Genomic DNA, 46,208 nt, shown 5'->3' with positions numbered 1-46,208 from the left:
GTTTTTGGCTAATCCATCTTAACAGGAAGACCGTGACTCGTCTTCTATTTACTCGTCACCTGTCAACACTTTTAGTGACTAGGGCAGGTTATTAATATCTTAAACAAAGACGAGATGGAATTCACACCGTTTTGATCGGCTTCTTGAAAAGGCCGAAACACGTCAAGGATATTTGCCAATCGCATGTGAACTGTTTCAAACTACAAATATGATAAACAACCTTTTCCGTCTACAGAGAGAAGAAAGAGCGGGGAAATCCCTCGTACGATACAGTGAGTTTTCTTTCCTGTTGAAGCATAAGAATCAAGCGCCTTGTGAACAGTCTGTCATTTCAATGCCGTCGGGGTCAACAAAGTCGCCGCTTTAGCCGTCGTTTTTTCCATCGACATGTGTATTGATACAACGTCAAATCCGAAGAAGCGACCGGGAGGTCGTAACTGTTTCAGTTCAATGACACACGTCTTCCTGAATCTTCAAAACTCTCTTTGAAACATGTTGACTTACAGAATTCATTCATATATTTTAAATAGTCAATTATGGAATTCTCATAATTTCATAAATATTCTGGAATAAAAATGTATCAGGACGATACCGAGAAATATTTTTAAAAAGATAGTAATAAAATATGAATCGCAGGATTTATTTAATGTTTTCGCTTTCCGGCATGAGAAACACCCGGGGGGAATCGGTACCGAGACATACCTTTTTCCCGGTGTCGTGTGCGGAACATGTTGCATGTGTTCGGATCGTGCAACAGATGGCGGCGAGGAGACCTTTGGTCGGTGTGGGAGAGATCGGGTGCTGCCGGGTATTTTTTTATTTTACCTCGACCTGTGGTGATATAAACCGAGGTGTGTCGTTTTCGTCCGGATCGGTGTGCATGGTATCTCCTATTCCTGCGGGCAGGGCGGACCGTGATCAAGAGGGCAAGGGTATCTGTCGGTCTTTGGCTTATCTTGAGAAAGCCTTTCGATACCATCCTGATGTCTATTATAAATTGCATGCAATTGAAGGAGTGTGAAGTTGAAAAAGCCGATCCATGTCAAGCTCATAATCGACGGCAAGTGGACATCCTCCACGTCTGGGGAGGAATTCTCCATTATAAATCCCGCGACGGAAGAGGTGGTCGCGACGGCCTGCCGGGCCAACGCAGAGGATACACAGTCGGCGATCGATGCCGCCCAGAGGGGCTTCCATTCCTGGCGGGAGATCGTGCCGTGGGAGCGTTCGAAGGTATTGCGAAAAGCGGCCGCGTTGATGACGGAGCGGAGGGACGGGATCGCCGAGTGGATGACCATCGAATGCGGCAAGCCGATCGGCCAGGCCGTGGCGGAGGTGAACGCGTCGATCGACTACGTGGAGTGGTATTCGGACGAGGCGCGGAGGATCTACAGTAAAATGCTCCAAGGCCGCGATACACAGACCGTTTTTCAAGCGATCTATGAGCCCATCGGCGTCACCGCCTGCTTCACGGCATGGAATTTTCCCGCGGTGCTGCCGATCCGGAAGATCGCGCCCGCCCTCGCGGCGGGGTGCTCGGTGGTGTGCCGGCCGTCCGAGGCGGGATCCATCTGTGCCGCGGAGCTGATCAAGTGCTTTGTCGATGCCGGCCTCCCGCCGGGAACGATAAATCTCCTTACGGGGCCTTCGGGGGTCATCTCGGACCACATACTGCAAAGCCCCGTGGTGAGAAAGGCGAGTTTTACCGGCTCCGTCCCGGTCGGCAAGAGTCTCATCGCCAAATCGGCGGATACCGTGAAGAAAATGACGATGGAGCTGGGCGGCCATGCCCCCGTCATCATTTTCGATGATATCGACCCCGAAAAGCTCGCACAGAGCGCCGTCGCTGCCAAGTTCAGAAACAACGGGCAGGTATGTGCATCGCCCACCCGTTTTTTCGTTCATCGGTCGATTGTGGAAAAATTCACCGAGGCGTTTGTGAAGACCGCCGCCGGATTGAAGCTCGGAAACGGCCTGGAGCCGGACACGGATGTCGGCCCCCTGATAAACGAAAGAAGGCGGAGCGCCGTAGAAACATTGGTCGAGACGACCATGAGCGAGGGGGGGAAGATCCTTCTCGGCGGGAAGCGGCCGGAGAATTTCAAGAAGGGATTCTTCTACGAGCCGACGGTCTTCGTGGACGTCACCGACGACATGACCATCATGAAAGAAGAGCCGTTCGGCCCCCTTGCATTGATCACGAGCTTCGACGGCTTCGATGAGGTAATCGAGAGGGCGAATTCGACGGAATACGGCCTGGCGAGCTATGTGTTTACCCATTCTCTTGAGCTCGTTCACCGCACCGTGGCCGCACTCGATGCCGGTATCGTGTCGGTGAACAACTGGGTGGTGAGCACGGCCGAAATGCCCTATGGCGGCGTCAAGTATTCCGGCTTCGGACGTGAGGGCGGCTCCGACGGCATAAAAGAATATCTCACCGCCAAGTTCGTCAATTGCAAGATGCGTGCGTATTGATTGACGTGCGTTCAATCGACGCCGGCGCTGGGTGATGATGAACCGAAAAGAAAGCCCGGAATTACTTTTTTCGATGTCAACGTAAAGATCACACATCCTTCATACCGTTTGTCCGCTCGAAGCCGCCGGAGAAAGCGGCTTCCTTCTTTTTGGGGACAGGCTTCGGGAGCTCCTCCCGCTTCATCTTGCCCGGTGCAACGGTTCCCCTCGGCCACCTACCCGTGTTTCGAGACCCGCGACGGGGACGGGATTGAGGTATATACGCCGTTTACTCATATACTGTGGTTCCGTCTGTATACTGCGGCCCAGGTCATACACATGGCCTTGCTTTATTCATACCCGTATCCACGAGGGGGCGGCCGCAGGCTGTCTCCCCGTTTGTGCCCGGGGGCGGCTTTGTTGTACGAAATTTTCGCATACTCCCATCGACCCCGTCCGGGGGACCGGTTCCTTCAAAAGCATTGACACCTCATTACGCCTTCTGTAGTATCGTGGAAGCATTGGTTGAAAACGGCTTCTCATGCAGGAGCGATACATGAAACGGATTGTTGTTTTGACGGCGTTGGTTGTTCTGTTTTTCGGCATGATATCGTGCAGCTACACCCCGTCGATCGTCGATGCGGATGGTGAGGCGGTGTACGGGAGCATCGCGGAGATGGCGCCGGTGACCCTGGGCGGCTTCGAGCAGTGGCTGGTGATCAGGGGCGTCGACCGGAGAAATCCCATCCTGCTCTTCATCCACGGGGGACCAGGGGTCCCGGAGACACCACTGTTTATGTCGGTGTGCAAAGATCTTCAGGATGATTTTGTGGTAGTGACCTGGGATCAGCGGGGCACGGGCCTCTCGTTTTCCAAAGACGTGCCGACGGAAACGATGAACGTGGAACAGTTCATTACGGACGCCCACGAGCTGGTCGGATATCTCAAGGATCGTTTCGGGGCCGAGAAGATCTACATCGTGGGGCACTCCTGGGGGAGCGTCCTCGGCATGTACCTGATCGATCGATACCCGGAGGATTTTTACGCCTACGTGGGCATCGGGCAGGTGGTGAATACCTATGAGAACGAGCGCCTCTCGTTCGAGTATGCGTACACCAGGGCGGTGGAAGAGGGCAACAGGAAGGCGATCGGGGAGCTGGAGGAGATCGGACCGCCGGTGAACGGGGTCTATGGAGACGATCCCTCCGACCTGGACGGATTGATGACCCAGCGTAAGTGGCTGTTGAAATACAACGGCGTCATGCACGAGGAATCGAGCCATCTAAAATACTATTTTGCGTATGTTCTTTCGCCGGAATACAGCATCTTCGACGCCGTCAATGTGCTCAGGGGGGTGAACTACTCGCTCGATTTAATGTGGAACCAGGTTCTCCAGGTTGATTTCTTCACGGAAATCACGCAGGTCCAGGTGCCGGTCTACTTTTTTGTCGGGAGGTACGACTACAACACGCCGTTCGAACTGGTGGAAAAGTATTTCGACGTTCTTGACGCCCAGAAAAAAGAACTGGTCTGGTTCGAGGAGTCGGCCCACATGATAAGCAGCGAGGAGCCGGAGCGCTTCACCCGCCTGATGGTGGATAAGGTTTTGAGGGAAACATATCCGAAATTCCCGTAATTGTGAGAAATCGGTTCATATACATATTCAGTGTTTGCGTTTCTACTGTAATATTATTTGAGCTGCTGTTAGTGTATATATATTTCTCACGCTCAGGAGTGATAGATGAAACGGATAGTTATGTTATCAGTGATGTTCGTTCTTTTTATCGGCATGGTCTCGTGCAGCTACACCCCGGCGATCGTCGATGCGGATGGTGAGGCGGTGTACGGAAGCGTCGCGGAGATGTTCCCGGTGACCCTGGGAGGATTCGATCAGTGGCTGGTGATCAGGGGGGTCGACCGGACGAATCCTGTGCTGCTCTTCATCCACGGGGGACCGGGGACTGCGGAGACGCCGCTGGTTCACTCGGTAATGAAAGACCTGCAGGAAGATTTCGTGGTGGTGACCTGGGATCAGCGGGGGGCCGGCCTGTCCTTCTCGAAGGACGTGCCCCCGGAGACGATGACCATTGAGCAGTTCATTTCTGACGGTCACGAGCTGGTCCAATACCTGAAGGAGCGATTCGGGGCGGAAAAGATATACGTGGTGGGGCACTCCTGGGGGACGGTCATCGGCATGCGGTTGATCGATCGATACCCGGAGGATTTTTACGCCTATGTGGGCATCGGGCAGGTGGTGAACAAGACCGAGAACGAGCTCATCTCGTACGAATATGCCTATAACAAAGCGGTGGAAACCGGCAACGAAAAGGCGATCAGGGAGCTGGAGGATATCGGTCCGCCCGTTGATGGAATGTACGGGGACGATCCGTTTAGCACTGACGCATTTAGAACGCAGCGCATGTGGCTGGGGAAGTTGGGCGGCGTTTCGTACGGCAAAACCAGCGATTTGCAGTATTACTCCGTTTATATCCTTTCGCCCGAATACACAATATTCGACTCTCTGAATGTGCTCAAGGGATCGAAGTTCTCAATCCCGTTGATGCAGCATCAGCTGTTTGGACTCGACTTCTTTACCGAGATACCGGAAGTGCAGGTCCCTGTTTACTTTTTTACCGGAAGGCACGACTACAACTCGTCGTTCGAACTGGTGGAAGAATACTACGAAGTTCTTAAGGCTCCGAAAAAAGAACTTGTCTGGTTCGAAGAGTCGGCCCATAGTCCGAATCTTGAGGAACCCGATCGATTCGTACGCCTGATGGTGGAAAAGGTCCTGCGGGAGACCTATCCGAGGTTTCCGTAGGCAACGGTGTCACCGAGGGGAATGATGCATCCGCACTGCGGGGTGGTGGAAGGGGGATGATGTGGGGCGCTGGATGCTGGAAGTCGTCTGAGGTGAGGCGGAAAGATCAATGTACCCTGGCCGGGGGGCGAAAGAGAGGGGCGATGGGAGGTGCGGTGTGTTAAAAATTCCATCGGGATATCCCGATGGAATCAGTAGTACTCCCGCCGCGCCCCCATCACAAAGAAGTCCGCGATGAATCCGGCCAAAATCAAGGTGTAGCTCTTGACCTCCTCCATGCTCCTGCCGGGGTACTGGGCGTAGCTGGTCATGATGCCGTTGAGGGCCGAGAAAAGCGCCCGGGACATCATCTCCGTATCTCCCTTATACCCGGACTTCACGATGACTTGAGCGAATACCTCAATAACCTCCCCGAGCATTGGATTGATGCGGTTTATATTCTCCTCGCTCAGCATGTCCCGGGGCATGAAATGACTCATCATCTGGAAAAAGGAGATGTTGTCGTTGAGAAAGCGAACATACACCTCGCTGAGCTTTCTGATGGTGCATGTTTCATCACCGAGGCACTCTTCGTGGAGCAGTTCCTTTACCTCCTTTATTCCCAGGTAGAAGATCTCCAAAAACAGGTCATCCAGATTTTCGTAGTAGCGGTAGATGGTCGCAGGACTCACCCCCGCCTCGGCGGCGATGTCCCGAACGGTGATGGCCTTGAAGCTCTGACGGGAAAACAGGCGCTGGGCGGCCCGAACGATCAATTCCCTTCGGGCCTCGTGCTCTCGGTCCTTGAGGTCTTTGAATGTCAGCTCCTGCATATAATGCGATATCCCCTCTGCTGTGGTGAAGCTGTAACAAGTTGGAAGGATCTGCGCCGGTAGACGGGCGTTCACGTATCAGTGCCGCCGAAGCACATCGGCATGCACGATATCGCTTTCGTCTATAGTAATCGACACAGGCCGATTAGTCAAATGAATAAAACACGGTATTTCGTAAGTGCCTGAAATTACATGTAAATGTCCGATATGATTGAAAAAATGCCTGATTTTTGGGTGTCTGTATCGAGTACAATTGAGTACGATAATGTAGGTTCATTTTGGAAGAATTTTGGAAACATTTTACAGCAGAAATATAATCGCTATTCGTGACTTCGAGTGGAAAATACCAGGCGGCCGAGGATTTCGATGTCTGATTCGGGGGACGTGATGATGGGGAAGTTGGCGATATCGGCGGGTGCGAAGATAAGAAGATCATCTGATCGGTTCGTAAATGAACGGATGAGGAATGTGTCATCGTGGTGTATGAGATAGACAGAGTTGGCTTCCAGGGTGCCGTCGAACGGTGTAATGAACACGGTATCGTTGCGTTTCACGATCGGCGCCATGGAGTCGTCATCCATGGTGGCGGCTATTACTTCCTGGTGATCAGTTTGAAACGGGTATTGTGTGGTGCGGGCATCCGTATTGTGGTCAAAGACACCGTTTTCCAGGGTGAGCCCATTGAGATTTCCGGAAATACGGCCCAGGTGATCGATCCATTTTACACCCCGGATCTTCTGGATCATTTTACCGACATCCCTTTTCACTGTCTTGGGGAGCTCTTCGTCTTTTGCTATCTCCTTAAAGGTTTCAATGAGAAGCGAAGATTTATACATCGCGCCGTATATTTCCTTCGGATCAAGATCCAGTTTTTTAATGATTCTCTGGATGGTTGTCAGTTGAGGGATGTTATTGTTTTCGATGATATCATAGATTGTCTGTGGCGATGTTTGTGCTTTTTTCCCGAGCTGTTCATATGTCATTTGAGTTTTTTGCTTATAGTCCAGCAGAATGTCCGAAAGGGTTTTGATGTTCATGTTTACCTCCTCAATCAAGTATTACAAAAATGATACATCAATAAATATGGATATGTCAAGCATAATTGTCAAAATGGATAAAAAATTTTCTAAAAACCATTTTTTCCTTGACATGATATTTGATATGGCATATGAAGAAAATACATCCACATAAATGGAGTATTTTTGATGATTAAAAATGCTTACAAAAAAGATGCCTTGAAACAGCTTTATAAGAGATCAGGGAAAAGTATGGAGCAAATAGCGAAGGAGCTGACGGAATCAGGTTTCAAGGTCTCGACACAAGCGTTTTGCAATCATGTAAACAATAGCTCAAGCCCTCAAGTAAAATACCTTCTTGCATACAGTAACTACTTCGGAGTAAAACCCAGTTATTTTTTCACAAAAATATCTGATTAGGCGGATAACATCATGTCATCCATCATAACAGATACCGATTTCATGAATACATTGATTCGTGAAATCAGGCGTCCCAGGTTGACGGAAAGAATTGACGTAACCGTCGAAGAGCTCTCACAACTCACCTCATTTTCAGTCAAACGACTGAAAGACTACATCTACCGAAAAGACAGACACCAGCTTGAGCTGGGGATACCTGCGTTGCCGGCGAAGAAACCCTCCGGGACAAACGGGACGATACGGGTGCGGCTGGAGGATTACCATGTGTGGTTTGAGCAGCTTCCGGACGCAATGATGGAATGAAAGGAAAATATGAGGGGTAGGTGAAGATTTACAGGGACCACCGTGGCCATGGTTGTTTAACACCTCCTTTCTTCCATGGCCGCCCCTCTCCACCTTACCAGGTGAAGGACATGTCAATAAAACCACTCGGGAAAAGGAATTACGGATCGATTCCCCACATGAGCGGATCGAGACTGGGCCCGAGCGACCAAAAAGCAGAACCGGGGCAGGAGGAAATCGCCACACAAAAGTTGAGACGGGGAGATCACCTGATCGTAACCGAGAAGATGGACGGCAGCAACGTAGGCGTGGCGATGATAGACGATGTTTTATTTCCTCTCACACGGGCGGGATACCTGGCCCGAACTTCTCCCTATGAAATGCACTACGTGTTTTCCGAGTGGGTATATGAGAACAGCGAAAGATTTAAGTCATTATTGAAAAACGGGGAGCGGGTCGTCGGTGAATGGTGTGTTCAGGCTCACGGGACATTATATCGTCTCGACGTTGAGCCTTTTTTCATTTTTGACCTTTTCGGTCCTAATGGAAATCGCGTGACGTTTGACGAAATGGCTGAGCGCGACATTGATTCCGGTGCCTGTTTTCCATGGCCGCGCGTTGTGTATCGCGGATCGAACGCATGTTCGGTTGAACAATTCAAAACACTGATACCTCCCCCGGGATTTCATATGGCTCTTGATGGGTATGAGGGCGGCGTATGGCGGGTTGAGACACATGATCGATTCAATTTTATCATGAAATATGTGAGACAGGACAAGGAGGATGGGAAGTACCTTGAAGCGGATCCACCTATCATAAATTCGTGGGTGTCAAATTCCGAGGCGCTAAAAACATACAGAAAATATTATTTATCAATAGCAAAAGAGAACTGCATAGCATAGATAAAGGTCGTGCCGGACCTTTCATAAAAGCGGCGAAGAGAAAATCACCTGATCAGGGTAGTGAGTCATGACCACGAAAGGGCTACGTGCAAAAAGCACGGTCGGAGTCAGCGGGTGAGGTGCGTCCAGCGCCGGAAGGCGCGAATTTTGGGGGAGGGGGGGCTCGGACTGGAACTCGAAGTCGGGGGCATCGATGAGACCGAAAACCACAAAGACAAAACAACCCGCTTCGAAGAAGCGGATACTTGAGGAGTTGAAAACTACATATAAGTCTTACTACTACATATTCATTATGGGAAAGAGTATAGCTTCCCCCCTCATAGAAAGATCATAAAAAGAGTGAAGTACTCAAGAAGCGGCCCCTACGGGGCCGGATAGAAAGAAAAAAATGAGTAAACACAAACTACCCGAGCGCATATCCACACCGCAGGAATGTCCCAGATGCGGCCAGACCTTAGCAGATACATACAAAGACGGGGCCGATGTGAATATGATCGACGACAACAAAACTTATTCGTGGTTTTGCCGCAAATGTAAAGATGAGTGGTGGTACGAACATCGTTATACCGATCGCGGTTTATATCAAAAGGGAGAATCAACGCAACAGCAACGAGTAATATGGAGGAAATGCGAGCGATGCGGAAGGGAATGGGGTGATTATCCGAATTGGCCTGACGGCTTTTATCCAAATTGTTGGTGTGTTATTTGCCGGCGTGTTATTTGTAGTGAGTGCGATGCGAGATATGAATGGGAAGGCGCAGGGGAGAGTCTAAAGATAGTGAATAAGTTCGAACTGGGTGAATTTGAAAAATATGATAAACCGGGTTGGAGTTGGTTGATTTGCGAGCAATGCAAACCGTTCGTGGAAAAGTTTAACAAGCGCATCGTTGAGATAGAGGCGGAATATGAAGCCGCCAGGAAACGGCTGATTGAAGAGATAGAGGTTAAGGCAAAGGCATAAATAGGAAAAAGACATGAAGAAGTATTTTCAGTATTTCGTCTATGTAATAAAGCACAAATACTACGTTGCCCGGGAGTGTTTCAAAAGGGGGTGGTATTGGAGGGGAATCGTTCATGACATGAGCAAGTTTCTGCCGAGTGAGTTTTTTCCATATGCAAGATATTTCTTCGGTGGAAAACAGAACCAGGATGAATTTGAGAAAGCAGTCCTCAAGCACTATCATCGGAACCCGCACCACTGGCAGCACTGGGTATTGTTGGGTTCCAGTAAAGCACCCAAACCCTTAAAAATTGATGACCCACATTTGGTCGAAATGGTTTGTGACTTGCTCGGCATGGATATGGGGGACGCCGAAAAGACGAGAGCTTATTTTTTGTCTTGTGTGGGTAAATGGATTATCCATCCAGTATCAAAACACTTGATCAGTAAGATGCTCTGCTATGAAGATGGAACAAAATAAATTAACTGGCAAAGAACTTCATGAAATGAAATGGGGGGAGTATGTGGATCTCCTGGTTCCGTTGATCAAGGCGGTTCTTGGGGCTCAATATCCCAAAAACCCCTATCCCTTCATCGGGAAGTTGGTGGGCGAGCACGGCCGGAAGCGGGTATATGAGTTTTTCGACAGGTATGCGTTGCCGCAGAACAGGCACATATTGAGACGATATAAGAAAAGAAGGGGTTTTGTGATCGCAATGTTGAGAGACGGTTTTGTCGAGACGCCGGAGTATAAGGAGATCGACTGCACGGAAGCGGGGCTGTATGGCGAATGAGAGATTACGAGTTCCGCCGCAGAGCATCGAATCGGAGATGGCCGTCCTGGGCGGGATATTGATCGACAATGATCAATTTCCGAAAGTGCTGGATATGATCGGATCGGGTGATTTCTACCGCGTCGCACACGGGAAAATTTTTTCTTCCATGGTGAACCTGTATAACCAGACCGAGCCGGTAGACCTGGTAACGGTGACCGATGAATTGAGGAAAAACAACAACCTGGACGCCGCCGGTGGCGCCGCGTATATATCCAGCCTTGTTGACAATACACCGACAGCGGCGAACATTGAATACTACGCGCGCATAGTCCGGGAAAAAAGCATACTGCGAAGGATCATACTTGTATGCAATGAGACGATAGCAGACGCCTTTACTGACAGTCGAGATCCGGAGGAGATCATCAACAGTCTGGCATCACAGATTATCGGGCTCGGGATATACAAGGACCGGACCGAACATATCAGAAATCCACTGAAACGGGAATATGCGCGGATCGGTGCACAATATGAAAGGCTCAGGAGCGGAGAAGATAAACAGGTGCCCGGGTATCTGACAGGTTTTGAAAACATAGACTCCGTGTATGGCGGGATTCAGAAAAAGACCATGCACGTGGTGGCCGGGCGGCCCGGGTCCGGAAAGACTGCGTTTCTGGCAAACGTGATCGGATGTTTTGCACAACAGGCGCCGGTTCTGTTTTTCAGCCTGGATCAACAGGCGGAAGAGTTCGCCCGGCGGTTGATTGTATTCGGGTCAAAAGTAGACAACTATCGCGTGCGTGACGGGTATGTGAGAAACGAAGAATGGTCAAAAATTATTTCCGCTATCGACGAGTATTACGAATATCCAATTTACATCAATGACGACACAAATCTCAATATTCAGGATGTCGTAAATATCACCCAGAAGCACAAGCATGAACATGGGGTCGGGATTTTAATCGTCGATTACCTCCAGATGATCAGGAGGCCCGGACGCGATACAGAAAACAATGAGCTGGGGGAGATTTCAAGCAGGTTAAAGGCATTGGGAAAAGAACTGGACATGGGTGTGATGGTGCTTTCCCAGCTCAATCGCAATCCGGCGGCGAGAAAAGATGAAATGCCGAACCTAACTGATCTTCGCGGTTCAGGTGTGATCGAACAGGACGCCCACACGGTGGCGCTGCTTCACTGGGATCCAAAAAGTAAAACCCCGGGGGTTCTTGGTGAAGGAATGCTGAAATATATCATCGCAAAGAATAAAGACGGGAAAAAGGGAACGCTTTCCATAGATTTCAAGAAACCGATTTATCAGATGATTGAAAGAGACTGGGAGGATTAATAACAGGAAAAATGGAAACTCTCGTTTTGACCATAGACGAAATCCGGGACTGGCTGAATTGCCGCAGGTTGTATTACTATCGTCATTTTTGCCGCCTGACGAACGGGAATCCGAAATATTCCAGATTGTTGGAAGAGGCCGTGAAGAAGTCTCTGTATCGATGGCACATGGGACAGGGGTTGTCCTTCATTTTCGAGGATATCATTCATTATTTTGACAAGCAATATTTCGACAATCAAAAACTTTCAAAGCAGACCCCCCTGGGCAGAGACGATCGGTACATAAAATGGGCGGTTGAAAATGAGCCGATTGCTCGACAGATAATAAAGGCATATGCAGATCACTATCTGCCCGATCGAGACAGATTACTACAATCGGAGCCGCCGGATTACGAGCGAACAAGGGTACTTTTGGAAACACCGACAAGGGACTGGATGACACCCCTGGAATCGAGCGGTGAGGTGCTTGTTCCGATCAGAAACATCGAATCCGGGAGGAAATCCCGGGGGTGGTGGTTGAAGGTGAAACCGGACATGCTTTTCGAGGCAGACGGCGAGCGCGGCCTGATGATCTGGGATATCAGGTCCCGGTTTGGTGATCATTACGAGAAGTGGTTAAAACTGAATCTGGCGATTCCATATCTGATGTATGCCTTACAGGAACACAACGGGCTGGGATTGTATCAGTGTGGATCCAAACATACAAATTCAATTCGTCGGGTGCACGTGCGGATGATCAGGAAGCAGAAGCCGAAAAAGGGCGAGCAGTTTACGGAACGGGTGTTTTTCAACAAGCGGGATGGGGCGTTCGAGGAGGCGATCAAGGAGCTCTATGCCATCGCCCTGGATGTCTGGACGTGCTCAAAAGAGGGTGATGTTGAGCTTTTCTATCGCAACCCGGAGAATTGCAGATATTACCGGTGTGAATATCAAGAATTATGCTTTTCCGGTGGGGACATCGGCGAGATGAAAAAATATAAGGTTATTGGTGATGATGATGGGAGAGCTATTTAGCCCGGCAAAGAACGAACAGAAATACGCGAAAGTGGGAATACTGGGATTTCAGGGTTCCGGTAAAACATACACAGCTACATTATTTGCGATTGGACTGTTGGACATTCATTTCAAGTTGACCGGGGAAAAGGCTAAAGCAGCCTTTTTCGACACAGAAAACGGTTCGGATTTTGTAGCGCCGATGTTTGAACACGCAGGTTATGAATTGATCGTAGCTCGATCAAGAGCGTTTGTGGATTTGAAAAGGGCGTTTGATATGGCAAAAAAATCCGGCGCCGAGGTAATGATCATTGATTCACTAACACATGTGTGGCGTGACCTGGTGGAAAGTTACAAGAAGGGTAAAGGCCGGAAAAAATTACAATTTCAAGACTGGGGAGAGATAAAACCGGTCTGGTGGGAATATGCGGACATTTTTACAGCGTTTCCCATGCACGTGATCGTGTGCGGTCGTGCAGGGTATGAGTATGAGTATGAGGAGGATGAGGACGGGAAAAAGGAGCTAATCAAGACCGGCACAAAGATGAAGGCAGAAACAGAGTTTGGTTTTGAACCGTCATTAGTGCTGGAAATGAGATCAATACGCAGAGAGAAAAATGGGAAACCGGGAACTGGGGTAATTGAAAACGTCTGTACTGTGCTCAAGGACAGAGCGCATAAGATCAACGGTTTTGAATTTATCTTTCCGACATTTAAGGATTTTGGACCACATTGGGATCATTTGAAAATGGCCGGAAAGTATAGATCGGTTGATATCACCCGAGACTCACAGGTGCTTTTCAGGACTGATGGCGAGGGAAACTGGAGGAAACGCCAAATAGAGCGTGAAGCATTGTTAGAAGATATCAAGGGGGAATTTATCCGGAGGGGTATCGGTAAAGGGAAAGAAGAAATGGCATTTAAACATCAGGTATCCCATGAATGTTTCGGAACCGATAACTGGGTAAGAATCAAGGAGGAGGTAAACAGCCAGGACCTCAAAAAAGGTGTGGAATTGATGAAGGACGCTATGGATGATCTGATGAATGCTTTTATCCGGAATCCGGATGGTGTGGATGTCAAGGGCATCGTGCAGAGGCACCGGGAGCAACTGGCGCAACAGAGGAAGGACGATGATCTTCCTTTTGACGATATAAAGGAAAACCAGGGGGAGCAGCAGGGAGAAGCCCAACCTGCACAAGAACAAATACAACAGCAGGATGAGCAGCAGGGCGTGGATGACGAGGGGCAGAAAAACATGTGGGAGGATTAACAACCGAAACGGGAGTGGAGGTGTGTTATGTACGGGGCGACGGCGATTGATATCAATGAAATCGGTTCGGATGGGAATCCGGAGCGGGAGATGCTGGTTCGTGAACAGGCGGCCATATACCGGGAGGGCATGGCGCTGTTGAACGATCGGAACAGGCGCATACACATGCTGTTTCTGTATGGATACAGCATGAACTACATCGCACGGGTGTTTGGTCTCACCCCGAATGCGGTGCAGAAGCGTCATAACCGCTCATGGGCCGTCATTGCAGAGCATGTGAGATGTCGGTTTGAAGAACATCAGACAGGGAAAAATCCTGGCGATTGATCCATCTTCAAAAAAGACCGGATGGGCGCTGTGGAAATCAGGAAAGTATATAAAGAGTGGGGTTCTGGCGTTCGATAGTTTTGGCGGGGCGGTTCGACAATGTTTGGAGGTGCTTGATTCGGTTTCACCTATCGACGCACTGGTGATTGAGGATCAGTACTATCACATGAACGCCAAAACCCTCAAGGTGTTGGCCGAGTTTGCGGCGATATTCAAGGTATTGGTCAATGCGAGAAGTGATAAAGTGGCAATATTTGTCATACCACCGGCGACCTGGCAGGCGAAGATGTTGGGCGGCGGGAACACCAAGAGGGATGAGAGAAAAAAGCGTTCCACTTTACTGGCACGCATGAGGACGGGGAAAGACAGAATAGGTGAAGATGAAAGCGATGCAGTGAATTTGGGGGAGCATTTTACAATTTATGGGCCGTATACACGCACATCAAAAAAGGGAACTGGCAAAAAGTCTGCTGGGCGCGCATGATCGTGAGGTGATCTGTCACGGGCCGTATGTATCCGCATGGAAGAACGGCGAGCGGGAGAGCATCAACTGGACGAAACTGCCGCTGCCGCAGTATGTGGTGAACAGGGTGATGCGGCATTACCGTCGGTTCGAGCGGCACGTGGCCATGTTGCTGGGGGGCACGGAGATCCAAAGCTATGAGTGGGAGATCGAGAAGGAGGCGAAGCTTCGGTACATCGGCCTGGTACTGAAAGAGGTGGACGGTCTTTCCCTTCCCGGCAGTCGGATCGTTCTGTTGATGCACCCGCCCGATAATCAGGACATCGGCATCGGTGACATCATGGACGAGACGGGGCTTTCACAGGCACGGATACACCGGATATATGATCGGTGCGTGAAGATTCTTGCGGTGCGGTTTTTGGCCGAAGGGTTGTTTTTTGAGAATGTGGGAGAAGCGATGTGACAAAGAAGGCGGTCATCGTGCTGGGAATGCACCGGTCCGGGACGTCGGCGATTACCGCCGGTCTGGAGGCTATGGGGATATCCCTGGGAAATTATGAACTGGAAGCGAACCCGGAAAATCCGAAGGGGTATTTCGAAAACGGCGCGGTGCGGGGCCTCAACGACAACCTCTTGAAGTTTCTGCACAGCCGATGGGACAACCCGTTTTTCGACGGCCGGCGGGCGATCGATGAGGCGGGCGACGGTCTTTCCGATTTTTACCGGCGCGCCGATGAGATTTTCAAAAAGAATTTCGAAGGGAAGCCGATCTGGGCAGTGAAGGATCCCCGGATGTGCCTGACGCTGCCCTTCTGGGTGAAGGTGTTTGAGCGGCATGGATTCGACGGGACGAACACGTATTATCTGCACATGGTCCGCCATCCGGTGGAGGTGGCCGAGTCCCAGCGTGAGCGACACAAGAAGGTGCCGGCGTTTCACTTCATCGGTTCGGATCCGCGGCAGACCATGGCGCTGTGGCTGTCTCACCACTACCAGGCGCTCCGGGAGGTCAACTCGAACAAGAATATCGTGGTGCTGTTTCACAAATTGATTGAGAATCCGACGCAACAGATGTTCCAGGTCGAACGGTTTTTGGGGATAGAGCATGGTCGGGAAGCGGTGGATGAATACTGTCGTGGGTTTCTTGAAAGGGGCCTCAAGCATCACAATGAAAAAGACGACGCCCCCATGATATGGAGCAGATGCGTCCGGGTTTTGTATAGGTGGTTCTGCGAGATGGAGGAAGAGTATCCTTTCGGCAAGGGTCATATTGACGATATTCTGAATTGCCTGAGTGACTATGAGGACGCACTGGAGCTTTTTCACCCTTCGGCGGCGTTGCTTTCGGATGCGTGGTATCGGTGGCAGGGCCGAGGCTGGTGAGGTGGCTGATGAAGTGCAGAAAAAGGCACTTGCTTGAGACGTGGGAACTTGGGATTGAAGGCTAAGAGTCATGCGGGGTATATGTTTGCAGAATTGGTGGGAGCTTTTCTGTTGTCGCCTCCACCCCCGAGGGTGCATGTGTCAAGGCGTTAATTAAGGTATTGGAGGGGAGAGATGAGTGACAGAGATATCAAGGTTGATGTGGATAACACCGCAGCAAATAAGGTGCTGGAAGAAAAGACAAATGAACTGAAAGCAATACTTGAAAAACACGTACAGGAGAAAGAAAAAGAGCAAGTCGCATTTATGAGCGATGAATTGATAAAACGCATGCAATTAAATGAGAAAAAAGCACACCCGTATTGTCCTTTATGCGGATGGCATAATACAAGAGTGGTCGAACGGAGGATTCATTGCGATGATTGCGATCATGAGTTCATTTTGAAAGAGGAGGCCCCCGATGAGAGAACAATGGAAAAAGGTGTGTAATTTTGTCGGCTGGCCCTATGAGGAAAAGGGTGGTTGTGTAGTCAGGCGGTTTGCCCCAGCCCTATCCTGGGCAATCATCGACAAGCTGACGGATGAGACAAATAATGTAAAATTCATTCCTGATGTGTCAGGAAGATCGCCGAAAGGTTTTGTTTCTATTGATATCCACAATGAATATGGGAAACACATTAAAACTGTTATCGGCATCGGCCCCACCAACGCCGAGGCTTTGATTGATGCGTTGTTGAAGTATTTGGAGGGAAGAGCTTGACACCCCCCGAGAACATGACCATTTTTTTGTGTAAAAAAACTCCATAAAAACGCGGAATGAGTACAAAAAAATCAAAAAAACTCTTGACTTTCAAAAACGAAACACTTTATAATAGGTGGTAACTGGATTAGTGTGTCCAGGAGAATAACCATATCCCCAAATATACAACGGGGAGGTCGAAACCGGCCTCCCCGTTTTTTTTATGCCCGTGAAATTCCCAAAGCCTGAGCGATACGTCAACAAGAAGAACATCAAGATGCTCCACGATGTGCCGTGCCTGGTTAATAACAGGGCGTGTACCACGGGGACATACGCACATCACGTAAAGACCAGGGGGGCCGGGGGCGGAGACGAGCCGGAAAATCTGATGCCGCTGTGTTTTGTGCACCACAATGAGATTCACCTGACCGGGACCGCCCCGTTCGTGAAGCGGTATAACCTGTATTTTGACGAAACAGAGAGACGATGGAAACGACGGTAGCAAACAGGGCGATCGAGGCCCACGAGATATTTCAGAAACTCATCGGTGTGATCACGGACCGGAATCGGAACGTGTTCATGATCGGGGCGTATCTGAAAGAGATCCGGGACGGTGAGCTTTTTCGCGCCCTGGGGTATGATTCCTTCGCCGAGTTCTGCGCGTCTCCTGAGATATCGTTTCAGAAGTCGACGGCATACAATTTCATCGGCCTTCACGAGAAGTTCATCCTGGAGCTGGGGTTGAGTTTTCAGGAGATTGGAAACATCCCGTACTCGAAGCTGGTGATCATCATGGGGCTGGCGACGGCGGAGAACGTGCACGATCTGTTGACACTGGCCCGGGAGCTGGCCATGGGGGACCTAAATGAAGAGCTGGAGTTCAAGGGATACCGGACCGATGCGGACGGGACCCCGGTGGAGTATCGCTCCAGGGGGATGAAGCTCTTTGAGAAATACACGAAGCTTCCCCTGGCGGACCGCGCCGAGTTCGACCGGGAGTGGAGACGGTTCAATATGGTAGAGGGCGCCGGTGGGTGAGAGCCAGTATATCACGTTCCCGGAGTTTGAAGAGACGCTGGAAGAATATTTCAGAGGGGATCGCACCCAGATACAGCAGGTCGTGAAACTGGGGGCGGATGTTTCTGGGCATCGGGAAAGTATTTATTTTCCAAAGAAATGGAACCTCAAGACCAAGGCGGACACCCCGTATAAAAAATTTCGCGCCGGCCTCGTGAATCTGGGACAGGAAGCTCTGGTGATATTCCTCTGTGAGAGGCATCCCTGTAAGAGGGTACGGATCCCGAAATCCGCTGTGAGCATCAAGGACCGGATAACGCTCACTCCGGCCGACGATGTTCGGCTGACCAACCAGCTTGAGAGGGAGCTGCTTGCCGCGGTCGGCAAGGATGATTTTGACATCGCCCGTGAGGAGCTGATAAGGCTGTATACCAATCTTCCCGAGGACGGATCCGGACAGATGCAGCGCCAGGCGATGGACCTGGTGATAAATTCAACACAGATACAGCAGGTCAATCGCCTGATCCAGTCGTATTTGACCGATTCGTCGGGACGGCCGATCAAAAACTCGGACGGGACGCAGAGAACGCCGCCGGACAAACTGTGGGGGCGTCTCAAGGAGCTGCGGGGGACCCTGGAAAAGCGGATGAAAACCCTGGGATTGACCGCGGAGGACATAGACAAACGGCGGAAGGACGGAACGCAGGGACTACACCGGGCGGCGGAGGCCCTGGCCGAGAGGCTGGACGAGGCGCTGCCGACGGCGAACCTGGAAGCCGACGCGAAGGAGTTTCTTGAAATCGCCCAGGAGAGTTACACGCCGCCGGAGGACTCGGAAGAGATGCCGGACGGAGACGTGATAGATGAGATAGACCTAACCCTGATACATGAACCGGCACCCGACGCTACCGAGCGTTAAAAAACATAAACCGCGGCATGTGCGGCGCATGGAGCAGATCGAATCCGATCTGCTTATTTCGTTGTACCAGAATCCGGTGGCGGGGGTTCGGGAGTTCTTTGATGTGGAGCTCCAGGGGGATATCAGGAAGGACGACGACGGCATCATCCTGTGGGATGACTACCAGGTGGGGTCCTTCCTGGACTGGAGAACCCGACGACAGCTTGAATGGTGCGGTCGGGGTGTGGGGAAGAGCATGTACCTGGGGGCCCTCAAATGGGCCTACTGGGGCGTGGTGCTTCCCTACGTGTTCATGGCGATCTACCGGACGAAGCGCCCCATGGGGATCCGCTTTGTGGTGACCGGCAACAACATGGACACCGCGAAGCAGCTCCTCCAGTACATCAGGAATTTTATCGCCGTGTCGCCTCTGTTCGCCGCGGAGATCGATCAGCACAACGACAGCCGGATGCTGCTCCGGTTGAAGAACGGGACGGAATATCACGTTCGGGCGGGGAGCGACGCCGCCCGGGGGCTGAATCCGTACAGTTTCCAGTCGGGCAGACTGGGAAAAACCATACTCGGGATGACGGTGGTGCTGGCCGACGAGTATGCGTACTTCGTAGATCAGGATTTCTATACGGAAGTGGTGGAGCCGTATCTTTCGCTGGGGATGAGTGTGTTCCATGCCTTTTCGACACCGAACGGCAAGGAGAACATGGCCTATCAGAACAGCGTCGACAGGGATTTCACCGTCCGGGCGTTTCACTCGGCCCAGAACGCATATCGAGACATGCGGGAGCTGGTGAAAATCTATCGACGTCTCGTTGACATGGGATTTCCGGAAGTATGGAACGAGGAATATATGGGGATCCCCCAGGACGCGAAAAACCGGACATTTCCGGAACGTCTTGTGCTTCGGGCCATCGAGGGGTTCCCGGGCGGCGTGCTGGACAAGGATGAGCTGCTGTGGACAGACGAATACATCCGGGAGCATGCCGAAGAGCTGGTTGCAAAAACCGGGCCCCTTTTTCTGGGGGGCGATCCGAACAAGGGAAAGATGGAGCGGGGACAGCAATCCGACGCCTGCGCCCTGGCGATCGTGGAACTGCAACAGAACCCCTTTCGGCTGGTGCTGCGGTACGCCGCGGAGTGGGGAAACCCGGAGAGCGTCAAGGATGAATATCGGGAGCAGATAGATCTTGATGAATACACCGAAAAAATCATCTGGTTGTATAAGACGCTCAAGATCAGACAGGGCGGGGTGGACATCAACCCGGGACGGGGGATTGTCCTGGCGCTGTCAAACATGACGCCGCCGATTTTGAACCTTGACTGGATCGACACCGACAGCTCGAAGCGGGGACGGGAGATCGACGATATTGCCCTGAGTCTGATGGAGAAGGGGCAGCTTGTGATTCCGCCGGAAATGATTCTGCGAATGTGCTTCAAGCGGTACGGAACGACCAACGACAAGGGGACAGGGAAAAAGAAAAATGATCTCATGAAGGCGATCCTTTACGCCGTCTATATGGCGGTGCAGGAGGGCGTGGCGCGGCACGCGCCCCCGGAGGTGGTGACCATTGACCGGAAGGGAGGGATCGCCATGCCGAGGACCGGGAGGGCTGAATCGATTTTGCGGGAGCGAAACCTGACGTCGGTGGGATTATCCACGCTGACATCTGTGGGGAAACATGGGACGAACCTCCGCTAAGACCGAAAAAGCGCGGGAGGTGGTGATCTACGACCAGTTCGGCCGCCCGAACAACCCGGTTCCGGAGGGGAAGCGGCCGTTTTCGGTTCCGGTATTCAAGGAGGGGTGGCAGAGTCGGCTTTTTTACCGGACATCCCTGGAGGCGATGAGGCTCCAGGTCCTCAACGACATGTCCGCCATGCTGAACACCTTCATGTTCGGGCCGGCGGACTACCTGAGCGCCTGGGCCACAGCGGAGATGCCGAACCTGACGTTTGCCGGCAACGGGGACAAAAAAGCGGAGACGATCGTCCGGGAAATGCTGAGCCGGGTGAAATACGAGAAGCTGCGGGCTGATTTTATCTACAACGGGGTATTCCGGGAGGAGTTCATCTATGTGGATATCGACTATGAGCCCTGGTTTCTCGGATATCTGGGGATGGGGCTTATAGAGCGGATTATTGAGGGGATAAAGGAGGGCGCGAAAATCGGGAGCATACGGGGGTTGAAGCATCTGCCGCCAGAGTGGACCTACAAATGGTTCAATGCCGCGGACGAGCCGATCAACAACACCCGGGCGTATTTCCAGAGCAAGGACCGGTTTTTCGGGCAGGTAGACGAGAACCCGCCGGTGAACAGCGTGTTTATCCCGAATATAAACATGATTCATCCACGGTGGAACCATCTGCGGCACGCCAACGTATGGTATTCGCGGCCGGCGGGTGTCAGCAACCGGGAGCAGTTCAACCGGGTACAGTTGATGCTTGAGGACTCGGTGCTGGACAGTCATTTCAGCCTGAACTCGTTTCTGACGTTTTTCATCAACACGGCGGGAAAAGAGAGCGGTGCGGATGAGGAGCAGATCAAGAAGTTTAAAAAAGGGATTCTGGGAGAGAACAATGAAAACGAGGAAAGCGTGTTGGCGGCCGGATCCATGTTTTTTCTTTCCGGCACCGACGACGTGAGGACGATCAGCGATGATCGGCTGTACTCGATACGGGCCCAGGACAGTCAGATACAGATCGATCTTCTGTTTCTGAACACATTGTTCCCTGCGGCCTTGGCGGGATACAGCGGCGGGCAGAAACACACCGGCGAGAGCTTGGATGTGATCAAGAAACACGGCGAGCTCATCATGGGTCGGGTGAACAAGTTTGAGTGGTGGGAGATGCTGAGGCCGCTCATCGAGCTGGAGCTGTTTCTGAACGGGATCGTGGGGATGGACATACAGGCGAAATTTCCCCAGACGTCGTTCGACTCCCGGAGCGTGGAGGAAAAGATTCGGGCGAGCCGGGTGGATCAATTCACCATGAGCCGCCAGAGCGCGTTTGAGGGGGCCGCCGCCGACACCTGGGAGGCGGAACAGAAACGGATTATCGAAGAGCACAATGCGTTCAGGGATGCGGGCATTGATGTGATTTCATACAGAGAAGACACGACAGCTCAGGACATGGACAAGGGCACCAAGGGAAGTCCCGGGGACGGGAAGGTTACACCGGTTTCAAAGCAGGAGGGATTCAGCGATGACCGGAAGGAACGGAAGAACCAGAAACAGGAGTAACGCATGTTTGACGGACTTTCCGATAAGGAAAAGGAGGTCTGGGGTAGCGTTGTGAACCGTGTGAAGGCCGAAGAGGGCGACGAGCACGCCGCGGTTCTTCGTGCGAACGACGCAGTGCGTGAGATGAGGGCCGAGCATTTTGTTTCGTATCCGAATCATTCGGGGGATGTAACCATCACCCGGTTTGGCGTGGAGGATGCGGACAAGGGGATCATGATGGCCATGAACGGCAATACCGTGGTGGAGTACTACTTCGACAGGCGGGCGCCGCATCACTGGAACGAGCAGAACGCCCAGGAGTGGTACGGCAAGCGATACGGCGGGTTTGCGTGCATGGCAGACCTGGCCGTCCGCATTGATGATGCCGACCTTCCCGAGAAGGTGAGAAAGGCAAAAGAGAACCTGGCCGCCAGCGGGAAAGTTGATCCGTTTATACGACGGCTGGCCCTGACGACCGGGAACTTCACGGTGGGAAATGGGCTGAAACTGAAGCTGACACAGGATTTTTACGACAGGTTCGGTCCCGAGTACGAGGGAAAGCCGGTCTACAAGGGACATCACGGCTTCGGCGACACCGACCATCGCCCCATGATCGGGAGGATCCTGGCGTATCAGAAGGTCGGCAACAGCCCCCATCTCTGGATTTACCTGTATGACACGGAAACCATTACCGCCATTCGGGAGAATGAGGCGCTGGGAATAGAGGATGATGATGACGTACCCTTCGGGCAGTTTTCCATTGAGGCGTATTTGATGGAAGGTGTCGACCATAAGGACGGCTACAAAGAGCCGGTGAAGCTCTATCGCAAGGGGAAGGGTATCGCGCTGGTGAACGTGGCGGGAGCGACGGGGACCAGGGTGGAGAGAATCGCAGCGAAACAGGAGGATAATTCGATGAGTACCGATACAGATAAAAAAATCAGCGAAGCCACTGTGGATGAGCTGATGGCGCACGAGAAGTTCGGCGAGGCGTTTGCCGCCCATGCCGAGAAGATGGCGGGGGAGGAGTTCAACGCGGAAAACCCGGTGGTGAACATCCTGACCAACCTGGCGAAGAATCATATGGACAGGACGAACGCACTGATCACACAGGTCAACGAGGGCATGGTGAACTATCTGAACCAGGAGGCGCTTCGAAGCAAGGTGCTGGAGTCGGCCACCGCGGAGGAGATCAGCGCAATGGCCGCCTTCGGCGAGGCGGTGAGGGCGCTCCCGGTCGATCAGATCAAGGAGCTTCCCGGCTTCGGTGACGCCGTGAGGGCCATGGGAGAGAGCGACTGGGAGAATATCCCGGCGTTTAAGGAAGCCCTTGCGGCGAAGGGGGGAGGCGATGCGGCTGGTATGCAGGCCGCTGCGATTGTCGGGGATGTAATAAAAAACATCTTCGAAGGCAAGGGGCTGGTGCTGGGAGCGGAAAGCAATTCTCCGGGGGGAGGTCAGAAGATCCAGGAAATCGCCGCCATCATGGCGAAGGCGAAGGAGGGGGCCGGTCTGGTGGACCTGCCGTCCGATGAGTTTGAAAAAGCCATATCTGCGGGGGCAGTGAACATAACGGCGAAAAAAGCGGAATAGAGAACAGATCTTTTGCCCCGGGAGGGGCTGACGCGGAAAGAGAGGGCAAAAGATGGCGACAGAAGATTTAATTAACGGCACCACGCCGACGCAGATAGATGCCACCATCCCCGAGATATGGGGATTGCGTGTCTATCATGAATTTCAGAGGCACATGCGGTGTGCCCTGCTGATGGGATCCGAAGGCTCCGACATGGCGATCATCGTCAAGCGGGAGCTGGAGAGGGGACCGGGGGACATCATCCACGTGGAGAAGCGTCTGCGGCTGGAAAGCGCCGGCGTGTCCGGCGACACCACCGTCCTCAAGGGAAACGAGGAAACGCTCCAGTTCTCCCAGGTGGATTTAACGCCTGTACTGTACCGTCACGGTGTGGGCTGGTACAAGCGGGCAAAAAAGAAATCCATCTCCGAGCTGAGGACCGAAGCGAAGATGGCCCTTGCAGAATGGGCGGCGGAGCTGGTGGACGACAGCTTTTTCGACGCCGCCATGGCGGGAAGCAATGTGCTCTTTGCGGGCAGTGCGGCGGGGTCCGGTGATCTGACCGGCGAAAGCCTGATGACCGCGGATGATATCGACCGGGCGGGAACGTATCTCAGGGACAACAAGGTTCCCCAGGTGGCGATGACCGACCGTTACGTGGCGCTCATCAGCCCGCGACAGGGGTATCATCTCGGCAAGGACGACGCCTGGATCAAGGGGAAGCGGGAAGCGGACCTTCGCGGGAAGCTGAACCCGGTATTCGCCCACTTCATCGAGCCGGATTACCTGGGTGATTACCAGGGTGTATCCGTGTTTGAGACGCACAGCGTACCGCTTGTGGATGGGGCTGTGAGCGGGCACATCCAGGGAGCACTGGTGATGGGCGCGGAGGCGTTCGCGTTCGCCGTGGGAGACGCCACCGGCGGCGGCAAGATTCCCATCAACTGGGAGGAGGAATCTTCGGATTACAACAACATCAAGGGAATCGCCGTGGAGCTGGTTTTCGAGTCCAAGCTCTTCAGGGATGAATCTCTGGTGCGGGTGTATACCGCCGGGGATCTTCCTTCGCTGGGAGGATAAACAGACCATGAAAGAGGGGGGGCGTAACGCCCCTCTTCTTCATTGAGAGGAGTTTCTGGAATTGGGAGATTTCACGGTTTTTTACTGGATCGCCGATCATGACGGGTGCGCCGCCGCCCGGTGTCTGATGCCGTCGAAATACGCGGAGACCATGGGGCAGTTCAAAAGCAGCGGCCACCAGATGCCGATTTCGAGCATGTTTGAATCCGACATCGTGACAGTTCAGCGGCGCCACTCAGACAAAGACATGAACATACTTCTGAAACTTCGGGAGAAGGGCAAGAAGATCGTGGTGGACATGGACGACGATCTGTTTCACCTGCCGCCGTCGAACCCGGCCAGCAGGATCTATACAAAGGAAAACCTGGACAGGGTGACCCGCCTGCTTCGATTCGCCGATCTGGTGACGGTATCCACGGACACCCTTGCGGGTGAAGTCCGAAAGTACAACGATAGGGTGGAGGTAGTGCCGAACGCGGTTCCCGTGGAGCCTTTGAGCTGGTGCCGATGCCGCACTCAGGCGAGCGGCAATATCCGGATAGGGTGGATGGGGAGCATTACCCACGATGAGGATCTGCGCGCCGTCTGCCAGGCAATGATGGCGGTCGCCCGGGAGAGGGAGGACGTGGAGATTGCCTTCATGGGGGGATTTCCGGGCGCGGTGATAGCCGACCTGATGGCCGATGGCCTGGTGACGAGGAACGAGGAGACCGGGAAGCTGGACGTACCGGCGGAGACGATCGCCCGGGAGCGACGCATTTTCCTGATCCGCGGCGTGCCGGTATACCAGTTTTACGACAACCTGGTATCCGCCGGGTTTCACATCGGCCTGGCGCCCCTGGCGGACAACGCCTTCAATCGGTCGAAATCGAATATCAAGTACCTGGAATATACGGCGATCGCCGGGGTACCCACCATCGCGTCGGACGTGCTGCCCTACGGGAGCACCATCGAGGACGGGGTGGACGGCGTGCTTGTGAGAAAGATGCGGGTGGCCGATTGGAAGCGGGCGATCCTGCGCCTGGTTGACGATGAAAAGCTTCGCATCTCGCTGTGGCAGAACGCCTACCGGAAGGTGGCGACGGAATATAACATTTCCCTGACTGTCCGGCGATGGAAGGAGGTTTATGCAGAGCTCCTTGAAGGTTGACATCCTGATTCCCGTGCATAACGCCCTGGGGCATTTTTGGCAGATGATGACGTCGCTGAATCGCCATACCGAACGGAAGCGGTATCGGCTGATCATCGTGGAGGATGCGTGCAACCTGGAGACGAAACGGTTTATCGCCGGGATCAGGCCGGACGTGATGATCGCGCACCCGAAGCAGCAGTGGTACACGAGGGCGGTGAACAGCGGACTGGATAGAACGGAGCATGACATCATTGCGGTGCTGAACACCGATATCGAGCTGTGCGAGGGGTGGCTGGACGGTCTGCTGCGGTATTTCGACGACAAACTGGTGATGTTGGCCGGCAGCGATCATCAGCCGAATCGGGTCGATCCGACGTATCCGAGACCGCCGGACTACCTGACCGGGCACTGCTGGCTGGTCAGACGACGATTTTTGGAAGAGCACGGAACGCTGGACGAAAACCACGCCCATATCGACAGCGATCGACACTTCAGCTATCGGGTGTGCGAGCGGGGGTTTGTGGTCGCCCGGGACCATGCACTCCCCATCATTCACGGAAAGGGGCCGAGCTGGGGGAGGAATCTCCGGGCGCTGCCGAGAAACGACAGCCTTCCGAAGCCGAACAACCGAAAACTGAAACCTGTCGGGAGATAGACAATGACGAAAAGAAAATCCAATGGGAAGAGGATTTTATTTGCAGGGGTGAACCTACTGGGCGACGGCCTCTGTACGACCCAGGTTGTGAGGCATGTCCGGGTAAATCATCCGGACTGGCAGATCACCTACGTGGCCCAGAACGAGCCGATCAGCCAGTTTTTGGATGGAAATCCGCACATCGACCGGGTGATCTACGAAAGCGACCGGGACAAGATCAGGAGCATGCGGGGATGGGGCAACTTCACCCGGAAGCACCTGTTTAACGTGAACCATGCGTTCCGCGTGGGGACGTCGCGGGGGCTTCACATGACCCAGGCATACGGTGAGGTATACGGCGTTGATATCTCGTCGCGTCGGCCGGTGCTCCTGGTGACCGACGAGGAGCGGGAGAAGGCCCGGGAATATCTGCCGGACGGGCCGTATGTCTGCATTTCGTCTCACTCCTGGTCGTCGAGCGTTGACATCCCCGAGGATCGGGCGGGAAACAAGCTGTGGGGCGTCTCGAAGTGGCGGCGGCTGTTTCCGATGATACGGGAGACGGGATATGCCGTGGTGAGTCTCGGATCCAACGCTGATCCGAAGTACGACATGCCCGGGATAATCGAGCTGCACGGCCTTCCCATCAAACAGGTGGCGGCCATCCTGGAGGCGGCGGACGGATTTGTGACCATCGACAACGGATTGGCGCACCTGGGAGCGGCGGTGAACGCGAAAATGGTGGAGATTTATCCGGAATGTCTGCCGGAAGAGTGGGTGAAACCGCACACTGATTACGTTCGGATAGTGCGGGGATACCCCCCGGCGATATCGCCCCTGTCCGTTATGGGGGCGCTGGAGGAGTTAATCAGTGAAGTTCAGCGATGTAATAGCGGAGGTCAGGCGGCGCATTGACGACGAGCCAGACAGCACGCCGAATGATTTCCGCCTCAACTACACGGACGACCAGATCAAGAGCCTCATCAAGAACGCCATACCGGAGCTCACGGTTTTCAGGGAGCAGTGGGGGCGAACGATCCGAGAGGACCAGTTCATGCCCTGGCGTCCGCCTGATTCCGACGACCTGGGAATCAACCCTCTGCTGTACCAGGATTACGACAATGTGACGATCGACGATATTCTTTCCCTGGACGACCCGGCGGCATCCGGATACATCGTGACGTCCCCGGAGTACACGGCGATTTCGGCGGCGGAGGCGGCGGATCTCCGGGATCACGACTTCAACTACCGGCGCAACATCTATTACAGGACAAAGAACGCCGGGTATATTTCTCTGTCCGATTACACCGGGGCGGTGCATGGGGAGACCGACGGCGGGTTTTACGCCCGGCGGATCGTGAGTGGGATCGTGTCCGTGAAGGTTGACCTGACGCTGGAGGACGTGACGGCGGGGCAATCGGTGGCGGTGGACATCTCCCTGGACGGCGGAAGCACCTGGGTTTCCAAGGATCTGGACGTGGCGGAAGGGACGGAGATCGACGTGCTGGACTATCCTTCCAGCTCTCTGACGGTGAAACTGACCCTGGGAAGCTCCACCGGGACGTCGCCCGTGGTCCACGACATGAGCGTGGTGATCTGGCAGGCCGACGACCTGGAGAAAAACATCATTCACGTGGTGAAGCTGGCCCACGCCCTCCACCTGCAACGGATGTGGGACCGGGCGAGCGGCAAGGGGAACACGGACCTGGCCGACCGCCTCTATTACCGGTTTGAGCAGATCAAACGGGAGGTGGCGGGCGTGTTTGAGGACGGCGCCCGGCGGCCTGAGACGGTGGGGCCCCAGGTGCACCGGGGGCGGCAGAACAAATACAACAGAAGCTATTTCGGGAGATAGGCGTGAATCCGGACAATATCGCCAATTCCATCAAAGCGTTCCTGGAGGGGCGGGAGTATCTTTCCGACTACACGGTATACCGGGGAGTGCCGGAAGATGAGGCGCTTTCCGTGACCCGCTGCCTGTGGGTGGAGGATGTGCGGGTGAACGCCGACGGGGTGAAAACCCACGTGTTCGGCAACCCAACGGAATCCTTTGACGTGGTGGTGACGGGCGTCATCGAACAGAGCGATTATCAGGTGTGGGATTACGCTCCCCGGGGCGCATTGGCCGACAATCTGCTCCGGGATATGGGCCCCGGAATAAAACTGCCGTATATCAGCGGGGACGTGACGACCGGGAGGGAGATGGACGTCACCGCCATGATTGTGACCTTTCCCAGACGGGAGGAAGTCCGAATAGAGATGACCATCGAGTAGGCCCGGTCGGGAGAGGGGGCACGAGAGATGCAAAGGAGATAATACATGGGTTCGCTACTTTCAAAACAGGAATTTGAGGGCTTCACCGCCGAACGGGTGGTGGTGGTAGCCGCGTCATATACCGGGTCCGAAAATCTTTCCACCGATTTCACCAACGCAAAGGCGGAGCTGGACAAGCTCTTCAACGATCGCTGGTTCGACCTGGCGTGTGACACGGCGGATCAGCTTGCCTACACCATCCAGGACGAGGGGGGCGCAGAGGATTTCATTACCACCTATGGCGCCATCGACGACCGCATTGTGCCGTTCGTAACGCGGCAGAAAAACGGCGTCGGCGAGTTTGTGAAGGTGCCCGAAAGCGAGTACACCGTGAACCGGACTGCGGGGACAATCACCTTTTCCGCCGAGCAGGGGGCGACGGACGTGATCAGGGCGACGGTCTGCGGAAATATCAAAACCGCCAACAACTTTGACGGGGGCGGCTCCATCAACATCACCCAGAACAAGAGCTTTATCCTGGGCACGGAAACCGAGGCGTACAAGTGGACCCGGGACGAGGGGGCCGACCCGAACTTTTCGTTCGATGTGATCGTGGACGTATCCGCCAAGCACAACCTGTTCCCCGGAGAGCAGGCGCTCAAGATGATCTACGGCGACGACTGGACCGAAGCGGCGGCGGCAGCTTCCGGGAACGTGTTTTCCGATCGCATGACCTGGAACCAGCTCATCAAGAACGCCGACCCGTTCTTCTGCTGTTGGGTAATGGTGAGAACGGACACCAGCACGGGAGAAGTGGCCGCCATCGGCGAATTTTACCACGGGTGCGAGATGGACGAGCTGCCGGCGACCAAGGGCATCGGGGACCGGGACGCCCCGGCCACCGTGACGTTCAAGGGGCTGGCGAAGGGCGTCTATCACTTCGGGGGCGTGCATTCGTAACGGCTGTGTGTGAAACCGGGGGCGGTGGTGAAAACCCGCCCCTGTTTTTTTGAAAGGAGAGATATATGGGAAAAACCGGCGATCAGATTAACAGGGTTGCCACTCAGAGGGAGGGGCTGACCCTGACGATAGGTGACAAGACCTTTGATTTGTATTACGACTTCGAGATGCCGGAAACGGTGATCGAAGAGGCGCACAAATACGCCGAAAAGATGACCGAAGAGACAGAGAAAAACGCGACCGACCCCACGGACGGGGATGAAAAGGACCGTCTCTACACCAATCATCTGTACCGGTATCTGGCGGCGGTCGGGTTCCGGGACAAGGACGGGAACCGCGTGTGGGAACGCCCGGAGGACATCAACATGGGGCTCAGGTTCAGCAAGATCAGCACGTTCATCTTGCGGAAGGTGTTGGGGTTGAGCTTTACCGCGGCGGAAGCAAAAAAATAGCCGCCCTCCCCATATTGAAAATCGCCTACAACATGGCGGGTGAGCTGGGGGGGGCGCTTGAAATCATCAGGTGTTTTCACGGTCTCTGGTACGGGCGTGACTGCACGCCGGTATTGACCGCCCGGTGGGCCCTGGTACTCGGGTATTACCGGAAAATGCAGAAAAAGCCGGAAATCTCTGAAAAGGGGTTCTGCGTGGATCATGCCATGATTCGGGAGGACGGAAAGATTATGTACGAGGAAGTTTCCGATGTGTTCGGCGATCCGGATATCCCAAAAATCATAGCACGACTATTCGGGTATGAATGATGTTTACGATAGAGGTGGGGGGAGCCGAACATCTGGATCGGATCGCCGCGAAGATCGAGGCGCTTCCGCACATGACCTATCAGAAGGTGTGTGAGCGTTCCGACGAGATATTCGGGGACATAAGGGAAAAGATGCCGGTATTGACCGGGAACCTCCAGAAATCGGTGACCATCGAGAAAAACCCGGTGACCAGGACCGTAACCATTCGACTTCCCCGGGTCGGCGTGTATAACAATCATCGGGATTACCGCACGACGAAATATTTTACGCGCTGGGGAAACACGCACCGGAGCGTGAGAGAACATAACCCGCCGGAAAAATCCCGGACGAAGAAGATGGGTCTTGCCGTGAAGGCGAATCCAAACGCCGTGAGTGAGGCGAACAAGGACGTATTTCGCAACGCCCTGCGGGATCAGGGGTTTCGCAACATCAAGAGGACCAAAAACGGCTACCGCGCCACGCCGCCGGACAGCTGGCCGTTTTTGAGAGGCGCGGGACGATTGAGATGAGTCAGGACACCGCCAACATACGATTTCAGGTAAGCGGCCAGGCCCAGCTTGCCCAGATATCGAAGGAGCTCAGGCGCCAGACCATACTCCTCAAGCAGATCCGCGCCCAGGGCCGGACGATGATGCAGCCGATGGCCAAGGAGATGAAAACGGCCCGGACGGCATCCCAGCAGCTCAACACCTCCCTTGTCGCCACACAGAAAGGCGTTCGCTCCGTCGGCGTTGCCAGCCGAACCGCATCCACCGCCACCAAAAATATCATCACGCAGGAAACCCTCACCACCATGGGGCGGTTTTCCTCTGAGGTCCGGGGCGGCATTGACAGCCTGAACGTCGCCCGATCTCAGGCATACATGGCCTCCCGGGATTTTGCCCTTCTTTCCCGCACCATTGCTGAACAACCGATTCGCTCCCTCAAGCTATTCGCCAACACCACCGCCCTTGCGAGGATGGGCATAACCCGGACGGCACTGGCCACCGCCGCCCTTCGGGAGGCGTTGAGTTTTGTGGCAGCGTCCCGGTTCGGCGTGATCGCCGCCGGATTTGCCGGAATCGCCGCCGCCGGGATGGCGATCCGTGAGACCGTTGAAGCGTTTCGGGAGCTGGATGAGCAGGTGCGGCGGGTGATGAGCACCATGGTGTTTGACACAGAGGTGATGACGTCGTATGCGAAGGTGCAGCGCGAGATCGCCCACGAGATGATTTCTTTCGGGAAATCCGCGGAAGATGTGGGGACGGTATTCTGGGAGCTGAAATCCGCCGGGCTTTCCGCCGCCGATGCAACGAATCTTCTTGATACCAACCTGAAACTCCTCTACACCGAAGTGGACGACATTAGCACGCTCACCCGCATGACCGCGGGCATCTGGAGAAGCTACCGCGAGGAGCTGATGGCGACACGGGACGCCACGGAAGCCGCCGCATACATGGGGGATATCCTTGCCTACGCCATGAACCAGTCTCAGGTTGACGCCGATTCTCTGACCCAGGGATTCAAGCACTCCACGTCTGCGGCGCTGGCCGCCGGTATCGCCTTTGAGGACCTGACGGCCATGCTCATGGTGCTGAATAACGAGATGATCATGGGCGGCATGGCCGGGCGGGGCGTGAGAGTGAGTATGAGCCAGCTTGTGCAGGACATGGAATTTCTCGCCGATCGATTCGACCTGGTATATGACAAGTCCCGCCCCCTGGGGGAGCAGATCATCCCAATCCTGGGCCAGCTCCATGAGACGATCGGTGATGATGCGATGGCCATGGAGGAGTTCGGGCTGTTCATGGAGAAATTCGGACTCCGCGGCGCGCCTTCCATCATGGCCCTGGTGCGGGAGTTCGATCAGCTCAACGAACACATGGACGCCATGAAAACCGGGGAGATCGAGGGATCCCTGGACGCGATTGCGAAAACGAACATGGAGGCCTTCAACGCCCAGTGGGAGCGGTTCAAGAATACTGCGAAGATATCGGCGGCGTATCTTTCCGACGATCTAATGCAGGGGCTCAAGATTGTGTTTGAAGGCATCAGTGACATCGCGGAGGTGTTGACGGCGCCCCTGCCCGAGAGCGGGATTGTTAAGTTCTTTGCGGATGCGGCTGAGGTGGGCAGGATGTTCGGAAAGCTGTTCGGGCCTTCCACGACGCTCGGAATGATGGGGAAGAGCCGGGGGCTTGTGGAGATGATATTCGGCAAGGAGAGCGATGAGATTTGGGCTGATTTCAAGTCTCTGTTTGGGTTGATCCAGAAGGAATCGAAAGACACCGCTGAGTATATCAGGGAGGTCTCGGAGGAGACGGCAAGCCTGGGGGTCGGTATCGGGTCGGGCGATTTCGGCGGCCGCGGGCGGACCGGAGACGCATATATGGCGGCGAAAACCACCCTTGAGGATATGCTGACCATCTATGAGCGGTATAACGTCATGGTGGCCGACGGAAGGGAGGACTGGGAGCTGATAACCCGATACATGGAGCAGGTGCAGGAAGACATAAAGGCCACCGAGACGGTGATGAAGGGAATCGACAGGTCCACGGAGGAGGGGATAGACGCCTGGGACGAACAGATGGACGCGCTGATCGGCTACAAGAAGGAGTACGCCGATCTTTCGGAGATGATCAGCGAGAGAGGGGAGAAGGAGCGGAAAATCGCAGAAGAGCTGAAGGCCGATTATGCCAATCTGAAAACTGAGATGGCGGACTTCGCCCTCGAAACGGGGAAGATCGACAGCGGCGCATACCTGGCGTTTTTGAAGGAATCCCGGGACGCTGTTGTGGGAACAATGGCCGATATTGGAGACCGCGAGAGCAGCGAGTTTTATGATGCGGTGCGGCAATGGATGGACCTGGAAAGGGAGATATACCGCACCACCCAGGATATTACCGAAGAGAAGCAGAAGCAGCTTGAGGAACAGAAAAAACTCAACGCAGAGGCCGCCGAGACCATGGCCACGTTCGTCATGAAGGGGGGCGATCTGGACGAAGGGTCGCTGCGCCGCCGTATCAGTTATTTAACAACGGAGAAATACCGGGTCGAAAACGAGAGCCCCGAAGCCCAGGTGGAGATCATCAAAAGCCTCATCGAAGCCTATACGGAGCTGGGTGAGGTGACCGGGACCGATTACTTCAAGCCGGCGCTGCTGAGGGAGCTGAACGAGGAGCTGCGAAAGACCAAGGAGGAGGACACCGCCATTGTTTCCGAGCTCAGGACCGTCGGGGAGATGATGAGCAGCGTATTCGGGGAAACCGGCACCATCACAACGGCGAAGAACAATCTTGCCGGAATGAAAACCCCCCTGGATGAGATAGCCAATACGATTGAGGGGGGGGTGAAAGGAGGCATGGAGGGCGTCAATGCTCAGGCGGTCGCATTCAGGAACAATCTCATCGCCGTGAACGAAGAAGTAGAAAAAATCAAGAAAAACCTGTTGTCTATCAAAATACCGAGCGTAAGCACGGGGCAAGGGGGGGATTCCGGTTCCGTACAGGAGGCGCTGATGATGGGGGAGTAGATGGTTGACCGGGGGGAGCTGGAAGAATATCTGTGGGGCCTGATTGAAAGGAGAAAGGCTGTTGCCCGGGAGAGGGAGCGGATTTTTGCCGAGTATAATCGCACCGTATATGACGGGATGGAGATACCGAACGGCTGTATGCACGCCCCGAAGCCGCCCGGGCCCTGGTACATCGAGCAGATGAACGGCGCCCTGGAGGTGCGGTTTGACGTGCCGGACGGCTGGGTGGAGGACAACGATTCCAGGGCGTTCTTCGTGACCGATGACGGTTTGGAGCCGGTGGAGGTCTTTTTCAACGACGAGCGTTCGGAATTTCCGGGCGCGCTGACCGACATGCTGCTGGAGCATACCTGGTCTGAAATCCGCGTGACCGACGATTACGCCGCCCTGGTGACCGACGCGGTGCTGGCCGAGAGCGAACCCCCCGGCATGGCGACGGTGGTGATGACGGTGAAGTGGGAGAGGATCTGACATGCTGTATGCGAATGAAGATATCAAATCAGGCACCTACATCGCCCGGCCGGGTGCGGCGGAAGGGGACCGGATATGCTTCGTGACGGCTCCGCTCTGGGAGGATCGGCATCTGCATGTGCTCAGGATCGGTTCGAAATTCGAGACGGTGGGGGGCGGCGTTCATCGGCAGTCGTATTCTCGGTCTGCGATCGGGCTTCCGATAACGCTCGCGGGAAACGAAACCGACGGGTTGATCTGGGCGACAGGCGTGGAGGCGCTGCGGGAGCTCTTTTCAGAGGGGATCGTGATGGAGTTTTCCGAGGACGACGGTGCAACCACGTATTCCGTGGAGGCGGACTATTCCGTCGATCCGCTGGACATGCGGTACACGGACACCTACAAAAAACGGATGTGCTACGGCACGATACATATGGTGAGGGTATAGGGCATGAGTCTGAACGTAAAGTGGAAGCACGCCGCGGTGGAATCCGGCGGGTCCTCGTGCGGCGGGGCGATTACCAACAATGACATCCGGACGGGGGTCGCGCAGAATCTTTTCCCCGACATCGACGAGGACACCCGCATCGACGGCTGGGAGCTGTATCGAAAGGCGTTCTGCCGGCCGGAGGGCGCGGATCCCTTCGCCAACGGGTGGGTGTATCAGAACCGGATATCGGAAGGGGATGATTATTTCCTGACGCACATCGGCACCGCACAGGACACACAACTGGAGGCGAGCGCCTATTCCGAGTGGGCCGGCGCCGGGGAGCTGGCGGCTTCCGCGAACGTGGGGGCGTCGTCCTTTATCGCGGAGTTCGAGGCGGCGAACACCATCTTTGACGCATCCATGATGTTCCTGCACAACCGGGAAAACGGGAAGTACGAAAGGCTGGTCCTGGCGGAAAGCGGCGGGGTGGCCTGGGACGACACGGAAGCGACCCTGACCGCCGCCAGCGCCGTGACTCAGTACGCCTATCCGGTTAAGACGAGGGCGGGCATGACAGGCACCGAGACCGAGACCTTCAGCCTGGACGGAACGTACCTGACCTTTCGGGTGGACGGGGCATACACCTTTACGGTGTCCTTTACGTCGGCCCACACCACAGCAAGCCTGGTGGCGGCGGCCATCAACGGGGCGGCAAGCGGCGTGACCGGGTGCGAGATCACGGCGGGCGACGACGCGGGGAGGGTGGTGATCACCCACGATCTGTACTACAAGCATCATACCTTCCAGATCATCGCGGGCGACGCCGTGAGCGAGCTGGGGTTCGATACCGATATTCATACCGGGAGCGACGGGACGGTTGTGGCCTGCGGCGTGCCCGTGGGAACGCTGGAGGCTGAGGTCTCGGGCGTCACCATGACCGTGGCGGCGAGCGGCGGGAGCTTCAACAATTCATTGTACCCGATACTGGGCGATCCGAACGGCGCGGGCACGGTGGGCGATTCTTGGACGGTGACATTTACGTCGAGCACGGAAATCTCCATTTCCGGGGCGCTCTGTGGTGTGGTCTATACCGGGCCGATTACCAATAACATTGCCCCGGCGCACTGGGGCGGCGTGTACTTCATCATTCCAAAGGAAGGGTGGACGGGGAGCTTCGCAACAGGCGACACCCTGATATTTGACACCGCCGGCAGATACGCCGGCGTATGGGTGAAAAACATCGGCCCGGCGGCGTGCGGCCGCCAGTCGCCGAATCGATTCGGGTTGAAGGCGGTATGGGATTATTAGACCTGAAGCTCTATTTTACCGTCGATGTAAACGATCCCGAGTACGCCGAGAAGCTGAACGCCTGGCTGAACGAACTGAAGGCCCTGGGGATTTCGCCCGACGGGGCGGTGAAGGATTCCAGGGGGTTGTGGGTGGTCACCGTCCCCGAGAACCCTCAAAAAAAGAGCAACCCGGGGCCGTATGTGATCACCGTGGAAAAGCCGCGGATTGATCCGGGGCTTTATGTTATCACCCTTGACAGCGACGACGAAAAGACGTTGGGAGAAGGAACCCTGACTGAATTTGAAAGCGCCTGGGCCAAGGTGTACGGCGGCGGTGGCGGGGGAGAAAGCGGCGGCGGCACGCCGACGATGGGATACGGCGGAGAAGAAGCAAATGCGGACAAGATCAGCGTGTCGTCGGGGGATGATACCAAAACATTACCGCTGGATGGGAACGACAGTACCTACTGGAAATCCTTGGGGCTTGAGTCGTGGACGACGGTGAGTGCGGAGTGGAGATATCATTTCTCCGGGCCAGTGACGATCACACGCATAGAGTTTTTGCCGGTTTTTGAGACACATAGCTATGTAAAAACTTTTTATATTTTCTGTGATGGTATGGAAGTTTATAGCGGCACGCACCCGGATGACAACAGTCTGGTGGTGGCGAATATTTCCGGGCATACCGGCAATATATGGACGATCCATATAGAGAGAAATTACTTTTCGTCTCCTAACAATATATTTACCAAGATCGGCGAAATACGGATGTACACATAGATGGGAAGCGTGATTTTTCAGGAAAATTTTATCGGGTCGGACATCGGCCTGGCGCATGAGATCTCCGACACCGGGGCGACATACGTATTTTCCGGGGGGTCCGGCCTGATAGCGATCGAGAACGATGTCGGGAACGCCGGGATGCTGGACTCGAAGAAAAAACTCCCCGCATCCTGGAAGATCACCATCGACATGATCCCCACCGAAACCGTGGGCGTGATGGGGGCGGTGGTGGCCGGGAGTGAACAGCCGGGCCTCATGACGCTGGCCGAGTTTCGGGAAAACCGCCGGGTGTGGGCGTGGCGCTGCGGATGGGACGCGGTGCATCTGTGCGTGAGAGACACGTCCGGAGACGTATACGCCTGGAGCCCCGCCGGGGCCTGGACGACGGACACGGTGCCCTTTTCCGCCAGCGGATTTACCCAGGCAGGAATGTTCCGGCTGGTGATGAGAAAGGACGGCGACCGGAAGGTGACGCTGACGCTGTTTGATGACGGTGGCGGCACCCTGATCGAGACGGATCCCATCGAGCCGTACCGGGCGAACGTCCACGAGGACACCTGGTTTGTGGCGGGGTATCCCTTCACCGACGAGCCGTTCTCCACAGGCTACGGGTTTGACGGGACGCAGATTGAGCCGATATTTTGGTGCGTGGATAATGAGTGGCAACAATCGAGTAATGTTTTTTCCCTGGATGATAAATTTATTTTTGATAGTGGCGGTGCCGAGATGAAGGGACGGGTTTGGTCTGATCGAGCACTAAGACTTTCTGGTGATTTTGACGTTCAGATTGATTTTAATTGCTCAACATTGAATGCCGGCACCGGTGCCGTGCGAGCAATAATGTTTTATCTCATATCAGTGAATGATGGTCGTTTGACTGCAAACAATTCGGTTATTATTACGCTTCAAAAATCATCATCGATTCACAGATACTATTTTGTAGTATATGTCGGTGGGTCGTTAGCCGGAGATGAAATAGTAAACACTTCAGACACATCGGGGAAATTACGAATTATTCGGGATGAGGGGACATTTAAGGGATTTTACTGGAATGGGTCATCATGGGTGCAGATTGGAAATGATATCTCAGGATTTAACAATGATGTTGTTTTCATGCTCAGATGCGATTCAAACGCCGCCAGTAATGTATACGAGATCGATAATCTGAAAATCAACTCAGGCACCATCAAGCTGATCAACCGGTCGTGCATCTACGACATGATCTGGGGGCGGACGGTGGTGGAGAGCGCGCCGGCGCTGGAGCTGGTCAACCGCCTGGTGGGGCCCGGCGGCCAGCAGACGCGGCACGAGGGGGGCGATTCCCTGCTGCTGGAGAACGCCATCCGTTCCCGGGCGTCGGCGGACCTGGAGCTTATCAACGACATCGGCGTCAGGTACGACAGCGCGGATCTGCTCCTGGTCAACTCCATCGGCGAAGATACAGAGACGTACACCGCCGACGGGTTCATCTACATCAGCGGCACTACTTACCCCGTAACCGACGGCACGGTGACCGTGGGGGGCGAGACCTATGACGTCATTGATTCGGCGGTGACCATCGACGGCGTGACGTATGCGGTGAGGACGTTCTTCGTGATCATTGACGGGGAGGACTGGACCGACGCCGTGGACTCGGTGGAGCTGACCGAGGCTTCCGACACGGCGCCCAACAGTGTCCGTCTTTCCATTGTTGACGAATATCGGCTGGCGATGGGGCGGATGCGGACCCGGGCGGACAGCGATTTCAGTCAGCCGCGGATCGCCGTGTATATCGATGGCGACCTCTACGACACCTATTTCTGGGACAACGACAACCTCTCGGAGCGCTCCCGGGAGACGACGGGGCGGATCTGGGGGCGGAACCGGGCGGCGCTGCTCTATTATCCCTATGCGTCGAAGATCACGCGGGTCTGGAACGCCGTGACCACCAGATATGCGGTCATCAATGAACTGTGCGATGCGTGCGGTCTTTCTCTGGACTACCGGGTGCCGGACTTTGCGATCCTGGCCGGCGCCCTGGAGGTGGAAAACGAGTATCCGTTGGATGTGATCAAGACGCTCTGTGAAGTGGACGGGTGCTACGCCCGGAGCGGCGGCGGGGACGTCCTGGTGATAAAGGACATGCTGTATATCGAGGAATAGATGGCGAGATACGACGAAAAGGCCGATATCATCCTTCTTGATCAGAAGGTGACCCAGCCGGTGGGGGACAACCGGGTGCGGGTTGAGGACGACGATCGCGGGGTGATCAGCGACGGGAGGCCGCAGATCACGCTGTTTTCCAACAGGAGCAACCTGGACAGCAACGGCGTGGACGCGACCAGGGTGTGGGCCGAGTGCCGGTACGCCTCGGGGGATCGGATATCACCCACCAGCAGGCGGGAGACGGTGACGCCCTACTGGCCCGTCAACGAGATAACGGTGTCCGCGTGGATACTGGAGGACCCCGGAACGCCGCCCCGGGTGTACGTGAAGATCGGCGACGACGAGCTGGGCGACGAGATCCCTGTGGCGTTCTGGGAGGGGAGGAAAATCACCACCGCCGTCGATATGGAGTACGTCGAGCATATCGTGGTGTACGAGGGAACGGAGACGGTGAGCTTTTCCGTGGACCAGCTTGCGGACATCGCGCCGACGGAGGTGCCGGTGGTAAACGGCGTTGCCGAGACGACACTGACCGCCCAGGCGTCCGGCGGCGGGCTTGCCACCGTGACCGGGAACCTGATGGGGGTGGACGATGATCTCGTGATCACCATCAACGACGCGACCGTGGGGGCGATCACCGCGGAAGCAAACCCCGGCAACATCGACATGAATGAGACGTCGCAGATTATTGCCCGGGTGACGGGCCCGGACGATCTCCCGGTTCCGGACGGTAAGAATGTCTATTTCAGCTTTTACCCGGGGGCCGATGTGATCGGAGTCCTCTCCGCGGCCAGCGCCCAGACCCAGACGGACACCATAGAGAACGAGGAAAACTGGAGCGCCAACGACATCACCGTCAACACCTATTACCCGATCACGGAGCTGATATCCGTGCGGACCACCAAGGATGAGAGCGGTTACAACTTCGCGGATGGGGCGACGGTGGACGGCAATACGATCATCCTGGATGAGCCGCTGTGGGCTTTGGGGGACGACGGCGAGCAGGTGGCGCTCTCGAAGATGCTCTGTTATGTGACCTATGCGACCGGGGGGATCGCCACGGTGGAGTTTGACCCGTCGAAGCAGGGGGAGGCCGTGGTGGTATGCCGGGCGGGGCAGGAGTCCTGCGTCTGTTCGGTGGTCGTCGGGACGGACGGGACCGGCGTGAAGGGGACGTCCGCCGGCGGCGGATCCGGGAGCGACGACGAGGGCGCTGAGGCGGGGCTGGGCGAGTGGCGGGAGACGTTGATTGGGCCCGGGGAGTTTACCTGGACGCCGACGGAGAAGAAGCGCGTGATATCGAACCTGCTCCAGAAGCCGAACGACGGCGAGGAGCTGGAATACGAAATAGTGAAGAGCGATCATCTTTCCATCCGGGTGGATCCGATCAGCGGCATGTATTACGCGACGGTCTACGGAAAAACCATCGTCACCGGCGAGACGCAATACGGCATTGCCGAGCCCTTTGGCGGGAAGATCCTGGTGCAGAAAAAGGTGGAGGGAGAGGGTGAAACCACCTTTCCGCCGCTGCCCGGTTGCAGCGTGATCATCGCGTGGGAGCAGTGGGGTGAAATGCCTGGATGGAAAGATGATCCGGATGCAGTGGAAATATGTCCGAAAACCGATACCGACGGCATTACGAGGTTTACAAACGGGCGGGTGGGAACCCATGAAGTTCTGGTGACCGACAGGGACGGTACACAGTACGAGCCTCAGAGCATCAGCATCAGCGAGTATGACGTCCTGACCGGGGAGATTCCGCTCGCCCAGAAATTTTATGTGGCGAAGGCGCGGGCGTCATATCTTGATTATGACATCCAGGGGGTGCCGGTGACGTATCACGGGATTATCCGCTGGCGTATCAAGCGGGAAGGGGCGTTGTTTTAACGATGGCAATATCCGTTGAAGTGGTCCTGGGCGACGGCACCAGGAGGATGCACTCGATTACCGACGCGCTGATTGCGAACGAGGACGTGGCGTTTCGCCGGGGGCTGGCGGAGCTGCGTTCCCAGTGGTATGTGGCGGTCACCCGGACGCTGGAGGTGCCCTTTGCGGCGGCGGACACGGAAGGGGACGCGGTGGAGATCAACAACCCCCGGATAGGCGTGACGGCGAACGGGGTGATCAGGCGGGTGACGAAAACCATCACGCAATCGTCCCGGACCATGACCGTTGATGTGGAGAGCTCCCGGAGGTTTGAGTGATGCGGGTGAGAGATGTCCGGCACATTGCCCGGCAGGAACAGTATGATCAGTATGACACCGGTGAGGTCCTGAGCGTGGATGCGGACGGGAGAATCCTTGTACGGAAGCGCAGCGGTCTGGAGGTGACGGTGGTGAACGCGTCGGGGGAGGCGCTGTTTGCCGGTATGAACGTGCGGCTGGTGAAGGAACACAGGGACGGGAGGTGGTCCATCGTGGGGAGGACAGATCGGAGAACGGCCGAGACGGTGGTGCGACATGGATAACGGGGGGGCAACATATGAACGGTGATACGCTGACGGCCCGGGTGGGCCGGGTGGAGGACTGCGTGGATCGGATATCCGCGGATGTGAGCGAGATGCGGGGGCGTCAGGAGGAGCGGGACGCCGCCACGGAGCGACGTCTCAACACCCTTGAACAGGGAATGGAGCGGGGTTTCGGCAAGCTGTTTGATAAGATCGATGAGATGAGAAAAGATTTTTCCGATTACAGGGAGCAGCGGGCAGGGCTGAACGGCAAGCAGGATACAACGCTCGCCGTTTTGAAAGACAGGATTTCCCTTCGGTCCACCCTGATTATCGCCGTTGCCGCCGCGTCGCCCGGTCTTGTGTCCGCCGTGATACTGCTGATACAAACTTTTGGAGACAAGTAACATGCACGAATTGCTGGACGAAAGCCGGTGGCCGCATATCTATGTGTATGAGATTGCATGCCGGTGCGACAACGAGCTGTGCCCCTACAAGACCCGGGAGCAGATCATCAACGTGATTGATCCGCGCGTCCTGGACTTCTATGAACGACTGCGGGCGCATCTGGGGGGACGGCCGCTTTCCATCAACAGCGCCATACGGTGCAGCCCACACAATCATGCGGTGGGGGGCGTGCGGTATTCGCCTCATATGGTGTGGAAGCTGGGAACAAAGGACGGAAAGAAGCAGGCGTATGCCATCGATGTTTCCATCATCGGACATTTCTCTTCGCCCCGCCAGATGCGGGACGAGGCGCGCACGCTGGATCCGGACGTCCGCATCGGGTGGAAGAAATACAACACCTTCTGCCACTTCGATTTCGCCTTCAATCACCCGTATATGGTGCATGAGGAGATGCGGCGTAACTGGGTGAGGGGAGGGGAATGGTAGCTGAAAAAAGCGGGGTGAGGCAGCGGTAGCCTGACGGTCTCATGAGCCGTAATGCGGCGGTTCAAATCCGCCCCCCGCAACCAGATAAATACCCCGGCGAATATGCCGGGTTTTTTTGTGAAAACATGGAGGACGATATGTTGAAGAATCTTGTGGGATCGATACTGAGGACCCTGGCCGGCCTGGCCGTGCTGGGGCTGGTAACGGCGTGGCTGCCCGGGTGGACGTTCATCGACTACCTGGTGGCTGCGGTGGCCGTGTGCGCCGCTGGGGCCGCGGATTTCTACCTGGACCGGGAGCCCCGGGATGTCATTACATTGTACTACGCGGTGAAGCGGGCTGTGACCGTCGTCGTGTTCGGTGGGTTCATCCTGGGATTTTTATATGCGCTGATGGCGCACGCCGGGTGGAGCCTGTGGTGCTACTTCATGATACTGATCGCCGTGGCATGTGTGGGGGCGGTTGATTTCTTTTTATGGTGGCTGCCGGAGAAATACGGGGGAGATGAATGAAAAAGGTCTGGAAGGCGATAGGGGGGCGGAAATTTCTCGCCCTCCTGCTGGCCTGCGGGGTGTATCTGTATACGAGGGAGTTTGCCTGGAGCCTGACCGCCGTTTTCGGTTTCTATATGTTCGCAAACGTATTGACGAAATACCCTGCCGTGCTGGAAAAGGTGTTGGGGAAAATGATGGGGGCGTCCGGTGACGAATGACGAGATGAGAAGGCGGCTGGCCATGGCGGAGCGCGCACTGCATGATCTCGGGTATGGGCGGTGCATTCACTGCGGCGGATGGGAGAAACGGCACGATCTGGACTACACCAGGGACCCCATGCCGACATGCCGGAGGTGTCTTGTCGTGAAGTTTAAGCGGGCATCGTAACGGTGGAGGTAACATATGAAAGGATGGATTGCGTGGATCGTCGTCGGGGTTGTGCTGACGGTGGGCATCGCTGTTGCCGGCTTTTTTCTGTTTCGGCGGGATCTGTCGAGACCTGAAATCCCCGGTCATACCGTCTACAACGTGATCGACGACGCATTTTATGAACATTATCAACCCCCGGAGGCGGGACATGAGGACGATTATATCAACCATCTTGTTGATGAGCTGTATCGTGACAGCGGCGTGTATGCCGGTGATGGAATACGTTGACTATGACGTGATGGCGGGAGACCTGACGCGCCATTATGTAGAAACGGCGAACAGCGATTATATCGGTCCGGAGTACGTGGCGGACGGCGTGCTGACGGAAGAAGGGAAGGCGGCGCTCAGTGAGGTGCTGCTGCGGGCGAACGTGGATCGGGACCTTCTGGTGGTGGCCCTGGCCGAGAACGAGGCGCTGAAAGAGGTGGTCAAAGAGATGGGGAAACGGGAGGCCATGGCCTACCTGAAAGGGATGGGGCTGGGCGCGGTTTTCGCCGCCCTGGCGGTGGTACTGATCCTCCTGGTGGAAGCCGACGTCGGATTGCAGACGGCATGATATCCGTTAAGAGAGGATTTTTTGATTGACTGCCGATGTTTTTTTATGTTACACTCTTTCCAGAATATTGGAAAGATCACGATCCGTGTAAATCGTTATTTTTTTGGTCATAATGTAAACGATCACGACGATGGAGATTCGCAAACTTAATACAATTCGTGCTATCGCGGCGCTCATAGTTTTCGTTGGTCACTACAGCCATCAAGCGAAATTGTTGGTAAATATTTTCGGAAACGGCTCACCTCAAATAGGGGTGATGCTCTTTTTTATCCTCTCTGGTTTTTTGATGTCATACCTCTATATGAATCGAGAATTCGAGTTAAGAGAGGTGAGGAATTTCGCCGTGGCGCGGTTTGCGAGAGTGTATCCGTTATTTTTGTTAATTGTGGTGTTTGCGTATTACTCCCACTTGATAGGCGCGGGTACGGTATATAGGGTTGATTCGTTTTCCGGTTTCGTTGAAAATCTCACGCTTTTAAATTGCCCGTCGGTGTTGTGGACTGTGCCGATTGAAATACACTTCTATTTTTTCTTTGTGCTTATCTGGTGGTTCGCGTCCAAACGATGGCTGTACGCCATGTTTCTTATGATTGCAGTTTTCTACGTTGTAACGATTACCGGATACCCCACATTCAAAGGATCCCTGTTGATTGATTACCATGTAGTGTTTCCACAGTTTTTTCCGTTCTTCTTTGCCGGGGTGATCTTCGGACAGCTCTATCGAAACTGGACCCCTCGAATGAAAAGCGGAGTATTCGTTTCCGCCTTATTAATTGTCCCCGTGCTATTTCCCGGTGTGTTCGGCCCTGTTTTTAAAACCTATCATAATATGTGGGAGGGGGTTCTGTGCCTGCTCTGTCTCTCGTTCGTCTTTTTCGTGATTCTGTTTTTCGTTCCTGACAACAACCCTATCCTTGCAAACAGGTTTGGTGATTATCTCGGGAAAATATCTTATTCGATGTATCTGCTTCATTTGCCCGTAGTAAATATGTTAAAAAACCCCGCGCGTGACATGCCGGTGCTTTTCTTTTTTATTTGTCTCGCCCTGACGATCGGCATTTCGGCGGCATCCTATCACTTCATCGAAAAACCCTCACGGAATGCGATCCGGGGGCGTTTCCTCGTGCAACGACCGGAAAAGGGAAAACAGCCGTGCAGCAGAAAACAACCATCATCTGCCCTTTCTGCTCCTACCCCGAGCGGATAGACCCCGTGGGGATCCCCACAGACTGGCAAGCCCGGGTGATCTGCTCCAAGTGTTTCCACGAATATGTGATCTGGAGGGAGGGCGGAGAGATCATGATGGAGGAGGCGGTTACCTGATATCTCAACCCATCAGTGCGCTAATGAGGTTGATGGTGATCGTCTTTTCGCAGAATGAGCACTCCGTTTCGATCATCCAGGGTTTTTCACTGTCCGGAGTATCCCACTCGGAATCGTCGCTGCTGGTGATCTCGTTTTCCTCCCGGCAAACCGGGCACGTGTATTCGACCTTCCAGTAGCCTGTGGTTTCCATTGTCAAGTTCATTCCTTTCTTGTGCATATTTTCTTGCGTCTAAAATCTTATCCAAATCTTGCCAGAAATAATACTCTGCTTTATCGACTGCAAACTTAGTTCTACCTGTTCTATCAAGGCGGAAACCTTCTTCATATGGTAACCCTTTAAATCGAAAAATTCTATTCTGGGGTTTATATTCTTCATGATAAACCTCTATTATCATATGCCCGACATGCTCACTCCAGAACCTTGTGATTATTATGTGTTCTCCTCGATATATACCTTCACGAATCATAGGGTTTCTGTCATAATTCAACATTTTATTTTTCCCTCAACCCATTCACCGTTTCTAAGCACTTCGATTTTCGTCACACTGGGATCCGCCAGGTCCCGTTCGATGTCGCTTTCGATACGCTGCGACATCCCGTTCAACTCCGCCACCTTTCGCTTGTGCCAGGCTTTGAACGTGGCGGATTCCGCCATGCGCCGGAAGGCCAACTTCTTATTCTGCGCCTGGCTTCTCTGATCTTCCGACTGACCGACGGCGCCGCTTTCGATGTGAGTGCACCTGACCGCAGTGTCTTTCTTGTTCCGATGCTGACCGCCTTTTCCGGAGCCGCGGTAGTAGTCCCACCGGCAGTCCTTTGCGGTGACGGAGAAAAGGAGTTTCTTTTCAGGAGTGATCATTTTCTTCCTGTCGAAAGTAAATCTCGGTTTCATCAAACCGAAGAACTTTTTTGTGGCGGTTGTATAAAAACTTCAAGAAGAATATGTCAATCGCTATAAACTTGGGGCCCCACA

At 54.6% G+C, this 46,208-nt stretch carries 55 protein-coding genes and 1 tRNA gene; 52 read left to right on the top strand and 4 right to left on the bottom strand.

The genetic code is table 11. The features are described from left to right. Window positions 1-1,023 precede the first annotated feature (1,023 nt). The 3 genes from JW885_02990 (at window position 1,024) to JW885_02980 (ending at window position 5,275) form a co-directional block, all read left to right on the top strand. Window positions 1,024-2,475, top strand: coding sequence for an NAD-dependent succinate-semialdehyde dehydrogenase (locus JW885_02990; GenBank protein ID MBN1881115.1), 1,452 nt, complete (start codon window positions 1,024-1,026; stop codon window positions 2,473-2,475). 535 nt (window positions 2,476-3,010) lie between these two features. Then, window positions 3,011-4,090 carry an alpha/beta hydrolase gene (locus JW885_02985; protein ID MBN1881114.1) on the top strand — a complete coding sequence of 360 codons (1,080 nt, stop codon included), beginning with the start codon at window positions 3,011-3,013 and terminating at the stop codon, window positions 4,088-4,090. A 105-nt stretch (window positions 4,091-4,195) separates the two neighbouring features. Next, on the top strand, window positions 4,196-5,275 hold the full coding sequence (locus tag JW885_02980; GenBank protein MBN1881113.1) for an alpha/beta hydrolase: 1,080 nt from the start codon (window positions 4,196-4,198) through the stop codon (window positions 5,273-5,275). A gap of 191 nt (window positions 5,276-5,466) precedes the next feature. Here the strand turns inward: JW885_02980 and JW885_02975 are convergent, their stop codons facing one another. Both JW885_02975 and JW885_02970 read right to left on the bottom strand, forming a co-directional pair. Further along, window positions 5,467-6,087: a TetR/AcrR family transcriptional regulator gene (locus JW885_02975; GenBank protein ID MBN1881112.1), complete on the bottom strand. Its 621-nt coding sequence runs from the start codon at window positions 6,085-6,087 to the stop codon at window positions 5,467-5,469. Between the two features lie 320 nt (window positions 6,088-6,407). Then, window positions 6,408-7,124, bottom strand: a complete 717-nt coding sequence (locus JW885_02970; GenBank protein MBN1881111.1) for a LexA family transcriptional regulator — start codon at window positions 7,122-7,124, stop codon at window positions 6,408-6,410. Between the two features lie 411 nt (window positions 7,125-7,535). On the opposite strand from JW885_02970, the gene JW885_02965 reads away from it, so the two are divergent. The 49 genes from JW885_02965 to JW885_02725 all read left to right on the top strand — a co-directional run bounded on the left by JW885_02965 (window position 7,536) and on the right by JW885_02725 (window position 45,232). Next, a complete protein-coding gene (locus JW885_02965) occupies window positions 7,536-7,826 on the top strand; it encodes a hypothetical protein (protein MBN1881110.1) in 291 nt (96 codons plus the stop codon). A 110-nt stretch (window positions 7,827-7,936) separates the two neighbouring features. After that, window positions 7,937-8,707 (top strand): RNA ligase family protein, encoded by a 771-nt coding sequence (locus tag JW885_02960; GenBank protein MBN1881109.1) that lies wholly within the window; start codon window positions 7,937-7,939, stop codon window positions 8,705-8,707. A 388-nt stretch (window positions 8,708-9,095) separates the two neighbouring features. After that, the gene (locus tag JW885_02955; GenBank protein MBN1881108.1) at window positions 9,096-9,668 is read left to right on the top strand and encodes a hypothetical protein; all 573 of its coding nucleotides are present in this window, start codon (window positions 9,096-9,098) and stop codon (window positions 9,666-9,668) included. A gap of 13 nt (window positions 9,669-9,681) precedes the next feature. After that, complete coding sequence (locus JW885_02950) at window positions 9,682-10,128, top strand: hypothetical protein (GenBank protein MBN1881107.1); 447 nt, start codon at window positions 9,682-9,684, stop codon at window positions 10,126-10,128. A gap of 43 nt (window positions 10,129-10,171) precedes the next feature. Then, window positions 10,172-10,441, top strand: a complete 270-nt coding sequence (locus tag JW885_02945; protein ID MBN1881106.1) for a hypothetical protein — start codon at window positions 10,172-10,174, stop codon at window positions 10,439-10,441. Then, window positions 10,431-11,765, top strand: a complete 1,335-nt coding sequence (locus tag JW885_02940) for a replicative DNA helicase (GenBank protein ID MBN1881105.1) — start codon at window positions 10,431-10,433, stop codon at window positions 11,763-11,765. The genes JW885_02945 and JW885_02940 overlap by 11 nt, the downstream gene beginning before the upstream one ends. A gap of 11 nt (window positions 11,766-11,776) precedes the next feature. Continuing rightward, window positions 11,777-12,778, top strand: a complete 1,002-nt coding sequence (locus JW885_02935; GenBank protein ID MBN1881104.1) for a hypothetical protein — start codon at window positions 11,777-11,779, stop codon at window positions 12,776-12,778. After that, complete coding sequence (locus tag JW885_02930) at window positions 12,756-14,030, top strand: AAA family ATPase (GenBank protein ID MBN1881103.1); 1,275 nt, start codon at window positions 12,756-12,758, stop codon at window positions 14,028-14,030. The genes JW885_02935 and JW885_02930 overlap by 23 nt, the downstream gene beginning before the upstream one ends. Window positions 14,031-14,057: 27 nt before the next feature. Further along, window positions 14,058-14,357, top strand: a complete 300-nt coding sequence (locus JW885_02925; protein ID MBN1881102.1) for a sigma-70 family RNA polymerase sigma factor — start codon at window positions 14,058-14,060, stop codon at window positions 14,355-14,357. Next, window positions 14,320-14,841, top strand: a complete 522-nt coding sequence (locus JW885_02920; protein MBN1881101.1) for a hypothetical protein — start codon at window positions 14,320-14,322, stop codon at window positions 14,839-14,841. Before JW885_02925 ends, JW885_02920 begins: the two co-directional genes overlap by 38 nt. Then, a complete protein-coding gene (locus tag JW885_02915) occupies window positions 14,780-15,283 on the top strand; it encodes a hypothetical protein (protein ID MBN1881100.1) in 504 nt (167 codons plus the stop codon). Before JW885_02920 ends, JW885_02915 begins: the two co-directional genes overlap by 62 nt. Then, window positions 15,280-16,203, top strand: a complete 924-nt coding sequence (locus tag JW885_02910) for a sulfotransferase (GenBank protein MBN1881099.1) — start codon at window positions 15,280-15,282, stop codon at window positions 16,201-16,203. The genes JW885_02915 and JW885_02910 overlap by 4 nt, the downstream gene beginning before the upstream one ends. Window positions 16,204-16,377: 174 nt before the next feature. Next, window positions 16,378-16,692 (top strand): hypothetical protein, encoded by a 315-nt coding sequence (locus tag JW885_02905; GenBank protein ID MBN1881098.1) that lies wholly within the window; start codon window positions 16,378-16,380, stop codon window positions 16,690-16,692. Continuing rightward, window positions 16,664-16,963: a hypothetical protein gene (locus tag JW885_02900; protein MBN1881097.1), complete on the top strand. Its 300-nt coding sequence runs from the start codon at window positions 16,664-16,666 to the stop codon at window positions 16,961-16,963. The genes JW885_02905 and JW885_02900 overlap by 29 nt, the downstream gene beginning before the upstream one ends. Before the next feature lie 202 nt (window positions 16,964-17,165). After that, window positions 17,166-17,444, top strand: a complete 279-nt coding sequence (locus JW885_02895; protein ID MBN1881096.1) for a DUF968 domain-containing protein — start codon at window positions 17,166-17,168, stop codon at window positions 17,442-17,444. Then, on the top strand, window positions 17,429-17,980 hold the full coding sequence (locus tag JW885_02890) for a hypothetical protein (GenBank protein MBN1881095.1): 552 nt from the start codon (window positions 17,429-17,431) through the stop codon (window positions 17,978-17,980). The genes JW885_02895 and JW885_02890 overlap by 16 nt, the downstream gene beginning before the upstream one ends. Next, window positions 17,973-18,878, top strand: coding sequence for a hypothetical protein (locus tag JW885_02885; GenBank protein ID MBN1881094.1), 906 nt, complete (start codon window positions 17,973-17,975; stop codon window positions 18,876-18,878). Before JW885_02890 ends, JW885_02885 begins: the two co-directional genes overlap by 8 nt. Window positions 18,879-18,906: 28 nt before the next feature. After that, a complete protein-coding gene (locus tag JW885_02880; protein MBN1881093.1) occupies window positions 18,907-20,571 on the top strand; it encodes a hypothetical protein in 1,665 nt (554 codons plus the stop codon). Continuing rightward, window positions 20,552-22,111, top strand: coding sequence for a hypothetical protein (locus JW885_02875; GenBank protein ID MBN1881092.1), 1,560 nt, complete (start codon window positions 20,552-20,554; stop codon window positions 22,109-22,111). The genes JW885_02880 and JW885_02875 overlap by 20 nt, the downstream gene beginning before the upstream one ends. Before the next feature lie 3 nt (window positions 22,112-22,114). Then, a complete protein-coding gene (locus JW885_02870) occupies window positions 22,115-23,683 on the top strand; it encodes a hypothetical protein (protein ID MBN1881091.1) in 1,569 nt (522 codons plus the stop codon). 52 nt (window positions 23,684-23,735) lie between these two features. Continuing rightward, entirely contained in the window at window positions 23,736-24,743 is a 1,008-nt protein-coding gene (locus JW885_02865) for a N4-gp56 family major capsid protein (protein ID MBN1881090.1), read from the top strand. Window positions 24,744-24,804: 61 nt separating this feature from the next. Next, window positions 24,805-25,893 carry a glycosyltransferase gene (locus tag JW885_02860; protein MBN1881089.1) on the top strand — a complete coding sequence of 363 codons (1,089 nt, stop codon included), beginning with the start codon at window positions 24,805-24,807 and terminating at the stop codon, window positions 25,891-25,893. Further along, window positions 25,871-26,530, top strand: a complete 660-nt coding sequence (locus JW885_02855) for a glycosyltransferase (protein MBN1881088.1) — start codon at window positions 25,871-25,873, stop codon at window positions 26,528-26,530. The genes JW885_02860 and JW885_02855 overlap by 23 nt, the downstream gene beginning before the upstream one ends. Before the next feature lie 3 nt (window positions 26,531-26,533). Then, window positions 26,534-27,424 carry a glycosyltransferase family 9 protein gene (locus JW885_02850; protein ID MBN1881087.1) on the top strand — a complete coding sequence of 297 codons (891 nt, stop codon included), beginning with the start codon at window positions 26,534-26,536 and terminating at the stop codon, window positions 27,422-27,424. Continuing rightward, window positions 27,381-28,364 (top strand): hypothetical protein, encoded by a 984-nt coding sequence (locus JW885_02845; protein MBN1881086.1) that lies wholly within the window; start codon window positions 27,381-27,383, stop codon window positions 28,362-28,364. Before JW885_02850 ends, JW885_02845 begins: the two co-directional genes overlap by 44 nt. A 2-nt stretch (window positions 28,365-28,366) precedes the next feature. Beyond that, complete coding sequence (locus JW885_02840) at window positions 28,367-28,783, top strand: hypothetical protein (GenBank protein ID MBN1881085.1); 417 nt, start codon at window positions 28,367-28,369, stop codon at window positions 28,781-28,783. Window positions 28,784-28,828: 45 nt separating this feature from the next. Then, window positions 28,829-29,722 (top strand): hypothetical protein, encoded by an 894-nt coding sequence (locus tag JW885_02835; protein MBN1881084.1) that lies wholly within the window; start codon window positions 28,829-28,831, stop codon window positions 29,720-29,722. 65 nt (window positions 29,723-29,787) lie between these two features. Beyond that, entirely contained in the window at window positions 29,788-30,174 is a 387-nt protein-coding gene (locus tag JW885_02830; GenBank protein MBN1881083.1) for a hypothetical protein, read from the top strand. A 32-nt stretch (window positions 30,175-30,206) separates the two neighbouring features. Continuing rightward, on the top strand, window positions 30,207-30,482 hold the full coding sequence (locus tag JW885_02825) for a hypothetical protein (GenBank protein MBN1881082.1): 276 nt from the start codon (window positions 30,207-30,209) through the stop codon (window positions 30,480-30,482). Further along, a complete protein-coding gene (locus JW885_02820; protein MBN1881081.1) occupies window positions 30,479-30,991 on the top strand; it encodes a hypothetical protein in 513 nt (170 codons plus the stop codon). Before JW885_02825 ends, JW885_02820 begins: the two co-directional genes overlap by 4 nt. Continuing rightward, complete coding sequence (locus JW885_02815) at window positions 30,988-33,993, top strand: phage tail tape measure protein (protein ID MBN1881080.1); 3,006 nt, start codon at window positions 30,988-30,990, stop codon at window positions 33,991-33,993. The genes JW885_02820 and JW885_02815 overlap by 4 nt, the downstream gene beginning before the upstream one ends. After that, the gene (locus JW885_02810) at window positions 33,994-34,464 is read left to right on the top strand and encodes a hypothetical protein (GenBank protein ID MBN1881079.1); all 471 of its coding nucleotides are present in this window, start codon (window positions 33,994-33,996) and stop codon (window positions 34,462-34,464) included. It begins immediately after the preceding gene. A 1-nt stretch (window position 34,465) separates the two neighbouring features. After that, entirely contained in the window at window positions 34,466-34,891 is a 426-nt protein-coding gene (locus JW885_02805; protein MBN1881078.1) for a hypothetical protein, read from the top strand. 3 nt (window positions 34,892-34,894) lie between these two features. Continuing rightward, entirely contained in the window at window positions 34,895-36,181 is a 1,287-nt protein-coding gene (locus JW885_02800) for a hypothetical protein (protein ID MBN1881077.1), read from the top strand. After that, complete coding sequence (locus tag JW885_02795; protein MBN1881076.1) at window positions 36,169-36,942, top strand: hypothetical protein; 774 nt, start codon at window positions 36,169-36,171, stop codon at window positions 36,940-36,942. The genes JW885_02800 and JW885_02795 overlap by 13 nt, the downstream gene beginning before the upstream one ends. Beyond that, complete coding sequence (locus JW885_02790) at window positions 36,943-39,087, top strand: hypothetical protein (GenBank protein MBN1881075.1); 2,145 nt, start codon at window positions 36,943-36,945, stop codon at window positions 39,085-39,087. Continuing rightward, window positions 39,088-40,977: a hypothetical protein gene (locus JW885_02785; GenBank protein ID MBN1881074.1), complete on the top strand. Its 1,890-nt coding sequence runs from the start codon at window positions 39,088-39,090 to the stop codon at window positions 40,975-40,977. It abuts the gene before it with no gap. A gap of 2 nt (window positions 40,978-40,979) precedes the next feature. Further along, window positions 40,980-41,294 (top strand): hypothetical protein, encoded by a 315-nt coding sequence (locus JW885_02780; GenBank protein ID MBN1881073.1) that lies wholly within the window; start codon window positions 40,980-40,982, stop codon window positions 41,292-41,294. After that, complete coding sequence (locus JW885_02775) at window positions 41,294-41,557, top strand: hypothetical protein (protein ID MBN1881072.1); 264 nt, start codon at window positions 41,294-41,296, stop codon at window positions 41,555-41,557. Before JW885_02780 ends, JW885_02775 begins: the two co-directional genes overlap by 1 nt. Before the next feature lie 14 nt (window positions 41,558-41,571). Continuing rightward, window positions 41,572-41,943, top strand: coding sequence for a hypothetical protein (locus JW885_02770; protein ID MBN1881071.1), 372 nt, complete (start codon window positions 41,572-41,574; stop codon window positions 41,941-41,943). 1 nt (window position 41,944) lies between these two features. Next, complete coding sequence (locus JW885_02765; protein MBN1881070.1) at window positions 41,945-42,430, top strand: hypothetical protein; 486 nt, start codon at window positions 41,945-41,947, stop codon at window positions 42,428-42,430. An 8-nt stretch (window positions 42,431-42,438) separates the two neighbouring features. Beyond that, window positions 42,439-42,513, top strand: a tRNA-Met gene (locus tag JW885_02760). A gap of 54 nt (window positions 42,514-42,567) precedes the next feature. Further along, entirely contained in the window at window positions 42,568-42,942 is a 375-nt protein-coding gene (locus JW885_02755; protein ID MBN1881069.1) for a hypothetical protein, read from the top strand. Then, on the top strand, window positions 42,939-43,142 hold the full coding sequence (locus JW885_02750; GenBank protein ID MBN1881068.1) for a hypothetical protein: 204 nt from the start codon (window positions 42,939-42,941) through the stop codon (window positions 43,140-43,142). The genes JW885_02755 and JW885_02750 overlap by 4 nt, the downstream gene beginning before the upstream one ends. Further along, the gene (locus JW885_02745; protein MBN1881067.1) at window positions 43,132-43,311 is read left to right on the top strand and encodes a hypothetical protein; all 180 of its coding nucleotides are present in this window, start codon (window positions 43,132-43,134) and stop codon (window positions 43,309-43,311) included. The genes JW885_02750 and JW885_02745 overlap by 11 nt, the downstream gene beginning before the upstream one ends. A 15-nt stretch (window positions 43,312-43,326) precedes the next feature. Continuing rightward, entirely contained in the window at window positions 43,327-43,581 is a 255-nt protein-coding gene (locus JW885_02740; protein ID MBN1881066.1) for a hypothetical protein, read from the top strand. Continuing rightward, window positions 43,544-43,909 carry a hypothetical protein gene (locus tag JW885_02735; GenBank protein ID MBN1881065.1) on the top strand — a complete coding sequence of 122 codons (366 nt, stop codon included), beginning with the start codon at window positions 43,544-43,546 and terminating at the stop codon, window positions 43,907-43,909. Before JW885_02740 ends, JW885_02735 begins: the two co-directional genes overlap by 38 nt. A 130-nt stretch (window positions 43,910-44,039) precedes the next feature. Beyond that, window positions 44,040-45,116, top strand: coding sequence for an acyltransferase (locus tag JW885_02730; GenBank protein ID MBN1881064.1), 1,077 nt, complete (start codon window positions 44,040-44,042; stop codon window positions 45,114-45,116). Then, window positions 45,062-45,232: a hypothetical protein gene (locus tag JW885_02725; GenBank protein MBN1881063.1), complete on the top strand. Its 171-nt coding sequence runs from the start codon at window positions 45,062-45,064 to the stop codon at window positions 45,230-45,232. The genes JW885_02730 and JW885_02725 overlap by 55 nt, the downstream gene beginning before the upstream one ends. Window positions 45,233-45,236: 4 nt before the next feature. Here JW885_02725 and JW885_02720 read toward each other — a convergent pair whose 3' ends face one another. Beyond that, window positions 45,237-45,437 (bottom strand): hypothetical protein, encoded by a 201-nt coding sequence (locus tag JW885_02720; protein ID MBN1881062.1) that lies wholly within the window; start codon window positions 45,435-45,437, stop codon window positions 45,237-45,239. 282 nt (window positions 45,438-45,719) lie between these two features. Beyond that, window positions 45,720-46,094: a peptide chain release factor-like protein gene (locus JW885_02715; GenBank protein ID MBN1881061.1), complete on the bottom strand. Its 375-nt coding sequence runs from the start codon at window positions 46,092-46,094 to the stop codon at window positions 45,720-45,722. Between the last annotated feature and the right edge of the window lie 114 nt (window positions 46,095-46,208).

This window comes from Candidatus Zymogenaceae bacterium (assembly GCA_016931225.1).
Classification (GTDB): domain Bacteria; phylum Desulfobacterota; class Zymogenia; order Zymogenales; family Zymogenaceae; genus JAFGFE01.
The sequence above is the reverse complement of the archived record's forward strand: the minus strand, read 5'-3'. Positions and strand labels throughout refer to the sequence as shown.

Excerpts from the sequence above, each read along its gene's own strand:
- JW885_02855 (MBN1881088.1), top strand. The coding sequence starts at position 25,871 with ATGCAGAGCTCCTTGAAGGTTGACATCCTGATTCCCGTGCATAACGCC.
- JW885_02925 (MBN1881102.1), top strand. The coding sequence starts at position 14,058 with ATGTACGGGGCGACGGCGATTGATATCAATGAAATCGGTTCGGATGGG.
- JW885_02750 (MBN1881068.1), top strand. The coding sequence starts at position 42,939 with ATGAAAAAGGTCTGGAAGGCGATAGGGGGGCGGAAATTTCTCGCCCTC.
- JW885_02765 (MBN1881070.1), top strand. The coding sequence starts at position 41,945 with ATGCACGAATTGCTGGACGAAAGCCGGTGGCCGCATATCTATGTGTAT.
- JW885_02835 (MBN1881084.1), top strand. The coding sequence starts at position 28,829 with ATGGGTTCGCTACTTTCAAAACAGGAATTTGAGGGCTTCACCGCCGAA.
- JW885_02895 (MBN1881096.1), top strand. The coding sequence starts at position 17,166 with ATGCCCGTGAAATTCCCAAAGCCTGAGCGATACGTCAACAAGAAGAAC.
- JW885_02870 (MBN1881091.1), top strand. The coding sequence starts at position 22,115 with ATGTTTGACGGACTTTCCGATAAGGAAAAGGAGGTCTGGGGTAGCGTT.
- JW885_02970 (MBN1881111.1), bottom strand. The coding sequence starts at position 7,124 with ATGAACATCAAAACCCTTTCGGACATTCTGCTGGACTATAAGCAAAAA.
- JW885_02795 (MBN1881076.1), top strand. The coding sequence starts at position 36,169 with ATGGGATTATTAGACCTGAAGCTCTATTTTACCGTCGATGTAAACGAT.
- JW885_02815 (MBN1881080.1), top strand. The coding sequence starts at position 30,988 with ATGAGTCAGGACACCGCCAACATACGATTTCAGGTAAGCGGCCAGGCC.
- JW885_02965 (MBN1881110.1), top strand. The coding sequence starts at position 7,536 with ATGTCATCCATCATAACAGATACCGATTTCATGAATACATTGATTCGT.
- JW885_02715 (MBN1881061.1), bottom strand. The coding sequence starts at position 46,094 with ATGATCACTCCTGAAAAGAAACTCCTTTTCTCCGTCACCGCAAAGGAC.
- JW885_02775 (MBN1881072.1), top strand. The coding sequence starts at position 41,294 with ATGCGGGTGAGAGATGTCCGGCACATTGCCCGGCAGGAACAGTATGAT.
- JW885_02935 (MBN1881104.1), top strand. The coding sequence starts at position 11,777 with ATGGAAACTCTCGTTTTGACCATAGACGAAATCCGGGACTGGCTGAAT.
- JW885_02880 (MBN1881093.1), top strand. The coding sequence starts at position 18,907 with ATGGAGCAGATCGAATCCGATCTGCTTATTTCGTTGTACCAGAATCCG.
- JW885_02950 (MBN1881107.1), top strand. The coding sequence starts at position 9,682 with ATGAAGAAGTATTTTCAGTATTTCGTCTATGTAATAAAGCACAAATAC.
- JW885_02720 (MBN1881062.1), bottom strand. The coding sequence starts at position 45,437 with ATGAACTTGACAATGGAAACCACAGGCTACTGGAAGGTCGAATACACG.
- JW885_02785 (MBN1881074.1), top strand. The coding sequence starts at position 39,088 with ATGGCGAGATACGACGAAAAGGCCGATATCATCCTTCTTGATCAGAAG.
- JW885_02770 (MBN1881071.1), top strand. The coding sequence starts at position 41,572 with ATGAACGGTGATACGCTGACGGCCCGGGTGGGCCGGGTGGAGGACTGC.
- JW885_02805 (MBN1881078.1), top strand. The coding sequence starts at position 34,466 with ATGCTGTATGCGAATGAAGATATCAAATCAGGCACCTACATCGCCCGG.
- JW885_02905 (MBN1881098.1), top strand. The coding sequence starts at position 16,378 with ATGAGTGACAGAGATATCAAGGTTGATGTGGATAACACCGCAGCAAAT.
- JW885_02825 (MBN1881082.1), top strand. The coding sequence starts at position 30,207 with ATGGCGGGTGAGCTGGGGGGGGCGCTTGAAATCATCAGGTGTTTTCAC.
- JW885_02930 (MBN1881103.1), top strand. The coding sequence starts at position 12,756 with ATGATGATGGGAGAGCTATTTAGCCCGGCAAAGAACGAACAGAAATAC.
- JW885_02955 (MBN1881108.1), top strand. The coding sequence starts at position 9,096 with ATGAGTAAACACAAACTACCCGAGCGCATATCCACACCGCAGGAATGT.
- JW885_02800 (MBN1881077.1), top strand. The coding sequence starts at position 34,895 with ATGAGTCTGAACGTAAAGTGGAAGCACGCCGCGGTGGAATCCGGCGGG.
- JW885_02980 (MBN1881113.1), top strand. The coding sequence starts at position 4,196 with ATGAAACGGATAGTTATGTTATCAGTGATGTTCGTTCTTTTTATCGGC.
- JW885_02820 (MBN1881081.1), top strand. The coding sequence starts at position 30,479 with ATGATGTTTACGATAGAGGTGGGGGGAGCCGAACATCTGGATCGGATC.
- JW885_02755 (MBN1881069.1), top strand. The coding sequence starts at position 42,568 with ATGTTGAAGAATCTTGTGGGATCGATACTGAGGACCCTGGCCGGCCTG.
- JW885_02975 (MBN1881112.1), bottom strand. The coding sequence starts at position 6,087 with ATGCAGGAGCTGACATTCAAAGACCTCAAGGACCGAGAGCACGAGGCC.
- JW885_02985 (MBN1881114.1), top strand. The coding sequence starts at position 3,011 with ATGAAACGGATTGTTGTTTTGACGGCGTTGGTTGTTCTGTTTTTCGGC.
- JW885_02940 (MBN1881105.1), top strand. The coding sequence starts at position 10,431 with ATGGCGAATGAGAGATTACGAGTTCCGCCGCAGAGCATCGAATCGGAG.
- JW885_02915 (MBN1881100.1), top strand. The coding sequence starts at position 14,780 with ATGGGCCGTATACACGCACATCAAAAAAGGGAACTGGCAAAAAGTCTG.
- JW885_02850 (MBN1881087.1), top strand. The coding sequence starts at position 26,534 with ATGACGAAAAGAAAATCCAATGGGAAGAGGATTTTATTTGCAGGGGTG.
- JW885_02810 (MBN1881079.1), top strand. The coding sequence starts at position 33,994 with ATGGTTGACCGGGGGGAGCTGGAAGAATATCTGTGGGGCCTGATTGAA.
- JW885_02900 (MBN1881097.1), top strand. The coding sequence starts at position 16,664 with ATGAGAGAACAATGGAAAAAGGTGTGTAATTTTGTCGGCTGGCCCTAT.
- JW885_02890 (MBN1881095.1), top strand. The coding sequence starts at position 17,429 with ATGGAAACGACGGTAGCAAACAGGGCGATCGAGGCCCACGAGATATTT.
- JW885_02830 (MBN1881083.1), top strand. The coding sequence starts at position 29,788 with ATGGGAAAAACCGGCGATCAGATTAACAGGGTTGCCACTCAGAGGGAG.
- JW885_02875 (MBN1881092.1), top strand. The coding sequence starts at position 20,552 with ATGGGACGAACCTCCGCTAAGACCGAAAAAGCGCGGGAGGTGGTGATC.
- JW885_02790 (MBN1881075.1), top strand. The coding sequence starts at position 36,943 with ATGGGAAGCGTGATTTTTCAGGAAAATTTTATCGGGTCGGACATCGGC.
- JW885_02730 (MBN1881064.1), top strand. The coding sequence starts at position 44,040 with ATGGAGATTCGCAAACTTAATACAATTCGTGCTATCGCGGCGCTCATA.
- JW885_02960 (MBN1881109.1), top strand. The coding sequence starts at position 7,937 with ATGTCAATAAAACCACTCGGGAAAAGGAATTACGGATCGATTCCCCAC.
- JW885_02780 (MBN1881073.1), top strand. The coding sequence starts at position 40,980 with ATGGCAATATCCGTTGAAGTGGTCCTGGGCGACGGCACCAGGAGGATG.
- JW885_02740 (MBN1881066.1), top strand. The coding sequence starts at position 43,327 with ATGAAAGGATGGATTGCGTGGATCGTCGTCGGGGTTGTGCTGACGGTG.
- JW885_02865 (MBN1881090.1), top strand. The coding sequence starts at position 23,736 with ATGGCGACAGAAGATTTAATTAACGGCACCACGCCGACGCAGATAGAT.